This is a genomic window from Aquabacter albus, from assembly GCF_040049275.1.
GTDB lineage: Bacteria > Pseudomonadota > Alphaproteobacteria > Rhizobiales > Xanthobacteraceae > Aquabacter.
Genome location: NZ_JBDZDT010000007.1, coordinates 1 through 57,671 on the forward strand (window position 1 = coordinate 1; position 57,671 = coordinate 57,671).

Below are 57,671 nucleotides of genomic sequence, written 5' to 3' on the forward strand. Positions count from 1 at the left end.
GGACTGGCGACGCATTGCTACCCGATACGACAAGCTTGCCGCCAACTACCTCGCAGGTGCCTACATTGCCGCCGTCATTGCATTCTGGTGCGATTGAGTCCCGACCCTAACCCTCCCCCGCAAGCGGAAGAGGGGATGAAGGCTGCGCTTAGGCGGACCTTCAGTCCGATTCGGCGGCGACCCAGCCGAATTCGGTGGAGAGGCGTTCCGCCGCCCGGCGCACCAGCTGGGCCTTGTCCTGCAAGGTCTGGATCGACAGGCGCCAGATGGGTCCGGAAATGCCGATGGCGCCTACCGCCTGCCCGGTGAAGTCCCACACCGGCGTCGCGCAGCAGCGCACCTCAGTGTTCAGCTCCCCGTCGTCATAGGCGATGCCAGTGCGGCGGACATTCTCGATCTCCTGCACCAGGAGATCCTTGTCGGTGATGGTCTTCTGGGTGAAGGGGGCAAGCGTCGCCGTCTTCAGGTAGCGGTCGAACTGCTGCGAGGTCATGGCCCCCAGAAGCGCCTTGCCCAGCGCCGTGCAATGGGCCGGGCGCACCGCGCCGGCGCGCGAGACCATCTGGAACACGCCGTCCCCGGCCCGCTCCGCTACGATCAGCACCTGGTTGCCCATGCGCACCGCGAAATGGGAGGTCTCGCCGGTGTCGTGGCAGAGATCCTCCAGCACCGGCGTCGCGAGGCTGACCATCTCGATCTCGTCCAGCGAGCTTGCGGCCAGCGCGAACAAGGGGCGGCCGATGCGGTAGCGCTTGCTGTCCTTGATCTGCCGGACATAGCCCAGCGAGACCATGGTCTTCACCAGATGGAACGTGGTGCTGTTATGCAGCTGCACGCTCTTGCTCAGCTCGGCGAGGCTGATGCCATCCCGGTTCCGCGCGATCTCTTCAAGGATGGAGAAGGCCCGCGCCAGCGATTGAACGCCGCCACGGTCCTTGGTCTCGTCGTCGCGCACGGAGGCGACGTCGTCAACCACGGCTTGCTGGGAGGCGGCATTGCGGGGCAAGGCAATTCAATCCTTTGCTGAAAGGGAAGGCGTCTACCTATCTCTCATGGCTCCCCATGGCTTTCAAGTCGTGGTGTCCGTGGCAGCTACACCTTGTCCGCGCTACAGACTGGCAACGGCTCGCCGCGCCTCTGGCGCCGCGAGCAGTTCGGCGAGGCGCGCCACGTCGGCGAGCCGCTCCACGTCGAGAATCATGTCCAGCGCCTGCCGGGCGCGGGCAGGGGAGAAGACCAGCTCCGCATTGCGCAGGAACTTCTCCACCATGTCGGCCTCGGAGAGCGGATTGAGCGGCGAGCCGCGGTCGATGTCCTCGCGCACCGTGACGCTGCGCCCGTCGCTCGTCCGCACCATGACGGCACCGCCATAATGCTTGGGGAAGGAGGTGGCGGGGTCGGCCTCGTAGGTCACCTTGTCCGCCAGCGCCAAAATGCGAGGATCGGCCAATCGCTCGGGGGTGATGTCGGCGAGGGTGAAGCCGCCGGTGAGGAAGCCGGTGGCGGCGGCGAAATAGGCGCTGAACTGGGCGGTGTAGCCGTCCACCGGCCGCTTCTTGGCCGCGCGCGGCTCGCAGATGGTGTTGATGGCGGCCTCGGGCACCAGCACGCGGATTTCCGCCACCTCGTCCGCCGAGAACCCGCTTTCGCGGGCGGCGCGCGCGGCGGCGTCGATGAGCGGGATGTTGAAATAGCAGGCCGCCAGAGGCTTCACGGAAATGTCCTGGAGCAGCCAGCGCTCGCCCAGCCCCTCTGTCGCGAGCGCATAATCGTGGCCGCCCTCCACTTCGCCGAGATAGAGCCGATAGAGGCCGAAGCGCCCCTCATAGGGCGTGCTCGGCCCGGTGAAGCCGCCCTTGGCGAGGGTGGCGGCGGTGATGCCGGCGGTGGCGCCCCATCCGGGATGGAAGCGCTTGGTCCAGGCCATCTCCGTGGTGAATTCCTGGTTCCCCGCCGCCGCGCTGTAGGCGATGCCCTGGGCCATGGCGAGCTGGTGGGCATCAAGCTCCAGCAGGCGCCCCGCCACGAACGTGCCGGCGAACACGCCGATGACACCCGAGGGGTGGAAGCCGCGCTTCTGGAACCCGCCTTTCGCCACCGCCCCGAGCCGGATGGCGCCCTCCAGGCCGGCAATATAGGCGGCGAGCATCTGCGCGCCGGAGGCTTTCAGATGGGCGCCCAGGGCCAGCGCGCCGGGCACGCAGGCGGAGCTGGGATGGACCCGGCCGTAGATGGAGGTGTCGTCATAGTCGATGCCGTGGATCAGCATGCCGTTGACGAGCGCCGCGTCGCGCACCGTGAGGCGCTCGGCCGAGCCGATGACGGGAGAGGCGCCCCGCTCCACCTGCGCCAGCGCGGACGCGGCCATGTGGCCGAAATCCAGCGACGAGGACGCGAGCGCGACGCCGGCCGAATCCATCAGCAGCAGCTTGGCGCGATGGCGGACGGCGGCGTCCACCCGGTCGAGATCGAGGCCGGACACGAACGCGCCGAGGGTCTGCGAAATGGTTCGGGATGCCACGCTCATAAGCGGCTCCTGACAGGGAGGCACGCGTGCCGGCCCGGCACGGGCCGGGCCGGCCCACGCATCATTCGGGCTTCAGATTCTCTTCGCGGACGAGCTTGCCCCATTTGGCAATCTCGGCATCGACGAAGGCGCCGAACTTCTCAGGATTGCTGCCCGTCACGGGCTCCGCGCCGATGGCGCGCATTCGCTCGACCACATCCGGCATGACCAGCACCTTCTGGAGCGCCGCGTTCATGATGTCGATCTGCTCGCGCTTCGTGCCTTTGGGGGCATTCAGGCCATACCATTCGTACACCACGAAATTCGGCAAGCCGGCCTCGATGGCGGTGGGGGTCTGGGGCAGCAGCTCGCTGCGCGCCTCGCTGGTGACGGCCAGCACGCGCAGGCGGCCGGATTTCACGTTCGCCAGCACGCCGGCGAGCGTGGTGAACATCATCTGGATCTCGCCGCCCATGAGGCCGGTCACCGCCGGGCCGGTGCCCTTATAGTTCACGTCCGTCGCCTTCACGCCGGCGGCGCGCTGGAACTGGAGGAGGCCGAGATGGCTGGGCGAGCCATAGCCGGTGAAGCCGGCATTCACGACATCCGGCTCCTTCTTCATCTTGGCGATCAGCTCTTCGACCGTCTTCGGTTCGAAATTGGCGTTCACCACCAGCACGTAGGTGCCCGTGCCGAGCAGCGCGACCGGCTCGAAATCCTTCACGGTGTTGTAGGGCAGGGTCGGCTGGAGCGTCGCGTTGACCGCGAAGCTCTGGGTGGGGAAGCCGAAATTATAGCCGTCCGGCGCCGCCTTGGCCGCCGCGTCCATGCCGATGATGGTGCCGGCGCCGCCGCGATTGTCGACGATGATCTGCTGGCCCAGCAGCTCGCCCGCCTTGTTGGCGAGGATGCGCGCCACCGCGTCCGTGCCGCCGCCCGGAGGCCAGGGGACGATGTAGCGGATGGTGCGCGTGGGATATTGCTGGGCGAAGGCCGGCAGGCATGTGGCCTGGGCCAGGACGAGGCTCGCGGCGATGGCGAGCAGGCGCTTGATCTTCATGGGTTCTCCCTCCCGGCTCATATTCTGGTCTGTGGCCCCGGAACGCTCCTTGCTGCCTGGCGTCAGCCCCCGCTCCTCGCGGCCCCCGGCGGGGATCGCGTATGGTCGGGGTGGAGCTTTCATTGTCGGAGAATCGTCCTGTAGTGGCCACCCGTCGCCGAAGCGGCGGAATACGCGCCCGAATAGGCCCTATCTGGCGCGAAATCGGGGTCTACGAGGCGATGTACCGACCGTAAATCGTGCTGTTCTCCGCTTTTCTCCCGCATTGCGGGTTCGAGGCTCGTAGCGTCCGTTTTATCGCATATTGCGAAAATGAAAACCTCAATGTAGTAGAAATTGTCCCCGCAGGGGGCTGCCTGCCCTCGGCGGGCGATGACCAATGCACGGCACGGCTCCAGGCGCTCGCCGCCGGTTCCCACCGTAAAAGACGCAAAGAGAGGACACGCCATGGGCGGCTGGATCGACCATTTCCCCGACAATTTCCTCTGGTCGAACGCCACCATCATCATCAAGGGCATGGTGCCCTATGGGGTCGTCTCCGCCGAGGAGATCGACCGGGTGTGCGAGAAGCTCGCGGTCCGCCAGGGCGAGCCCGAGGCCTGGTGGGAGGAATGGACCACCATGGGGCGGACGCTCGAGGCGCGCGCCGAGGAAGCGGTCGCGGAAGGCCGCCAGCGCACCGCCGGCTCGCTCTACATGCGCGCAGCCCATTATTACTATACGGGCGAGCGCTTCATGCTGCCGGGGCCCGAGAAGAAGAAGCTCTCGGAGACGTCCTTCGCGTGCTTCCATGCCGGCCTGCGCCGCCGCTATCCGCAGATCGAGTTCGTCGAGATCCCGTACGAGAATTCGAGCCTGCCGGCCCTGTTCTTCCCCGCTGCCGACACGTCCAAGCCCGCCCCCACCGTGGTGGTCTTCAACGGCATGGACAATTGCAAGGAGATGAGCATCGTCTTCGCCGGCACCGAATTCTCCCAGCGCGGCTTCAACACGCTGTGCGTGGACGGGCCGGGGCAGGGCGAGATGCGGCGCCTGCGCGACGTGCCCGCGCGCTATGATTTCGAGGTGGCCGGCACCGCCGCCTATGAGTATGCCGTCACCCGCCCCGAAGTGGACCCCGAGCGGGTGGTCGTCATGGGCTACAGCTTCGGCGGCTATTACACCGGCCGCGTCGCGGCCTTCGAGAAGCGCTATGCCGGTTGCGTCGCCATGAGCGCGCTGCACTGGGACCTCGCCGCCTGGCAGCAGAAGATCCTCGACCGCACCCGCGCCGCGCCCAAGAGCATCGCCCAGTCGAACTTCCAGTTCCAATGGGTCGTGGGCGCCGACACGCCGGAAGAGGCCATCGAGATCGCCAAGAAGTTCACCCTGAAGGACGTGGCGAAGGACATCACCCAGCCCTTCCTCGTGACCCATGGCGGCAACGACCGGCTGGTGCCGGTGGTGAGCGCGCAACTGCTCTATGACGCGGTGGGCTCGACGAACAAGACCATCAAGATCTTCGCCACCGAGGAAGGCGGCGCGGAGCATTGCTCCATCGACTTCCGCCCCACCGGCATCGACTATATCGCCGACTGGATCGAGGCGAACATCTGACGCCGTCTTCCGAACGGCGCCTTCGGGCGCCGTTCGCATCAGAGGGCGGGGGTGACGAGGTCGAACTGGACGAGGAGATCGTTGAAGTCGCGATCCCCGCCGCCCATGAGATCTTCCCAGCCCCACGTGTTGAGGCCGTAATTCCACACGTGATTGACGCCCTCGCCGTCCACCTGCTCGTTGGCCCGGCCGAACATGTAGAAATCGTGGCCGCCCGACGCGAGCCGCATGGCGAAGAGATCGCCCGAATCCACCCCCGTGACGCGCGCTTCCCCATAGGCGCCGTAGCCGGCGCCGGAAATCCAGGCGGCGCCGGTGTCGGTCTGGTAGGCATGGGCGCGGCTCGCCGCATCGTAGCCGGCATCGCCGGGCCGCAGCCCGTCCACGGCGCCGGAATAATCGTCCACTTGGTAGACCATGAGCTGGACGTCCTGCAGGCCGTTCTGGCGCAGGCGGATGAGCATGTCCTGGTCCCCGGCGCCGCCCAAGGTCTGCGCGGTGGTGACGAGGCGCGAGACTTCCACGGCGCTGTCGCCGTCTGAGCTGACGAAGTCGATGAGGCCGAAGGTGTTTGAAATCACCGCATGCGGCGTGCCCGCGTCCTCGCCTCCGATCTTCACGGCGAGCCGCGCGCCGTCCGCCATGTCTGCCTGATGGATGCTGCCCTGCCCGCCGCCATCCTGGGCGGTGACGGCGGCGACTGAGAAGTCGGGTCGCAGCGCCTTCAGGGCGAACGCACGCGACCAGGCATTGTCCCCCGACACGCCGCTGGCGAACGAGGTCTCCGCCCCGCCGAACTGGAGCACCACGTCGTGCCCCTCGGAGGAGACCACCTGGAAGACGAGGCTCTGCTTCGCCGCGCTCAGCCAGTCCCCGGCAGCGTCGGAGGCAGCCATATCAGGCACGGTCCCCGACAGCCCGAGGGCGATGGAGGCAAGGGTGCCGAGCAGGGCGTCGGCGTCCCTTACGGTCGTGCCATCGAGGACGCCGGGCGCGACCACCGGGACGACGGGTAGGATCTCCGCCGGGCCGTCGACGGAGATGCCGTGCTCCTCCAGCACGTCTTCGAGCCGGGGCAGGACGGACGAGAGGAAGGCCGAGCTGGTGACGATGGCGGAGGCCTGTGCGCCTGCGGCATCGGCAACGGTGTAGCTGAAGGTGGCGGCGCCCGAATGACCCTCGGCATGGATGAAGGCGAGCCGTCCGTCCGCCCCCAGCATCACCGTTCCGCCGTCCACGGCGACCGAGCTGCCTGAGATGACGGCGTGCCCGTCAATGGCGGTGATGCGCAGGAGATCGCCCTCCGGATCGCCGTCATTGGCCAGCACGTCCACCACCGCCGGGCCGCCATTGTCCGGGAGGGTGAAGGCGTCGCTCCGGGCGACCGGGGTGTCGTTGACGGGCGTCACCGTGCCCGAGACATGGGCGGTGGAGGCGATGCCTGCCGGGTTCACGATGGTGTAGCTGAAGCCCGCGCCGCCATGGAAGTCGGCATCGGGCGAGAAGGCGAGGTTCCCGTCCGCCCCGAGCTTCACCGTGCCGCCCGCCACCGTCACGGACTGGCCGGCGGCAATGGCGGCGCCGTCAACGAGGGCGATGCGCCACCCGTCCGCGCGTGCGGTGCCGTCATTGGCGAGCACGTCGAGGGTGATGGCGCTGTCCTCAGTGGTGGTGAAGGCGTCTGCTTGCGCGGAGGGCGTCGCCGGGGCCGCCGTCACGGTGCCGGAGACCGTGCCGGTGTCGGTCAGGCCGCCGTCGGAGAGGGTGTAGGTGAAGGAGACCGGACCGGTATAGTCCGGGGCCGGGGCGAAGGTGAGCCGTCCGTCCGCCAGCCGGGTGACGATGCCATTGGCGAGGGCGACGGTGCCCCCGGGCCCGATGTCCATCCCGTTCACCTGGATGATGGACAGGGGGGTGCCGTCGGCGTCCGTGTCGTTGGCGAGCACGTCGATAAGGACGGCGCTGCCACGTGTGGTGGTGAAGCTGTCGTCGGCGGCTGTGGGAGGGGAGGCCGCCGGCGTCACGGTGCCGGAGACCGTGGCGGTGTCGGTCAGGCCGCCGTCGGAGAGGGTGTAGGTGAAGGAGACCGCGCCGGCAAAGCCCGAGGCCGGGGTGAAGGAGAGCCGTCCGTCGGCCTCCAAGGTGACGGTCCCGCTCGCGAGGGTGACAGTGCCGCCGACCGCGATGGCCATGCCATTCACCATGACGACGGACAGAAGGTCGCCGTCGGGGTCCATGTCGTTGGCGAGCACGTCGAGGAGGACGGGGGTTCCGGATGCGGTGGTGAAGGTATCGTTGGCGGCCGTGGGAGGAGGGGTGGCCGCCCCCAGCATCACCGAGCCGGAGACCGTGGCGGTGGCCGAACTGATGCCGTCGGTCGCCGTATAGGTGAAGGAGAGCGCCCCGGTATAAGTGCCATCGGGGGTGATGGTGATGATGCCGCTGGGCCCCAGGGTGACCGACCCGTTGACGATGATCACGGTCTCGCCAACGGAGACGCTCGTGCCGTTGATCTCCGTCACCATTGTCAGCGGATTGCCGCCCGAATCGACGTCATTGGCCAGAACGGGAAGGCTGAAGGTCCCCCCCTGCGCCATGCTGAAAGTGTCGTCGACGACTGTGGGAGGAGTGACCGCAGGCGTCACCGTGCCGGAGACCGTGGTGGTTGCGGAATCGATGCCGTCGGAAACCGTGTAGGAGAAGGAGACGGCCCCCGAAAAGGCCGCAACCGGGGTGAAGACGATGCCGCCGACGGTCAGGGTGAGCGTTCCGGCGGCGATCGTCACATCGGACCCCACGGTGACGCTGATCCCTTCGATCTGTGTGACCGTCAGGGTGACGCCTTCGGCATCCACGTCGTTGGCCAGCACATCTATGTTGGCGGTCTGGCCCTGCTGCACGGCGAAGGTGTCGCTCACGGCCACGGGCGCGGTATTGGCCGGGCTCTGGATGACGATGTCCGTGGTTTCGGCAAGCGTTCCGCCAGACCCTGACGCGGGCAGGTCAATGATGACGGGATTGCCCCCTGCGGTGATCGAGCCGCCGTTCAGCTCCAGGGCGTTGATACCGGAATAATCGAGGTCGGCGCTGCTATCGCCCGGCTGGACCTGATAGATGAAGACGCAGCTTCCCGAATTTATCTGACCGTTGGCGATGGCGGCTGCCGTGGCCGTCGCGTCGTAGACGGCGTAGCGGTCGGTGACGCCGGTCTCCAGAAGGAGGCGCGGCGTGCCGGTGACGTTCACACCGTCGTCGAACCGCACCACGATTTCGATGTTGCTGCCCGGCGCGTAGACGCCGTTGGCAGTAAGAGCGGTGACGGACAAGACGGGCATGGCAATGGCCTCTGGTCGGCCGCCTTCTTCAGGCGGCGAATGGAGCTGGAGCCGTCAATCGGATCTCAAGGCATTGAAATAAAAGGCATTCCTCATCCGTAGGCCGTGATCTGCCTGCGGATGAAGAATGCCGATATCACGGTGGTAAGATGGGAAGATGACGGAGGGTTCGTGGCGGCGATGTTCGGTATTTCCGGACGGTGGTGTTAGCGATGTCCGTGTCATCGCTCCGTCAAAGAGATGAAATTATGTTCATAATTACTTGAGTGATCGGATATCTACGTTCGTATCCCGATTTCTCCGTGCGTGTATCCACTATTAAGTCGAAAATTCTTCACATTCCGGCATATCTTGTTGCCGGCAAATGGTCGGGATTCGTGTGAATACTTTTGCCGCATCCTGGTGCGGGATTTTCCGGCTACGCCCCGCCAAACGCAGGGTCAGGCCGCCTTCGTCCCTTCCGATTGGCGCGGCACGCCCCACATGACAGACTTCACGACGCGCCGAGGGCGCGCGGAATCGGAGGTCTGCATGAGCGCGGTTGGCAGCCTGAATGCGAGGATAGGCGAGGTCACGGAGCGCATCACCAAGCGCAGCCGGCCGAAGCGGGAGCGCTATCTCTCGCGTATCGATGCGGCGGTGGAGAACGCCCCGCCGCGCCAGCGCCTCGGCTGCGCCAACCAGGCCCACGGCTTCGCCGCCTGCGGCCCGCTGGACAAGGAGCGCCTGCGGGACGAGGCCACACCGAACCTCGCCATCGTCACCGCCTATAACGACATGCTCTCGGCCCACCAGCCTTATGAGCGCTTCCCCGAGCTGATCCGCGCCGCTGCGCGCGAGGCCAGCGGCACGGCGCAGGTGGCGGGCGGCGTGCCGGCCATGTGCGACGGGGTCACGCAAGGGGAGGCGGGCATGGAGCTCTCCCTCTTCTCCCGCGACGTCATCGCGCTCTCCACCGCGGTGGCGCTTTCCCACCAGACCTTCGATGCGGCCGTGTTCCTCGGCATCTGCGACAAGATCGTGCCGGGGCTGGTGATCGGCGCGCTCTCCTTCGGGCATCTGCCGGCGGTGTTCATCCCGGGCGGCCCCATGACATCAGGCCTGCCGAACGACGAGAAATCGCGCATTCGCCAGCTTTATGCGGAGGGCAAGATCGACCGGGCGGGGCTGCTGGATTCGGAGTCCAAGTCCTATCACGGGCCGGGCACCTGCACCTTCTACGGCACCGCCAACACCAACCAGATGATGATGGAGATCATGGGCCTCCATCTGCCCGGCGCCTCCTTCATCAATCCCAACACCCCCTTGCGCGACGCGCTCACCCGCGAGGCCGCCAAGCGTGCGCTGGCCATCACGGCGCTCGGCAACGATTTCACGCCGGTGGGCCGGGTGCTGGACGAGAAGGCGTTCGTCAATGCGGTGGTGGGGCTTCACGCCACGGGCGGCTCCACCAATCACACGCTCCATCTCGTCGCCATGGCGGCGGCGGGGGGGATCACGCTCACCTGGGACGATTTCTCGGATCTGGCGGAGGCCGTGCCTTTGCTTGCCCGCGTCTATCCCAACGGCAAGGCGGACGTGAACCATTTCCATGCCGCCGGCGGCATGGGCTTCGTGATCCGCGAGCTGCTGGGCGCCGGCCTGCTCCACCGCGACGTGAAGACCGTGTGGGGCACGGGCCTCGACGGCTACGTGGCCGAGCCCGGCTTGGGCGAGGACGACCAGCTGGTCTGGCGCGATGGGGCGGCGGAGAGCGGGGACACCGCCATCCTGCGCGGCACGGCGGCGCCCTTCCAGGCCACCGGCGGGCTGAAGGTGATGGGCGGCAATCTCGGCCGCGCGGTGGTGAAGACCTCCGCCGTGGCTACCGAGCGCCACATCATCGAGGCGCCCGCCCGCGTGTTCCATTCCCAGGAGGCGTTCCAGGAGGCGTTCAAGGCCAAGGAGCTGACCGGCGATTTCGTCGCGGTGGTCCGCTTCCAGGGCCCCGGCGCCAACGGCATGCCCGAGCTGCACAAGCTGATGCCGCCCCTCGGCGTGCTCCAGGACCGGGGGCAGAAGGTGGCCCTCGTCACCGATGGGCGCATGTCCGGGGCCTCCGGCAAGGTGCTCTCCGCCATCCATGTGACGCCGGAGGCCGCGCGCGGCGGCGCCATCGCCAAGATCCGCGATGGCGACATGGTGCGGGTGGATGCGGTGGTGGGCGACCTGGAGGTTCTGGTGGACCCGGTGGAATGGGCCAAGCGCCCGCCCGCGACGGCGGACCTCTCCGCCTCCCATTCCGGCGTCGGCCGTGAGCTGTTCACGCCCTTCCGCGCGGCAGTGGGCGCGGCCGATAGCGGCGGCACCATCTTCGCCGAAGCCTTCGCCTGAGGCGCCATAAGCCCCCTCTCCCGCTTGCGGGGGAGGGCTGGGGAGGGGGGAAGGTCGCCCTCTCCATACCTTCCAGCGCTCCACTGCTTGAGAGCCGCCTTCCTGACCCTCCCCCGCAAGCGGGAGAGGGGAGGCTCGCGTGGGAGGCGATTGCGCGACTGGCGCCATCTGGCGTAAGCACAATGTAAGGAAGGCTTACAGGATGGCAGAGTTGGAGATCGAGGCGACGCGCCCCATAGAGCGGCCCATCGAGATCGTGCCGGGGCTGCTGCGGGTCCGCGTGCCGCTGCCATTCCCGCCCACCGAAGTGAATGCGTGGCTGCTGGCGGACGCGGGCGGCTGGACGCTGATCGATTCCGGCGTGGACGATGCCCCGACCCGGGCACTGTTCACCGACGTGCTGGCCGACCCCATGCTGAACGGGGAGGGGATCACCCGCCTCCTCATCACCCATTTCCACCCCGACCATATCGGCCTTGCCGGCTGGCTGCAGGCCCGCACCGGCGCGCCCATCCATATGAGCCGTGTGGAATGGCTCCAGGCCCGCGTGATCCTCGCCGATCCGCCGGAGGTGCCGCTCAAGGCCTATATCGACCAGTATCGCTGGTGCGGGGCGTCGGAGGACTATCTCGCCCTCCTGGCGCGGCGGGGCCTGATGTATCGCAAATGGGTCGGCCCGCTGCCCTATGCCTATTCCGCCATCCGCGAGGGCGACGAATTCGCGCTGGCCGGCACCCATTGGCGGGTGATGATCGGCGAGGGCCACGCGCCGGAAATGGTCTGCCTCTACAGCGCCGAGCGGGGGATACTCATCGCCGCCGACCAGATCCTCGGCCGCATCACGCCCCATATCGGCCTTCACCCTTCCGACCCCAGCGCCGATCCTCTGGGGGACTTCCTCGCCAGCCTCTCAAAGTTCGAGGCGCTCCCGGCGGACACGCTGGTTCTGCCCTCCCATGGCGATCCCTTCCACGGCCTGCCGGAGCGCATCGCGGCGCTGCGGGCGCACCATGACGAGCGCCTCGGCCGGCTCATGGACTTCTGCGACACGCCGCGCTCGGTGATGGACACGACGCGGGTGCTGTTCCGCAGCCTCGCCCCGGAGCAGGTGGGCTTCGCGCTGAGCGAGGCGCTGGCCCATGTGCGCTACCTCGTCCTGCGCGGCGCGCTGGAAGATGTTGGCGATAGCGAAGTCGGGCTGTTCGTGCGGTCGCAGTGATTACCATGCCCGGGCTTGGCCCGGGCACCTGCGGCCACATGCGTGCTGTGTTCCCTCTCTCCACCTCTCCCCGAGGGGGAGAGGTCGGCTGCGGAGCAGCCGGGTGAGGGGGCTCCGGCGTTTCAGGATTTGAGAGGATTGTCCCCCTCACCCCAACCCTCTCCCCCGCGGGGAGAGGGGGCACAGTGTGCCCGGTGGCGCGATGCGTCCCAAGGTGAGCAGGGTATCCCCGGATCAGGTCCGGGGATGACTGTCGGACGCGTCACCCACCGGCAGGCGCGCCGTCGCGCCGCAGGCGGGATGCGCGCCGCCGCAAATCAACATCCGCACTTTCGTGCCGAACCCTGCTATAGGACGGCGTCAACCCCCGGCCCGCAGCGCGGAGCGGCCTGAGTGTGACGATTTACCTGCCCATCGCCGAAATCCCGGTCGCCATTTTCACCATCTTCGCCATGGGCCTCGCCGTGGGGTTCATCTCCGGCATGTTCGGCGTGGGCGGCGGGTTCCTCATGACGCCGCTGCTCATCTTCACCGGCGTGCCGGCGTCGGTGGCAGTCGCCAGCGTCTCCGCCCACATGGCGGCCTCCTCCTTCTCCGGCGCGCTCTCCTATCTCCGCAAGGGGCTCATCGACCTGCCGCTGGCCGGCTTCCTCCTGGGCGGAGGGCTTGCCGGCACGGCGCTGGGGGTCGCCGCCTTCGCGCTCATGCGCGCCTATGGGCAAGTCGACCTCGTCATCGGCATTTCCTACGTGCTGCTGCTGGGCGGGGTCGGCCTCCTGATGATGGTGGAAAGCGTGCGCGCCATCCTGCGAACCCTGAGAGGGCACAGGGCGCAGGTGCGCCGGCCCGGCACCCATGGATGGTTCCTGCGGCTGCCGCTGAAGATCCGCTTCCGCCGCTCGCGCATTTATGTGTCGGTCATCCCCGTGGTGGCGCTGGGGCTGGTGATCGGCTTCCTCGGCGCGCTGCTGGGCGTCGGCGGCGGCTTCCTGCTGGTGCCCGCGCTCATCTATCTCCTGCGGGTGCCGACGCAGATGTCGGTGGGCACCTCGCTCGTCCTGACCCTTGCCACCATGACGGCGGCGACCGTGCTGCACGCGGCCTTCAACGGCACGGTGGACGCCGTCCTCGCGCTGATCCTGATGATCGGCGGCACCATGGGCGCGCAGTTCGGCGCGCGGGCGGGGCAGCGGCTGAAGGCGGAGCATCTGCGCCTGCTGCTTGCCCTGCTGGTGCTCGCGGTGGGCCTTCGGGTGGGCTACGATCTCGTCCGGCCGCCGGCCGACCCCTTCGTCATCACCCTGCGCGAGGGCCGGTCATGAACCGCGCTCTGCTTCTGGCGCTGCTCCTGCTGCTACCCTCGGCAACGTGGGCGGAGCGGCTGGTGCTGTCCGTCTCGCAGCCGGAAGTGCTCATCGCCTCCAACTTCACGGGGGCGGACCTGGTGCTGTTCGGGGTGGTGGAGGGGCGCCCGCCGGGCGAGCACGCCTACGATTTCGCCGTCACCGTGCGCGGGCCGCAGGAGACCTTCGTCACCTGGCGGAAATCCCGCGTGCTCGGCCTCTACGTCAACACGGACAGTCGCACCTTCGTGGACAGCCCCGCAGTCCTTGCGGTGGCCACCAACAAGCCGGCCGAGGAGATCGCCCCGCCCGACGTCCTGCGGCGCGAGCAGATCGGCATCACCCGCAACATCTTCGTCCAGCGCGTGGGCACGGACTATGCGGACGTGGTGCCGGACGATCCGTTCCGCCTCGCCTTCCTGCGCATCAAGAAGGCCGACGGCCTCTATGCGGAGGAGCCGCACGGCGTGACCCTGCTCTCGCCCGCGGTGTTCCGCACCAGCTTCCGCATTCCCGCCAGCGCGCCGGTGGGCGCCTATGAGGTGACGGTCAAGCTGTTCGAGGGCGGCCACCTACTCGCGAGCGCGGTCACCTCCGTGACGGTGCGCAAGGACGGCTACGGCCAGCAGCTCGCCGCCTTCGCCGAGCAGCGGGGATGGCTCTACGGCTTCGGGGTCGCCCTCGGCGCCCTGTTCGTGGGCCTCAGCGCCAATTTCCTGTTCCGGCGGGACTGAGGCCAAGCACAGCTTGGGGCTGTCATAGCGCGGCAGGGTTGTAAAATACCGTTTTCCAGAAACCGTGGGACGAATCCGGTTTTTTGGATCCAAAATGATCCAAAGTGGATTGCATTCGGCGGGGGGCGTCAGTAACACACATCGTAAGGTATCCGACGCTTTAGAGCGTCGGCTCGTCGCCTCCGGGTGCCAAGCCCTGACAGGCACCTGGTGGAGGCGGGGCGGCGTCTTTTGAGTGCGCCGTCCCGCGTTCCATCTCCCTGCACCTTCCGGGCAGTAGGCAGAGCGCCCAAACTTGGGCTATGTGGTCCGGCTTCGCACGGCGGGGGACCCATGGCTTCCGGTGACGTCTCAGTGACCATCGATGGCGGCATCGCCCGCCTCGTTCTGTCCAATCCCGAACGGCGCAATGCCATTTCCAGCGGCATGTGGCACGCGCTCGCGGCTTTTGCGGCCGATGCCGCGCGGCGCACCGACGTGCGCGTGGCGCTGATCCGGGGGGAGGGGACGCTCGCTTTCTCCGGCGGCGCCGACATCTCCGATTTCAGCGCGGCGCGCTCGGACGCTTCCGGCGCCCAGACCTATGACGAATTGGTGGAAAGCGCGTGCGCCGCCATCGAAGGGCTCGGCTGCCCCACCGTCGCGCTGCTGCGCGGCGCCTGCGTCGGCGCGGGGGCGGCGCTGGCGGCGAGCTGCGACATCAGGATCGCCGCCGACGATGCCTTCCTCGCCATTCCCGCCGCCCGCCTCGGCCTCGGCTACGATCCGCGCGGCGTCGCGCGCCTCGTGCGCGCCTATGGCAGCCATGCGGCACGCCAGCTCTTCTTCACCGCCGAGCGGCTGCCCGCGCGCCGCGCCTTCGAGATGGGCGCCCTCGACCATCTGGCAACGCCGGAGGAGGTGGACGCGCTCGCCGACAAGATCGCCGCGCGCATCGCCGAGAACGCCCCTCTCACCCTGAAGGCGGCGAAGCTCTCCATCCGCGCCGCCGAGGGCGTGGGCGGCGGCGTCCTCACCGAGGCGCGCCACCTCACCCAGGTGGCCAATGCCAGCGCCGATTATCGCGAAGGGCGCCTCGCCTTCGCCGAGAAGCGCGCGCCCCGCTTCACCGGAAGCTGACCCGGGAAAAGCGGCTTGCGGGGCGTTGCGTCGGCGCAGCGTCCCCCTTATGGTCCGCGCCCGCGTTGGGGCGTAGCCAAGTGGTAAGGCAGGGGATTTTGATTCCCCCATTCCCAGGTTCGAATCCTGGCGCCCCAGCCAATTTCCCGCGAAATGCCCGTTCCCAAGCGCCTGAGCCGGTTCGCACCTGCAGATTTGGCCTGTTGCTGCAATCCGCTGCTAAAAGCCCGCCTTGGCGGGCTCGTTGGGAGCAGCATGGGGACCATTGCGAATGGGACACTCCGGAGCGGCGTCTATCACTTCAGGCGGGCAGTTCCGGAAGCGTTTCGCCGGCATGTGCGCCGCTGCGAATTGGTGGTGAGCCTGCGCACGCGTGAAAGCTGCCCATGCCAAGCTCGGGGCAGCTCAGCTATGTGCCGCTTCGGAAACTCTTTTCGCGACGATTCGCTCAACGCCTAGGCACCGCGGCCTTATCTCATCCCCAGTGCGCGCACTTTGACGTGTGTCCGATGCCGGGATTAAAGGAATTGCTCGGATCGAGATCCTTGTAGTGATCGCGCAGTGCGGGCTTTGCCACGTACAGATGCCCCACATTGTGCTCAGCGGGATATTCTGCACCCCTCGCGTCCAGGATCTTCCACATGGCGTGCTCCACCTCCATCGTGTCGAAGCCCTTCTTCACGATGTAGTCCTGGTGGAACACCTGGCAAAAAAAGTGCCCGTAATAAAGCGCGTGCTGGATCTTGGAGGCAAGATCCGCCGGGAGATGTTCACGCCAACTGACACCGTTGCGGGGCAAGGCGATATCGAGAGCGACAATGTCCTCGACATCCCCCCTGTGGATCGTCCGGTAACGGATCGCAGCGCCTGCGGCAGCAAAGCGATGAAGAAAGGCTTTTTCCCCTTCCTCCGGAGTGCATTCGAAATAGGCGCCATCGGCGGAGGGGAAAAGAGTCTGAAGATAAGCGCGCGCTTCCTCGATGGAATCGTCGGCCATCCGGAGCATCAGGTGGTGCTCGAAGCGGTCCCGGTAATCGTAGAGCCGCCCTGGGAGATGCTTCGGAAACAACGAGCCGAAGAATTGCATCATGCGATCGGAAAGATCGTGCGGAAGAAATTTGAAGCGCGCGCAAAACGCATCAAACTTTCCCTTGAGAGAGAACATCAGGGGCAGACGGTCTGTACCCAGGTATTGGATCGCCAGAAAGGTATCTTTTCCGTATTTCTCTGCAATATCGAACGCATCTCGATGAATATACTCACCTTGGATCGGCAGAGATCGAAAATTGGAGAGGATGTGGCGACGCAGCTCCGTCAGTTCGTCGGGATTGTTGGTGCCGATATAGAAATCGACAATCTTCTTTTCCTTAGGAAAGGTGTCCAGGCGCACCGCCAGGATCATCACCTTGCCAGCACTACCTGAGGACTCGAACAGTCGCTTCGGATCGGCGTTGAATCGTGCGGGCGTTTCGGCAGTGATATCTCGGACATGGGTTTGATAGTCATGATCCGAACAAGAGAGGTTGGGATCGTGCGCAATGGTGTCCGGGCGGAAATTCCCCTTCTCTACATTTTTCAGGATCGTTTCCGGGTCGTCGCCCAACTGAATTCCCAAATGATTGACCAGATGAACATTTCCATCCTCGTCCACCTGGGCGTAGAGCGTCATTTGCGTGAAGGCGGGGCCGCGATGGATAAGCGCGCCACCAGAATTATTGCATACGCCGCCGAATACCGATGAGCCGATACACGAAGATCCGATCACGGAATGCGGATTCCGACCGAGGGGCGCGAGCGCCTTCTCAAGCTCAAACAAACGCGCGCCCGGGAGGCACACAACCTGACGCCCCTCGTCGAGGAGGTGGATCGTGTCGACGCGCGTCGTCGAGATGATGACGATTTCACGATCATACTGGTCGCCGTCCGGCGTGGAGCCCCCAGTGAGGCCGGTGTTGGCGGCCTGCATGATCACGATTTTTCCGGCTGCTATGCACGCGTTCAAAACGCGCCAATGTTCGACGAGGCTTCCCGGCCGAACAACCGCCAAAGCGGGCCCGTCGCCAAATCGGAAGCCCTTTCGGAAGGGCTGCGTGCTGGAGAGGCTGGTGAGCACATGACTGTCGCCGACAATCCCCTTCAACTCGGCAATTAAACCTGCATTGCCGTGGGGATGCTGCCTGGGTGAAGCCGCTTCGCCGGAGTGGAAAGCCGCCAGTGGACTCATCACGCTCTCCCGCGAACGATGGCGATATGAAAGCTCGCCGACTTCGGCCCCGATCTTCATGATCGGCTGAAATAGGTGGCGTCGATAGCGAGGACGAGCGACCGATATATGACGCGCCTTCAGGATCGTCGGAAGGTGGCGGAGCAAGCCCTACGAGAAACAGTTCGCCCGTGCAGCGCGATCATCAACAGGCCGCCGATCGCGCTCATGAATGGCTCTCCGGCACCCACGCCATGATGATGACTCAGAGGGCAAGGTGGTCTCTGAGGTCCGCGAAGGGTGAGGAGCGGGCTCAGATCAGCCGCTACTTTAAGCCATCTTGAGCCAAGGTATGGGCGACCACGGCGTTGGCGTGACCGTGGCCCATGCCGTGATGGTCCTTCAGGATGGCGACCAATTCCATATGCTTAGCTGGGTATGCGTCGCGGACAATCCCCTGCCAGTGCGAGATTGGTTGACCGTACTTCTTCTCGATGGATGGAAAGTAGGACGCCGGTCCCTTGACGGTGCTGTCAGTCATCAGTGAGCCCCTTTTTCCGAGACATTCGCCCTAGATGGCGTTTGACCGCAAGCGGTCCAGAGCGCCATGGGAGGCTTGCCCTCTAAGGGGAGGGGATCAATGAGGCACGAGGATCATCTTGTCCGGGGGTATGCGTACCCAGACCTCCTGTCCCTCCGAGAGATCGCGGGGCGGGCTCAGTTGGACGCGCAGATCGGTGTCGCCGAATTTGAGATAAAGGTCGCTGATATTGCCAAGGAAGTAGTTTGCGACGACCGTCGCCTGGAAACTGTTGACGTCGTCCGGCGGATCTGTGGTGACGATGACCTCCTCCGGCCGGCACACGGCACGCACGTGCTGGCCGGCGGAAAGTCCCACATCGGCGCTTATCAGGTTGAGTCCCGAGGGAAGGCGGATGGCGGTGCCGCTTCCGTTGCCGGTGACGACCCCGTCGAAGATGTTGGTGAGCCCGACGAACTGCGCTCCGAACAGAGATGAGGGCCGGTCGTAGATCTGCCGTGGCGTGCCGATCTGATCGATTTCACCGTCCTTCATGAGGATGATGCGATCGGCCACGACCATCGCTTCCTGCTGGTCGTGGGTGACGTAGATGGATGTCAGGCCGAGGCGCTGCTGGAGCATCCGCAGTTCCATCCGCATGGATTCCCGCAGCTTGGCATCGAGGTTGCTGAGCGGCTCATCGAACAGCAGGATGGATGGTTCGAGTACGATCGCCCGCGCCAACGCCACGCGCTGCTGCTGGCCGCCCGAGAGTTGGCTGGCGCCGCGGTCCATATGTTTCTCGAGCCCGACCAGGCTCAAGGCGCGCCGCACCTTGGCGTCGATGCCCGCTTTCGCCTCGCCCTTCATCTTCAGTCCGAAGGCCACGTTCTGGCCCACGCTCATGTGCGGCCAGATCGCATAGGACTGGAACACCATGCCGATCTCGCGCCGTTCGGGCGGCAGCGAGAAATCGGGGCTCGAGACCACTCGGCCACCCATGGCGATCTCGCCTTCGGAGATATCCTCAAGGCCGGCGATACAGCGCAGGGTCGTGGTCTTGCCGCATCCGCTGGGACCCAGCAGCGCGACGAACTCGCCCTTCCTGATGTCGAGATCGACATTGTTGACGGCGCGATAGGCGCCGTAGCGCTTGACGAGATTACGGACTGTGACTTGCGACATGTGTCCTCCCGGAACATCGCACGCGGGCCTCGACCCGCAGCCTCATGTTTTTGCGATTGCGCGCTCCAGCTGGACCCGGAACACCAAGCGCGTGATGATCACCATCACCATCATGATCAGCGTCTGAACCAAGCCGACGGCAGCAGCGTACTGGTAGTTGCCATTGTCCATGTAGTGCCAGGTAAGCACCGAGAGGACCTGGCTCCGCTCGCTGTAGAGCAGGATCGACGCCGACAGTTCCTTGGTGCTCTGGATCATCACGAAGAACAGGATCGCCACCAGCGTGCCCTTCATCAGCGGCAGCACGATCAGCCGCAGGACGGTGAGGCTGCCGGCGCCCGCGACGCGGGCGCTTTGCTCCAGGTCCGGATGGAGCTGGAGGATCGAGGAGCGGCTGACGAGGATGCCATAGGGCAGGAATTTCGCCGTGTAGGCGAGGAGCAGGATCCACACCGAGCCGTAGAGCGGCGTCTGCAGGTAGATCCACAGAAGGCCGATGCCGTAAACCAGTCCCGGCACCGCCACGGGCAGGACACCGAGGAAGGCGACGAGGCTGGTGCTGAACTTAGGCCGCCTGAGTTCCATGAAGCTGATCACGAACCCCACAAGGACGCAGATGACGCCGCTGCCGATGGCGAGGCCGATGGTGTTCCACAACGCATCGCGCATGTCCTGTTGTCCGAACATGCGTTGGTAGTGCTCGAGCGTGAAGATGTCCCAGGTGATGGCCGGCGCGCTGTAGCGCATGACCGAGGACAAGAGCAGGGAGCCGAAGGGCAGGAGGTCCGCGCACAGGATGTAGAGCCCGATGGCGATGAAGGCGGGCGCTTTCCACCCGCCCAGCTTCAAAGGCTTCGCGCGGAAGCCCTTGCCGGTCACGCTCACGTAGCGCTCGGAGCGCTGGGTGATGCGGCGCTGGATCCACACGCCGAGGAATGTGACCCACAGCAGCAGCGTTCCAGCGGCTGCGGCGTGGGCGCGGTGGACCGGAAACGTGGTGGAATCCTGGTAGATCTTCCACGGCAGCGTCGTGAAGCCGGTGGTGGAGCCGATAATGCCGGGGATCGTGTACATCTCGGCGGCGAGGATGAAGATCAGCAGTCCCGAGGCCAGGATGGCCGGTGTCGCCATGGGCACGCTGATGCGCAGCAGCGCCTGGATCGCCGACGCGCCTGTGATCCGCGCCGCCTCCTCGAGCGAGGAATCCATCGCGCGGAAGCTGCCCGACGTGAACAGGTAGGCGAACGGGCAGAAGAACAGGAACATCACCCAGACCACGCCGCCATAGGACCATATGTTGATCAAGCTCACGGGATCGAGGCCGACGGCGCGCATGGCGGAGGCCGCCGCGACGTTCAGGAAGCCGGTCTTGCCGGAGCCGAGCGCCACCCAGGCGATCAGCCCGGCGAACGGCGACAGGAACAGGGGCATGATGATCAGAAGATCCATCGCGCCCTTGAAGGGAAGGTCGGTGCGCCAGACCAGGATCGACATGGTCACGCCGACGACCAGCGAGAAGGCGGTGACCACGGCGGAAAGGATCAGGGTTTCGGCGAGATAGCCGAGATATTCCGACGACGTGTAGACATGGATGAAGGCGGCAAGGCTGCGCTCATCGGAAAGGCCGATGCGGGTTTCACGGTAGAACGCCGCATCGACCGCATAGACGAGCGGAACGATGGCCACCGCGATGACGAAGATCGCGAGGAGCAGCCACAGGATGCGCTCGCCCGACCACAGGGCACCCAGCCTTTGGAAGAGGCTGGGCCCCACCGGGGCGTGGCCGGTCATGGCTGGGAGCGAGGCGGAGGGAATGTCAGAGGCCATGTCGAGCGCTTTCGTAAGAACAATCGATCACGGCTGCTGCGCGTCCCGCAGGATCTTGATCCACAAGTTCATGTCCTTGTCGTAGTCGCGCTCCCAGCGCGCGGTATCGACCAGGTAGGGCTCCGTGATCGGGTCATACCAAGGCTCTTTGGTCACGGCGCGCTTGTCGGGCACGCCCCCGAGCGCTGTCTGCGCGCCATAGATCTGCTGGAAGGCGGTCGCGCCCTCCTCGCTGAGAAGCCAGTTCTGGAACAGGCGGGCGGCGTTGGGATGCGGGGCGAAGGCGGAGATGGCCGACCAGCTGTTGGAATAGGTCGGGGTCGGCTTGGGATGGATCCAGCGGATCGGAGCGCCCTGCTGAAGCTTCACGATGCCGGCGGCTTCCCAGCTCCAGAATGTGAAGTCCTGCTCGCCCGCCACCACGCGGTCGACCGGCACGAGAACCTCGGAATAGACCGCCGGCTTCTGTGCAGCGACCTTCTTGAGGAACTCGACGCCGTAGATGTCCTTGTATTTCGGGTCGAGGAACATGTGGACCGGCGCGTAGCACGAGCCGCACTTCTGGGTGGTCACTGCAAAACGGCCCTTGAAGCGGGGGTCGAGGACGCCTTTCCAATCCGAGAGGATCTTCACCTCTTCGGGCGTGAGCTTGTTCACGTTGTAGATGATGGCGTTGTCGGTCATGTGGGTGGCGTAGGCATAGTCGCCGATGCGGAACGCCTCCGGGATGCGGTCCGCTGTCGGCACTTTCCAGGATGCCAGGAGCTTGTCGTCGATCAGTGCGGTGACGCTCGGCCGGTCGCCGAGCTGGAGGTTATCGGCGATGTATTGCTTCGCCTGGGTCTCCTGCATGAACCGCTGATACTGCTGCACCCCGACGATCCGCAGGGCCTGCACCGAGATGCCTGGATAACGCTCCTGGAACTTCGCCGCGATGGCATTCATCGCATCGAGCGGCGTCGTGATGTACCAGACGATCTTTCCTTCCTTCTTGGCTGCTTCGTAAAGCTTTGCGGTGTCGGACGGATCGGGAAAGGTCTGCGCCATGGCCGGTGCGCCGGCGGCAAGAATGGTCGCGGCAATGCACGATAGGGCAACGGCCCTGCAGCGATTGAACATGTCTCTCTCCCTCTCGGACATTTATTTTTGTGGGCCGTGTCGGGCGAACCTTGGCGGGCTCGTGGAAGCGCCCCCCGCCCGTGCTTCGAGCGGGTGGGAAAAAGCGTGGATCAGCTGCTTGCAGTAAGGCGGTCGCGGAACATCTGAAGCGTCGCGCCGCCCGCGTTGCGCACGTGCTCGACGCCGGCGCTCCAGGCCTCGTCCTCGTCGTGGGCCATGATGGCCTCCACGAAGCGGCGGACTTCCGCGAGGCTCTTGTCAGCGCGTCCCGGCTGGCTCAGCGACATGGCGCGAAACTGCATGGCGCGGATATGGATCGCGCGCAACGCGGCGGCGGCGACGTCGTTGGCCGCCCCCTCGATCAATACGGCATAGAGCTCGCTCTTGGCCGCCACCATCTGGGATAGGTCGCGGGTGCCGTAGGCGCGCGCCATCTCATCAAAGGCTTGCTTAAGCCGAAACATCATCTCCTGCGATCCGCGGCGGGCAAACAGCCGGCCGAGCAGACCCTCCAGAACGGCGCGGGTCTCGTAGATGTTCTCGGCGTCCTTCAGGTCGATGGTGGCGACGATCGGGCCCTTGTTGGGGACGGTCGCGACAAGCCCCTCCGACTCCAGCTGGCGCAACGCCTCGCGGACCGAGGTCCGGCTTACGCCAAGCCGTTCGCAGAGATCCTTCTCCAAGAGCCGCTCGCCCGCCCGGAAGGTCCCCTCCGCAATCGCCAGCCGCATGCGGTCGGCCACCTGATTGCGGAGCGGCGCTGCCGCCGCGATCCGCATGGATTCCTTTGGTTCCAGCGAAATTTCCATCATCCGATCTTATTATGTGCTTATCATCTTGTCATACCGTAATACGCGATTATGATCGGCGCAAGAATTAAAGACGGCCCAGGCGGGGCCGCCCGAAAGGCCGGAGAGCGCTCGTGAATGAGGAATTGCCGCTGCCCATCATCAATGCCGACTCGGGCTCTTACTGGGGCGGCGCGAACGAGGGCCGGCTCATGATCCGGGCCTGCAAGGCATGCGGCGCAAAGCATTTCATGCCCCGCAACCTGTGCCCGCATTGCTGGTCGGAGGATCTGGAGTGGGTGGAGGCGAGCGGACACGGCACGGTCCACAGCTTCACCGTGATCCGGCGGGCGCCGCTCGCCTCCTATGCGGGGCGCGTTCCCTATGTCGTCGCCCTGGTCGAGCTCCACGAGGGGCCGCGCATGCTGACCAACATCGTTGGGGAGGACGCGCTTGCCACCTGCATCGGCGACGCCGTCGAGGTCTGCTTCGAACGAAGGGGTGAGCAGGCCATCCCGCAGTTCACGCGCGTCTGACCCGACCGCCAATCCGCGAACAGCCCACATTCATGGTGTTGGAATGACAGAGTTTTCAGGCCACGGATATTATTCGGCCAAACGCGAGCTGCTCGGCCACCGCGAGCTTGGCCGGCTCGTCGATCCCCGCTCCATCGCGGTGGTTGGCGCGTCCAATACGCCCGGTTCCTTTGGCCGGTTGGCGGTCGAGAACATCCAGGTCGGTTACGAAGGCAGGATATATCCGGTCAATCCACGCTACGAGGAGGTGCTGGGGCTGCCCTGCTACCCCTCACTCGAAGCGCTGCCCGAAGCGCCCGACTGCGTGATCGTCACGGTGGCGCGTGAGCATGTCGAGGCACAGGTGGAGCGGGCAGCGGCGATCGGCGCCGGTGGCGTCATCCTCTACTCCGCCGGTTATGCAGAGGTCGCTCAGCCGGAGCGCATCGAGGCCCAGTATCGCCTCTCCCGGATCGCTCACGAGACCGGCATGCGCATTCTCGGTCCCAACTGCCTCGGTATCGTCAATTGCGTGCTGAAGGCCGGCATGACCTTCATGCCGAAGTTCCGCGAGATGCCGCTGATCCAGGGGCCTATCGGCCTCGTCTCGCAGAGCGGCGGGCTTGGCTACGTGGTGGTGCAGGCCATGGAGCGCGGCGTCGGCTTCTCGCGCTACCTGTCTGCCGGAAATTCCTGCGACATCGATGTCAGCGATCTCGTGAACTACCTCGTCGAGGATCACGAGACCAAGGTCATCGCCTGCATGCTCGAAGGCGTGCGCGACGGCGACCGTTTGGTCGAGGCGTCGCGGCGCGCTCTGGCCGCCGACAAGCCGCTGCTCATCTACAAGCTGGGAAACGGCGAAATCAGCCAGCGCACCGCCATGTCGCACACCGGGACGCTGGCGGGCGGGCCGGCAGCCTATCGCGCCGCGTTCGAGCGCACCGGCGCGGTGATCATCGACAATTGGGAGGAGTTGCTCGAGACCGCCAACTGGTTCGCCACCGCCGGGCGCCCCTTGTCCGGAGGTGTGGGCGTGATGGCGAACTCGGGAGGCGCGGCCGTCATGGCGGCGGACAAGGCGGAGGAGCACGGCGTCGACCTGCCATTGCCGTCACCTGAGACCAGCGCCCGGCTCGCCAAGGTGATCCCGGACTTCGGCTCCAACGCCAACCCTTCGGACATCACGGCGGAATCGCTCAAGAACCCCGATATGTTCGGGGAGTGCATCCGCGCTTTTGCCGACGATCCCTCCTTCGCCGCCGTGGTGGTGCCGATGCTCTCGGCGCACAGGCCCGCGACGGTCGAGCGCGCGAAATACGTCAGCGATCTCGCCGCCACCTTGCCGAAGCCGCTCTGCATTGTGTGGCTCAATGAATGGCTGGAAGGGCCGGGCAGCGAGGTCTACGACGCCTCCCGCAACCTCGCCATGTTCCGGTCCATGGGACGCTGCTTCAAGGCGGTGAGGCTCTGGTTCGACCACTATGCACGGCGCGACGCGCTGCTTCAGTCGTCCTCCGATCGGGTTGCGCCCGAGGCCGGCGACATGGTTCGGGAGCGCCTGCGCGCGCACAACGGCAGCAGCGTGCTGAGCGAGGCGGAGTCCAAGCATGTGCTCGGCCATTATGGCGTGATGACCACCCGCGAGCGGCTGGTGCAGACCGAGGACGAAGCCGCCCGCGCCGCGGGCGAGATCGGCTATCCGGTGGTCCTCAAGGTGGATTCCTCCGACATTCCCCACAAGACGGAAGCAGGCGTCGTCCGCCTCAGGCTCAGCGACGAGACGCGGGTGCGCAGCGCTTACCGGGAGATCATGGCGGCGGCCGGGAAGCTGCCGGGACCGCCCCGCATTTCGGGCGTATCGGTGCAGCAGATGGTGGGCGCCGGTGCCGAATTGATGATCGGGACGAAGCTCGATGCCCAGTTCGGGCCGCTCGTTGTGTGCGGCTTCGGCGGGGTGGCCGTCGAGGTGACCCGGGACGTCGCGTCCGCGCTCGCGCCCGTCACCAAGGACCAGGCGCTGGACATGATCCGCTCGCTCAGGGGCTACAAGCTGCTCGACGGCTTCCGGGGGCAGCCCAGGCACGACGTTTCCGGCTTTGCCGAGATGGTGGCGCGGGTGTCCGAGCTCGCCGCCGACCTGAAGGATGAGATCGCCGAGATCGACGTGAACCCGGTGATCCTCTCGCCGAGCGGGGGAGTTGCCGTGGACGCGCTGATCGTGCGCCAGGGAGAGCCCGCATGAGTGCGCAGTTGCGGGGCTGCGCCGCCATCGTCGGCGTGGGGGAATCCGATATCGGCAAGACGCCGAACATGACCGGCCTCGGCCTCAATGCCCAGGCTGCCAAGCGGGCCATCGAGGAAGCGGGCCTGAAACCGTCCGATATCGATGGCTTGCTGACCGCCCACTCCTTCACCGAGCCCTATTTCATGCTGGGGACGGTGCTGTGCGAATATCTCGGCCTGACGCCGCGCTACAACGCGTCCATGGTGGTTGGCGGCGCCTCTCCAGCAGCTATGCTGAAACACGCAGCAGAGGCCATCGCGACCGGGCAGGCGAGCGTGGTCCTGGTCTGCGCGGGGGAGAACCGGGCGACAGGCCAGTCCCGCGACAACACGCTCGCAACCCTGACCGCCATCGGCCACCCCTATTTCGAGCGGCCCTATGCGCCCTCGGTCCCTGGCTTCTATGCGCTGATCGCGCAGCGCCACATGCATGAATACGGCACCACGCGCGAGCAACTGGCATCGGTGGCCGTGACCAGTCGGCGCCACGCTGCAATGCATCCCAACGCGCACATGCGCACGCCCATCGAGGTGGCCGATGTGCTCGCCTCCAAGCCCATCGCCGATCCCTTCAACATGCTCGACTGCTGCCTCATCTCCGATGCCGGCGGCGCGTTCATCGTCACCTCCGCCGAACGGGCGCAGGATTTGAACGCCCCTCCGGTCTATCTGCTGGGCGCCGGCGAGTTCCACACGCACGAGCACATCATGTGCGCGCCGAGCCTTACGTCTTTCGGTGCGGCTAAAGCCGGGGAGGCCGCCTACCGCATGGCCGGGCTCGGCCCGCAGGATATCGACGTTGCCGAGCTCTATGACTGCTTCAGCATCGTGCCGATCATCGGCCTGGAGGAACTCGGTTTCTGCAAGCCGGGAGAGGGCGGCGCCTTCTATGCGGAAGGCCATGCCGCACTCGGCGGATCGCTGCCCGTGAACACGCATGGCGGAATGATGTCGCATGCCCATGCGGGGGCAGCCGGCGGCCTGTTCGGCATTGTCGAGGCGGTGCGCCAGCTTCGTGGCGGCCAGGGCCAACGGCAGGTCGAGGGTGCCGAGGTCGCGCTGGTGCATAACCAGGGGGGCGTGATGTCCTCCCACTGCACCATCATTCTTGGCTCATCTGCTGGCTGATCAAGAAAAGAGGTCATCATGGAACATCAGAGCCGCGGACTTTACTTCGATGATTTCGAAATCGGGCAGAAGATCATCACCTCTGCACGCACCGTAACTTCGACGGACATCGTGAATTTCGCGTGCCTGTCGGGCGATTTCAACGACGTGCACACCAACCACGAATATTGCAAGACGACGCAGTGGGGTCAGCCTCTGGCCCATGGGCCGCTCGTCTACGCCATCATGGCCGGGCTGCAATACGCCACGGGCGTGAATGACGGGACGCTGCTGGCGCTGCTCGAAGTGGAGAGATGGCGGATGCTCAGCCCCGTCGTTCATGGCGACACCATCCACGTGGTGTCCACCGTGCTCGACAAGAAGGAGGCGAGCAAGCCGGACCGCGGCGTCGTCACCTTCGAGCGCGTCTGCGTGAAGCAGGACGGCACGATCGCCCAACAGCTCACCACCAAGGCCCTTTATCGGCGCCGCGCCAGCGCGCAGGCCGCCTGAGATACGTTTCGCCCCATTCGACAGCCCAGGATTTACGCGCATGTCCGATCACCGCTTGCTGGAGGGCATCACCGTCGTCGAGATCAGCTCGAGCGTCGCTGCCCCCTTCGCCGCGCGCATCTTTGCTGATCTTGGTGCCGATGTGATCAAGATCGAGGCCCCCGGCGGCGGGGATTCCGCCCGCAAATGGGGCCCTCCTTTCTGGCGCGACGACGCCACCCCCTTTCACGCCTTCAATCGCGGCAAGCGCAGCATCACGGTGGACCTCAAGGATCCCGCGCAGATCGCGATGCTCTCCGACTTCATCGCCGAGCGGGCAGACATTGTCCTGCAGAACCTGCGTGCCGGGCTGGTGGAGCGCTATGGGCTCGATGCGCAGACGCTGCGTGCCCGTGCACCGGGCCTGATCTACGCCAATATCGGCGCATTCGGTGAAAAGGGACCGATGCGCATGCAGCCGGGCTATGAGGCGCTGATGCAGGCGATCTCCGGCCTCATCAGCCTTACCGGCGAGGCCGACCGAGATCCGGTGCGTATCGGTGCGCCCATCGCCGACATGGGCACGGGCATGTGGACGGTCATCGGCTGCCTGGCCGCCCTCCACGAACGCCAGCGGAGCGGCGAGGGGCGGGTCGTCGGCACCTCGCTCTACGACACGTCCCTCGGCTGGACCGCCATGGCCATGGCGCAATATCAGGCCACTGGCAAAGTTCCGTCCCGCACCGGGCTCAAGGGCATCAGCGTGGTGCCGAACGGCGGCTTCCACACGGCGGACGGCCTGCTGGTGATCACGGTCGGCACCGATGTGCAGTTCCGCTCCCTCTGCGGGGCGGTCGGGCGCGCGGAGCTTGCCGATGATCCGCGGTTCGTCACCAATGCGGACCGCCGGGCCAATGAGACCGCGCTGCTGGCGATCCTTGGCGACATATTCCCCACCAGGACCCGTGCCGAATGGTGCGAGATTCTGGGCGCCGCCGGCGTCGCCGCCATCCCGGTCCAGAATCTGGCGGAGGCCGCTGAGAGCGAGCAGACCGCGGCGTCCGAGATGCTCCAGGACTGCCCCGGCGATGAGCTCAAGCTGATCGGCCTGCCGCTGCGCTTCGACGGTGAACGCCCGAAGCCGCGCTGGCCCGCGCCGAAGCAGGGCGAGCCCATCCACCAGCTGAAATCAGATGCTGCCGAATAGGCAGATCAATCACTCGGGTGCATGACAATCATGGAAACAGATACCATACGTTTCGACGTCGATGGGGATGGCGTCGCGACGCTGCTTCTCAACCGCCCGGAAAAACTGAACGCCTTCGACCGGACGATGCTGGAGCGCTGGAACGAGGCTCTGCTGCGCAGCATGGACGACGAGGCCGTGAAGGTCATCGTCCTCACCGGCGCCGGTCGCGCCTTCTGTGCTGGCGGGGATGCCGGAAACATGCAGAAGCGTGCAGAAAGTCCGGAGAACGCGCTCGACCGCAAGGACTATCTGTTCCGCCTCGTTCACACCATCGCGCTCACCATGGAGCGGCTGGACAAGCCCGTGATCGCGGCCATCAACGGCGCGGCTCGCGGCGCTGGGCTCGACATGGCCCTCATGTGCGACATCCGCGTCTGCACGGAAAGCGCGACCGTTGCGGAAAGCTACATCAATCTGGGGCTCGCCGCGGGCGACGGGGGGGCGTGGTATCTCGCGCGCCTCATCGGGCCGGACCGCGCGCTGGAATTGCTCTGGACCGGTCGTGCGGTGGGTGCCCAGGAGGCGCTGGAGCTTGGCCTCGTCACCCGCGTGGTGCCGGACGACCAGCTGCTTCCCGCAACATACGAACTGGCGCGCCGCATCGCCGCCCAGTCGCAGCCGGCGATCCGCATGAGCAAGCGCATCTTCTATCAGAGCGTGAACCTGCCGCTCGTCACCCACCTCGACATGGTCTCCTCCCACATGGCGGTGCTCCGGGATACGCCCGAATACCGGGCCAAGCTCGCCGAGGTGGTCGCTCGCACCCGAAAGTCCTGAACCATGGACGCGCAGATGGGAGCGACCGCCGCCTTGTCCACGTTCGCGGCCGGGGTCCGATACGAGGACCTGCCGGTGCGGGTGGTCGAGGATACGAAGCGGATCATTGCCGACACGCTCGCTTGTGCGGTCGGCGGAACCCTGCTCGATGCCGGCCGGATGGTCGGCGAGGCTGCATCGCAGATCGGCGGGGGGCCGAAGGAGGCCACTGTGCTTGGCTCCGGCCGCAAAGTGTCGGCCGCTGCCGCCGCCTTTGCCAATTCCGCCCTCGCCAATGCGCTCGATGCAGATGAGACCCTGTTCAACTCGAGCCACCATGCCTGCTGCACGGTTCCTTCGGCACTCGCGCTGGCGGAGGCGCTTGGGCTCAGCGGCAAGGAGCTGATCACCGCGGTTGCGGTGGGCTACGAGATCGGCGCCCGGGTCTGTGTGTCCCTCACCATCGCACGCGTGAACGAGAAGGGCGACATCGAGCGCTTCCCTACCACGGGGCTTGGCTGGGCGGTCTTCGCGGCTGCGGCAGCGGCCTCCAAGGCGCTTGGGCTCGCTCCGGCCCAGTTCGCGACCGCGCTGGGCATCGCCGGCTGGACCTCTCCCATTTCCAGCCACCTCAAATGGGATCATAGCGGCGAGCTTCACATGATGAAGAACTCGCCCCACGCCTTCATGGGGTTCTCGGGCGTGACGGCGGCGCGGCTCTCCGCGCTCGGGTTCACGGGCGAGCCGGCCATGCTCGATGGCGATGCCGGCTTCTGGCGGCTGGTGGGCTCGCCGGATTGCGACTGGAATGTCCTGTGCGGCGGGCTGGGGGAGAATTGGTGGATTTCCCGCGCCGCCATAAAGCCCTATGCCACCAACCGGCTCACGCACCACGCCATCAGCCTGTTTCGCGCTCTGCAAAGCGAGAATGACCTCGGGCCGAACGAGATCGAGAAGATCGAGATCAAGAGCTTCGCCCGGGTGGCTTCGGCATTCCTGTCTGGAAATCTGGCGCCGAAGAACCCGGTTGAGGCGCAGTTTAGCCTGCCGTTCGCGATCGCGGCCAGCGCTTACGGTCACGAACTCGGACCCCAATGGTGCCAGCCCGCGCAGCTCTCGGACCCGCGTTTGCGGGCATTTGCGGGGAGGGTTTCAGTATCGACCGATCCCGAGATCCAGAAGACCATGGCCGAAGACCTGCTCCGGACCCGTCGTTACCCGCGCGTCCCGACCATGGTCACCATCTTCGCACGAGGCCAAAGCTTCACACGATCCGCGAATTACGCGCCAGGGGACCCCGACACCGAAGCAACACGCCTCACCGATGCCGACCTCGAACGCAAGTTTCATCTCTTCACCGACAACGTGCTCGGGGAGGAATTATCCGCCTCCGCTTGGCTTAAGCTGTCAATGCTGGAGCAGTGGCCCGAGGTCAGTGTCGTAACGGCCGCTTTGTCCGCACGTTCAGGAGACTGAGACGGCTCCTTCGTCCTGTCCCCGGGACAGGGCGGGCCCTCACGGTTTGGCTGTTGGCGCTACTCCATGTGCATGTGCCGCTACCACTCACGGAACACGCGCTATGGGCGAAGGAAAATTTATCGAGGCGATGGGCGCACCGTCTCCGGTGCGCCCGCCGTGCTGTGGCTCAGCTCTGAACAAAGGCGAGCAGGTCGGCGTTGAGGACGTCGGCATTGACCGTCAGCAATCCGTGGCCGTAGCCGGGATAGGTCTTCAGCGTGCCGTTCTTCAGCAGCGGGGCGGAGAGCCTGGCGCTGTCGTCGATCGGGACGATCTGGTCGTCCTCCCCGTGCAGCACGAGGGTCGGGACGGTGATCGCCTTCAGGTCCTCGGTCTGGTCGGTCTCCGAGAACGCCTTGATGCCGTCGTAATGCGCCTTGGCGGAGCCCATCATGCCCTGCCGCCACCAGTTGTTGATCACGCCCTGGTCGACCTTCGCGCCCGCGCGGTTGAAACCGTAGAAGGGCCCTGTCGGCACATCGAGGAAGAACTGGGCCCGGTTGTCGGCGAGCGCTTTGCGGAAGCCGTCGAACACCTCGATCGGCAGGCCGCCGGGATTGTCTTTCGTCTTGACCATCAGCGGCGGCACGGCGCTGACCAGCACCGCCTTGGCCACCCGGCCCTGCGGCTGGCCATGCTTGGCGACATAGCGGGCGACCTCGCCGCCGCCGGTGGAATGGCCGATATGGACGGCGTTCCGGAGATCGAGATGCTGGACGACCGCCGCGGCGTCGGCCGCATAGTGGTCCATGTCGTGGCCGTCCCAGACCTGGCTTGAGCGGCCGTGACCGCGCCGGTCATGGGCGACGACGCGATAGCCCTTGGAGAGGAAGAAGAGCATCTGCGCGTCCCAGTCGTCGGACGACAGGGGCCAGCCGTGATGGAACATGATCGGCTGGGCATCCCTAGGACCCCAGTCCTTGAAGAAGATTTCAGCGCCGTCCGTGGTGGTGATCGTGCTCATGATGCGAGGCTCCTGGGTGTGGCCGGGGTGTCATCCCCGGCGGCTCATTCGATGGGGAGACAGTAATGGCCTGCGGTCCGCTTTCGGATTGGCGCGATGGACAGATTTCAGGCCATAAGTGACAAATGACGAAACCTAAGCCCTTGGCGGAGATCGCCGTCCTGCTCTATCCCGGCGCGCAGCTCGGCGCGGCCCATGGACTGACGGATCTGTTCTCGGTCGCCAACCTGATGGTGAAGCGCCGTCTCGGCGAGGAGGCGCCGCGCCTCCGCGTCAGCCACTGGCGCGGCCGTGAGAACGGCCAGGGCGCCGAACGCGTCTTCGACAGCGATCCGGGCGCTGCGGGAGAGCCGGATTTCGTCATCATGCCGCCGGCCGTCATCGCTCCGATCACGTCGGACGAGGCGGCCCCTCTGGCGATCTGGCTGAAAGAGCGCCACGCGCGCGGCGCAACGCTCGCCTCGGTCTGCGCGGGCGCATTCCTGCTCGGCGAGACCGGCCTGCTGGAAGGTCGCCCCGCCACCACCCACTGGTTCTACGCCAATGACTTCGCGGAACGGTTTCCGAAGGCCCGCGTAGACATCGACAAGCTCGTCATCGACGATGGCGACCTCATCACGGCGGGCGGCCTCATGGCCTGGACGGACCTGGGGCTCAAGCTCGTGGACCGGCTGCTGGGACCGACCGCGATGCTCGAAACCGCGCGCTTTCTCTTGGTCGACCCGCCGGGCCGCGAGCAGCGACACTACAGCGTGTTCTCGCCCAAGCTGCGCCATGGCGACGAGGCGGTCCTGAAGGTCCAGCACTGGCTGCAGGCGAGCGGCGCCCGCGATGCGACGCTTGCCGCGATGGCGGATAAAGCCGGGCTTGAGCCGCGGACTTTCCTGCGCCGCTTTCAGAAGGCGACGGGGCTGAAGCCGACCGAGTATTGCCAGCACCTACGAGTCGGTAAGGCGCGCGAGATGCTGGAGACCACCACGCGCCCGGTCGAGCAGGTCGCGTGGGATGTGGGCTACGAGGACCCGGGCTCGTTTCGGAAGGTTTTCGTCAAAGTGACCGGGCTCGGCCCGCGCGAGTACCGCCAGCGTTTCGGGATTGCGGCCATTCGTGAGGGCACGCGGATCGAGGACGCCGGAAGCCGGCAGTCTGCGGACCAATAATGCGCCGGCTGAGCCCAACCTCAGCGCATACCGCTTCCAGTCCGAGCATGCGGATCACGCTCGCGGTCAGATCAGGTCGCATTGATCCAGACCGATTTGGTGTTGAGATATTCGTGAAGGTGAGCGGCGCCGGATTCGCGGCCGTAGCCGCTCATCTTGTAGCCGCCGAACGACACCGCCGGGTCCATCAGCTGGTAGCAATTGATCCAGACCGAGCCCGCGCGCAGGGCCGGGGCGAGGCGGTGGGCCTTGCGCACGTCGCGCGTCCAGACCCCCGCGCCGAGGCCGAACATGCTGGCATTCGCGCGCCGCGCCAGATCGTCCGCGTCGTCGAAGGCAATGGCGGAGACCACTGGGCCAAAAATCTCCTCCTGGGCGATCCGCATGCCGTCGGTCACGTCCGCGAACACGGTCGGCGGCACGAAATGGCCGTGCGCGAGGGCGCCTTCGGTGAGGCGCGCGCCGCCCGAGACCGCCCGCGCGCCCTCCTTCAGCCCGATGTCCATGTAGCCGGTGACGCGGTCGAGCTGGCGCTGCGAAATCAGCGGGCCGAGCTGGGTGTCGGGATCAAGCCCGTCGCCCACCCGCAGCGCCCGGCCGAACGCCGCCACCCGGCCGACGAATTCGTCATAGATGCGCCGCTCCACGAACAGGCGCGTGCCGGCGCTGCACACCTGCCCGGTGTTGGCGAAGGCCGCCATGGCCGCGCCCGGCACCGCCGCGTCGAGGTCGGCATCGGCGAACACGATGTTCGCCGACTTGCCGCCAAGCTCCAGGGACAGGCGCTTGAGGTTGCCGGCCGAGGCGCGGACGATGTCCTGCCCGGTGAGGTGGGAGCCGGTGAACGCCACCTTGTCGATGCCGGGATGGGCGGCGATGGCCGCCCCCACGGTACGCCCGAAGCCGGTCACCACATTGACCACGCCGGGCGGCACGCCGGCCTCCAGCACCAGTTCGGCGAAGCGCAGCGGCGAGAGCGAGGCATCCTCCGCCGGCTTCAGCACCATGGTGCAGCCGGTGGCGAGCACCGGCCCTGCCTTGAGCACGCTCATGCCGAGCGGCGCGTTCCAAGGGATGATGGCCCCGACCACGCCGACCGGCTCCCTCAGCGTGTAGGAGAAGACCTCCCCCGGCACGGAATTGGGAATGGTCTCGCCGTGCAGCGCGGTTGCATGGCCGGCATAGAAGCGCAGCAGGCCCACCATGCGCTTGCGCCCCAGCCGGGTGCGGCTGATGGGCCCGCCCATGTCCAGCGTGTCGAGCAGCGCCAGTTCGTCGAAGTGCCGGTCAAGCAGGTCTGCGAGGCGCAGCAGCACCGCCTGCCGCTCGTCGGGCTTGAAACGGCCCCAGGGGCCCTCGAGGGCGGCACGGGCCGCCCGCACCGCCCGGTCGATGTCCTCCGCATCGCCCTCGGGAAGCGTCGCGAGCAGATCTCCCGTTGCCGGATTGCGGCTCTCGAAGCGCCGGCCGGAGACGGCCTCCACCCAGTCCGCGCCGATCAGCATCTTGCGGGGACCGCCGTCGGCGAACGGGGTGGCGTGACGCGAAGCAAGGCTTGACTGGCCCATGGAAGGCTCCTTCGAGAAGGCTGGGGTCTGTGCGTGGCGGGCGCGTCAGATCACCAGCCGGTAGCCGGTCCCGCGCGGCGCGAGGCGGCTTGCGTGCGGCGCGCCGAAATGGGCGGGGAAGACCAGGGCGTCCTCGGCGATGCACCGCTCCAGCAAAGCCTTGCGGGTGCGGTAGGCGAGCTGGCTGTCCTCGTCGAAGCGGCAGTGCCATTCGGGGCGCGGCACCTGGACGATCTGGTGCAGCACGTCGGCGGAGAAGATGCCGGTCTCGCCGTTCGAGCGCGCAGTGAGCACCACCTGCCCGGCGGTGTGGCCGGGCGCCGCGGAAACCGTCAGGCCCGCGGATATCTCATCGCCATCGGCGATGTGGTCCACGAGCCCGGCGTCATAGATCGGCATGACGCTGTCTTCCAGCAGGCAGGCGCAATCGGGGAAGCCCTTCAGGCCCGCATCGGAGGCGATCCAATGGTCGTACTCCGCCTTGGGGAAGAGGTAGCGCGCCTTGGGGAAGGTCGGCACCCAGCGGCCGTCCTCCAGCCGCGTGTTCCAGCCCACATGGTCGACATGGAAATGCGTGTTGACCACCAGTGTCACGTCGTCCGGCGTGACGCCCGCCGCGGCGAGGCGGTCGAGGAACGGGATGTCCAGCATGTCGAAGCGGCGGAAGGCCGGCGGGCGCGGCTTGTCATTGCCGCAGCCGGTGTCGATCAGGATCACGTCCTGCCCGTTGCGCACCACCCAGGTGTGCATGCTCGACATGAGCCGCTGGGTCTTCGGGTCGAGGAAGGCGGGCGTCGCCAGCTCCGGGTTCTCCTCATAGAAGGAGGGCTTGAAATCCGCGAACAGATAGCCGGGTGGCGAGCCGGGGCTCAGCATCTCCTCGACGCGGGTAATCTCGATCCCGCCAACATGGAACGTGCTCATGGCTCATCTCTCCTTGCCGGCTCCGGTCACAGCGTCGCGATGCCGATGGTGAGGCCGCCGCAGATGTTCAGGGTCTGGCCGGTGGTGAAGCCGGCCTCATCGGACATGAAATACATGCAGGCGGCGGCGATCTCGTCGGGCTGGCCGACCCGGCCGACCGGGATTGTCTTCAGGAAGGCGTCGCGCTGGGCCGTCCCGGCCGCCGCATTGCCGGCCACGAAGCCCTCAGTCTCGATCGGCCCCGGGGAGATGCAGTTCACCGTGATGCCGTGCGGCGCCAGCTCCAGGGCGGCATTGCGGGTGAGGCCGACGATGCCGGCCTTGGTCATCCCGTAGAGCAGGCGCCCGTGCTTCCCGAGAGCCGCGCGGCTGCCCGTGTTGACGATCCGGCCGAAGCCGGCGGCGCGCATGTGGGGCACGAAGGCCTGCATGGTGAGCACGGTGGCGGCGAGGTTCACTGAGACCAGTTCCTCGAAATGCTCGAACTTCGCGGTCTCCACTTCGCCGTAGAAGAAGCGGGCGGCGTTGTTCACCAGCCGGAGCACCCGGTGGCGGCCGGCGATCTCCGCGAGGGTGTCGCGGGTTTTGTCGGGGCTGGAAAAATCCACGTTCACGAACTCGCCGGGAAAATTCTCAAGGGGCGAGGTGCGCGCCAGGCCGATGACATGGTGGCCCTGGGCAGCGAGGCGGCGCGAGATGGCGAGGCCGATGCCCCGGTTGGCGCCGCTGACGACGGCGGCCGTTCCGGATGCGGTGTTCTCTCCCATTGTGGTCTCCTGTTCTGGTTGCCGGCGGTCAATGCCCCGCCACGATCGCGTCGGCGATCTTCTCCGCTGTCATCATGGTCGGCACGTTGGTGTTGGCGCAGGGCACCACCGGGAAGATGGAGGCATCCACCACCCGCAGCCCCTGGGTGCTGCGCACGCGTCCGGAGGCATCTGTCACCGCCATGGGATCATCGGCGCGGCCCATGCGGCATGAGCAGCTCGCATGCCATGTGCCGGTCGCCGAAGACCGTATGAAATCCTCCAGCTCGGTGTCGTTCTCCATCAGCCGGTCGAAGCGATAATTGCCGGCCATGAACTTGTTGATCAGCGCGCCGCGCACCGCCGGATTGGCATCGAGCATGCGGGCCAGCGCCTGCATCAGGACCCGGTTCCTGGGGTTGACGATCCCCACCTGCCGCACGCGCTTGTCGTAGCTGGCCGGGAACGGGTCGCTGGCGGCCGCTCCCATCTGCGCCGAGCGCTGGATCGTGCCCATGAGGCGGAAGCCGCCCATCAGGCGCTCCACGTCGCGCCGGTCGCTGAGGAGATTGAAGGCAACGGACGGCGGCTCGCGCCAGTCGGCCGACTTCAGCTTCACCTCGCCGGATTGCGAATAGCTCTTGTTGACGAAGATGATGAAGGTGCCGAGCTGTTCGCCCACCGCATGCCATGCCGACTTGCTGGCGCAGGTCACGAACATGTCGCCGGCCGGCGCGCCCTCCTGCCCGGAGGAATAGCGCAGCGCCATGAGGATGTGCCGGCGAGTGAGGGTGCCGATGCGCGCCTCGGGCTTCAGGAACGAGGCCAGCGCGATGGAGGGGTGGTCCATCAGGCTCTGCCCCACGCCCGGTACGTTGGCGACCACCTCGATGCCCTGCTCGCGCAGATGGCCGGCGGGGCCCACGCCCGAGCGCAGCAGATGCGCCGGCGAGGCAATGGCGCCGCTGGAGAGGATGACCTCGCGGGCGCGGAACTCCTCCTCCCGCTCGCCGGTGCGGCAGACCACGCCGACGCAGGTCTGGCCCTCGAACAGGAGCCGTGTGACGGTGGCGCGGGTGAGCAGCCGGAGATTGCTGCGCTGGCGCGTGGCCGGGTCGAGATAGCCGATGGCCGAGGAGACGCGACGGTCATAGGCGTTGGAGATGGTGATGGGGAAATAGCCGTCCCGGAACGGCCCGTTCTGGTCGGCAAGATAAGGGAAGCCCGCAGCATCCAGGGCGGATGCGACCGCCTTGGCGTGGCCACACCACAGTTCGGGAAAGATCCGGCTGATGGGGATCGGCCCGTCCTTGCCGTGAAGCGGGCCGTCGAAGTCCATGTCCCGTTCCAGCTTGCGGAAATAGGGCAGGACCGAGTCCCAGTTCCAGCCGGCGGCGCCGCGCGCCTCCCATTCATCGTAGTCGTTCGGCGCCCCCCGGTTGGCGAGCTGGCCGTTGATGGCCGAGCCGCCGCCCAGCACGCGCGCCTGCTCGTAGCGCGCCTCGGGCGGCAGCGGGGACGAGAAATCGTTGTGGGGAATGGCCCGCGCGCGCGCCTTCAGGTCGGTCCAGAGGAAGCGGGGGTTGAGGTAGGCGAAGCCGGGATAGCTGTCTAAAATCTCCGGCGGGACGCGGCCGGGCGGGGTGTCCTCGCCGGCTTCGCACAACAGCACCTTATTGGATGGCTTGGCCGACAGCCGGTTCGCGAGGACGCACCCGGCGGACCCGCCCCCGACGATGATGTAATCGTACGTCAACCCGCTCTTCCCTATGACGCACCGGACTTCTTGCCCGGATGCTCCCCCCACGGATGTCCCGGGTTCTCGCGGCCCGGTCTGCACTCTTCCGCGCGTGATGCGACCCCTTGATTAGCAAGCCGCGACGGCCTCGGTCGACTTTCCCGGGAGCATATGTTCTATAATCCAAAGGTATGGCAGGACATGCCGGAATGGTGGGAACGGACCGCAAGCGTCCACCCGGAGGAAACGCGTGGAAGTCCGTGACTTGCGCTATTTCAGGACCGTTGCCGAGGCGCGGAGCTTTTCCAAAGCCGCGCTGAAGCTGCGGGTCGCGCAGCCGGCCCTCAGCCGGCAGATCCGGCGCCTGGAGACCACGCTCGGCGCCCCCCTGTTCGAGCGCCACAGCCGGGGCGTGGTGCTGACCGGGGCCGGCCAGCTTCTGTTCGAGCGCACCACGAACCTGTTCGACGATCTCGCGCGGATCGAGCGCGACGTGGCCAATTTCGCAGGCGCCAAGACTAGCCGGATCACGCTGGGGGTGCCGCCAGCGACCGCCCGCCTCGTGGTGCCGCCTTTGCTCAAGGCGGTCCAGGCCGAGGCCCCGCACATCACGCTGAAGATCATGGAAGGCTTTTCCGGCGTGCTCCACGACTGGCTCAGCACCGGCCAGGTGGACATCGCCTTCATGCACAATCCGAGTCTGGCGCCGAACCTGACCTTCGTGCCGATGCTGGTAGAGCACATCTATCTGGTGGAGCCGCCGGGCAGCCCGCCGCGCACCGAGCTCACCCTTGCCGAGGCACTGGCCCACCCCCTGTTCCTGCCGAGCCCGACCAACAGCCTGCGCCAGCTGGTGGACCGGCTCGCCGCGCGCGAGAAGCTGAAGGTGGAGATCGCCCAGGAGATCGACGGGCTGACCGTCACCAAGGCGTTGGTGCAGGCCGGCATGGGCCGGACCCTCTATGCCTACAGCGCCGTGCAGAAGGAGGTGAGCGCCGGGGAGCTCACCGCCTGGCCCATCGTCACGCCGGGCGCGGTGTGGAGCCTCGGCGCCGCCTTGAGGGTGGACCAGAATTCCGGCGCGCTGGCGGAGTTCGTGGCGCTGCTGGCGCGCGAGGTGGCGACGCTCGTGGAGGAGGGCGTGTGGCTCGGCAAGCTCCACCGCATTCCCGCGATGATCAAGAAGAAGGCCGGAAAGCGCCGCCCGGCCGCGCGTGTGGCCTGATCCCGCTCGGCCTCCGGCCATACCCTTCCGGCATAGTTTCCTTTCCCCAAATCGCCATTCAGGCCCTCCAGGCGGCGCATTAGCGTGGGCGCCCCCGGCCCGCCTGCGGTCGGCCGTGCGCAACGAACCGTGGAACATACCGTGGCGACTTACCTACCGAGCGCTCTGCCCGCGCCCCAGCCGGACCTTGACGACCTGCCGTTCTGGGAATTCTGCAAGGCGCGCGAGCTCCGGATCCAGGAATGCGCCGATTGCGGCACGCTGCGCCATCCGCCCATGCCCGCCTGCCCGGTCTGCCGCTCCATGCGCACGTCCTGGCGCGCGGTGCCGGGGACCGGCAGCGTCTATTCGTTCACTATCTGCCATTACTCGGCCCACGCCTCGCTGAAGGAGACGGTGCCCTACAATGTCAGCGTCATCCTGCTGGACGAGACGCCGGACATCCGCATCGTCTCGAACGTGATCGACGTGCCGCCCGAGGAGATGGCCATCGGCCTGCGGGTGGAGCTTGCGTGGGAAGAGCACGCCGACGGCTTCGTCCTTCCGCGCTTCCGGAGGGCAGCATGACTGAGGCCTTTCCTTCGGACACCGCCATCGTCGGCCTCGGCGAGAGCCGTTACGGCAAGCGCGGCAGCATCACCGAGGTCAGCGAGTTCCAGGTCTGCTGCGAGGCGATCAAGGCGGCGGCCGAGGATGCCGGGCTCGACGTCACCGAGATCGACGGCTTCGCCTCGTTCGCCGACGAGCGGCACGAGCCGGTGCGCATCCAGCAGACGCTGGGCATTCCGCAGATGCGCTTTTCAAACCTCGTCTGGGGCGCGGCAGGCGGCGGGTGCTCCGCGTCCGTGATGAACGCCGCCCTCGCGGTGCATGCGGGCATCTGCAAAGCCGTGGTGGTCTACCGCTCGCTGTGCCAGGGCCAGTATGCCCGCTTCGGCCATTACCGGCCCCGCGCGGTGGGCGGCTCCTACATGACGCCGTTCGGCCTTCTGACCCCGGCGCAATATACTGCTCTCACCTTCCGCCGCTACATGCACGAGAAGGGGATGACGGAGGCGCAGCTCGCCGAGGTGCCGCTCGCCTTCCGGGACCACGCGCTGCGCAACCCGCGCGCCATCCAGTACGGCAAGCCGCTGACGGCGGAGGAGTATTTCGCCTCCCGCTACATCGCGACGCCATTCCGCCTCTACGACTGCTGCCTGGAGAGCGATGGCGCCTGCGCGCTGATCGTCACCACCGCCGAGCGGGCGCGCGACCTGCGCCAGAGGCCGGTGCGCATCCTTGCCGCCGCGCAGGCCAGCAATGCCGGCTGGGGGCTCGGCCCGGTGGGCTCGCACAACATGCCGCTGGCCGACTACGGCACCACCAATTCCCGCGAACTGGCCCGCGCCCTGTTCGGTATGGCCGGCATAACGCCCGCCGACGTGGACGTGGCGCAGATCTACGACGCCTTCAGCGGCCTCGTGCCCATGGCGCTGGAGGACTTCGGCTTCGTCGGCAAGGGCGAGGGAGGGGCCTTTGTCGGTGCCGGAAACCTGCGCTGGTCCAGCGGCACGCTTCCCACCAACACTGCCGGCGGGATGCTTTCGGAAGCCTATCTGCACGGGCTGAACCTTGTGCACGAAGGCGTGCGCCAGATCCGTGGCCACTCGACCGCGCAGGTGGAAAGCGCCGAAATCAGCTTCGTCAACAGCGGCGGCGGCGCCGGGCACAAGAGCGCGTTGATCCTGTCGAGCTGAAACGGGCTGGGCGCGCCAGCCGCGCCCAGTCTCCGCTCACGCAGTACCGGAAACGGGCTGGGGCGCGCGGACATAGCCGCCGGTGGCCCGGTCCCAGGTGGTCTGCCCAATCCCGTCGGCCATGAGCCGATACTTCTCGACCTTGCTGTTGGGCGTGCGCGGCAGGGCCGCCACGAAGTCCACGTAGCGCGGCGTCATGAAGCGGGGCAGCCGGCCCTGGAGCCAATCCAGCAATTCATCCGGGCGCAAGCCAGAGGCCGGCGACACCTCGCATACGATGCGCACGTCGTCCTCGCCCTCGGCGGCGGGCACCGCCACGGCGGCGCAATCGCTCACGGCCGGATGGGAGATCACCACGCTCTCGATCTCATAAGGTGAGATGTTCTCGCCGCGCCGCCGGATGCGCTCCTTCTTGCGCGAGGTGAAGAAGACGTATCCATCTTCGTCCGCGCGGGCATAGTCGCCGGTCTTGAACCACAAATCGGCGAAGGTCTGCAGCGTCTCCGAGGGCTTGTTGATGTAACTGCGCATCATGATGGAGGGCAGTTTCGGCCGCAGGGCGATCTCGCCGATGGCACCGCGAGACACAGGCAGACCCTGCTCGTCGACGATGTTCAGCTCCCAATCCTCGTGGATCCGCCCGCAGCTTCCCTCCCGGCGCTCGCCGAAGGGGGTGTAGAGCGTAAGGCCGGTCTCGGTCATGCCGTAGGCCTCCACGAGCTTCACCCCGAACCGCTCCTCGAACCCCGCATCGTAGCTGGCATTGAACATGCGTGTCATGCGGTGCGCGCGATCGAACGGGCCGGGCGGCTGGGCTTTGAGCATGGTCTGCATGGTGAAGATGGTCTGGCCGATGGTTGCGCCACACGCAGCCGCCTGCTGGAAATAGCGCGAGGCGCTGAACTGGCGGGCGATGACCACCTTCGCGCCCATCATCAGGCAGGGGAGGGCGCCGAGGCGGCTCGCGACCCCATGGAAGAGCGGCATGGGCGTGAACAGCACGTCGTCCCGCGAAAGGTTCACCGCCCGCAGGAAGGTGCATGTGGAGGAGAAGAAATGCCCGTTCGGCATCACCACACCCTTGGAAGGGCCGGTGGTTCCGGAGGTGTACATGATCGCCTGGGTGTCCTCGAAGGTGCAGGCCACCTCGGGGTCGGCGCCGTCGCCGGCGAGCAGTTCCTCGTATCCGAGCCAGCGCGCCGGGCCCGCCGGGCGGTCCGCCACGCCGGCGCCGACGACGCCAACCCATTCCAGGGCGGCGCGCGTCTGCGCGCCGGTGTCAGCCAGTGCCGGCAGATAGTCGGCGGAAAGAATGAGGGCGCGGCTGCCGGAATCCGTCAGCAGATAGTCCAGCAAGGCGCCGGTATAGGTGGTGTTGATGGGCACGATCACCGCGCCGATATTGACGCAGGCGTACCAGGTGAAGATGAACTCCGCGCCGTTGGGAAGCATCATGGCGATGCGGTCGCCCTTGCCGATGCCGAGCCGGCGGAAGCTGCACGAAAGCGCGCGCACGATCCGGTAGGTGTCGGCGAACGACCAGACCTCCCCGTCCACCTCCAAATATGGGCGGTCCGCCTCGCGTTCCGCCGTCCGGCGCAGGATGGGGCCGAGAACGCGGTCCTGAAGCGGCAAATTGTGCATGGGATGCAATCTGAAACTCCACGGACATGCGGGTGCACCGCCCATTCCCTTGGCCGCGCGCTGACGCCGCCGGCGGGGGTGCTCAAGCCCGTCATCTCTATCGGGCGAGGCCGCTGCTCCAGCACCCTAAAAAGGTGGATAGGTCATATGCCACCGAGCATGCGGCAACTCTGCCCACCGTTGAACTGTATAGGTCTTATACCGAGTGGGTATGAATGCCGGAAAAGCCCGGCCGTTATCGTGGCAGCATGTCCAGGCCGCCGGATGCGACAGTGTTCGGCAGGTGCGGGCGGTAGATCAAAAATGAGGCGGGCAGAAAAAGCCGGCTCGCCCGCTCATGGGAGGCAGGCATGTCCATCATCGGACGCGTTTTAGTTTTGGTGGCATGTCTTGTCACGTCAGCCGGCGCGTTCGCCGCGACCGACTATCCCACACGGCCGATCCGCATCATCGTCACCTACACCCCTGGTGGCGCATCGGACATTATCGCGCGCCTGGTGGGTGACGAGCTTTCCAAGGCATGGAACCAGCCGGTCATCATTGATAACCGGCCGGGTGCAGGCGGTGCCCTCGGGCTCGAAGCCGCCGCCCGCAGCGCGCCGGACGGCTATACGCTGGTGGTCGGCGTGAGCGGCACGCTGGTCATCGGGCCGCACCTGATGAAGAACCTGACCTACGATACCCGCAAGGACTTCAAGCCGGTTGCGATGCTGTCTCGGGTAGAGAACATCCTCGTGGTCAATCCGGATTTTCCCGCCAAGGACATCAAGCAGTTGATCGCGCTTGCCAAGGCAAAGCCGGGCGAACTCAACTACGCCACGGGAGCGACCGCCTTCCAGCTCTGCATGGAATTGTTCAAGGCGGAGACCGGTGTCGAGATCGCTGCGATCCCCTACAAGGGCGACGGCCCAGCCGCGCTCGACGTGATCGCCGGGCGCGTCCCGATCATGGTTTCCTCGGTCGGCGCCCAACTGGGCGCGGTGCGGGCCGGCAAGCTTAGGGCATTGGCGGTGCTTGGCGCGAACCGCGTAGCGACGCTGCCTGACGTGCCCACCATGAGCGAGGCGGGCGTGTCTAACTATCTGGCGGTGGGCTGGAACTCCCTCGTCGCGCCAGCTGGCGTCCCAGATGAGATTGCAGACAAGCTTAACCGCGAAGTGAATCGGATTCTCGAACTGCCAGCGATCAAGAGCAAAATTATCGAGCAAGGCTTCGAGCCATGGCCCATGCCCCGCAGTGAGTTTGCAAGTATCATTGATAATGAATACGCAAAGTGGGGCGCTGTGGTGAAATCGTCTGGAATTCAACCTGAGTAATCAGTCGCGATCGCTTAAATTATTGGCCTAAAGACGTTTATCGTCGGTCTGCAAGGAGCCGCAGGAGGTGCGCGGCTCCGATACTGTGTGGCGCTCGCCGAGGGAGCGAACACGAATGGAATCCAAATCGGCAGGCCACCGGTTGGGGCATGTTTCGCTTCAGCGGAGCTATGCGGGCGCAGAGAATGACTGGAGGCCAAGATTCACTTTCGGGTCGGCAACGAAGGTCTGAAGTCGGCGCAATCGGCTGATAGGTGCTGGTCGCGACGATCCTTTGGGGCGGTTTTCTGAATCTGGGTAAAGTCCTCGCCCCCAAGGCCGATGGGCCACCTGGATCGCCTCGAGGACGTTCTCCTTGGTGCGGTGCTAAGCCGCCAGCGACCGCGACCACCTCGTAGGGCCGGCCGCGCAATTCAATGGAACGTAAGCGACAGGCGGTCCGGAAAGCCACCAAGCAAGTCCGGGGCGGGCTCACCGCAGATGCGCGCCGCAAACCTTGATGAGACGTTCGATACCGAGGGCATGCGTGCGCACCAGCTGCTCCGCCCGGTCATGGTCCCGGGCGGCGATGGCTTCGACGATTCGTCCGTGCTCCAGGACCGAGCGTTCCGCATGATCAGTGCGGCTCAAAGCCACCGTGCTCAGGCCGCGCAGATGCAGGAACAGGGCGTCAAGCCTGCCGGCGATGAGGCTGTTGCGGGACAGCCGGGCCAGATGCCGGTGGAAGGTGAGGTTCTCCTCCGAATATTCCGAAGGCGTCTCACTCTCGCGCAACCAGGCGCAAGCGTCCGCCTTTTCCTGCAAGCCTTCGATCTCCGCGCTCGAGGCGACTGTACAGCACAGGCGCGCCGCCATGCCTTCCAGCGCCGCCCAGAGGGTGAGCCCCTCCAGGATTTCCCGCCGCGTTCGCCGCATCACCACAACGCCCCGGCGCGGTTCCGCCCGCACGAGACCTTCATGCTCAAGCAGCGTCACAGCCTCGCGGATGGGCGTGCGGGACACCCCGAGCTTCACCGCGAGTTGGCGCTCCTCCAGGCGCACCTCTTCGGAATGGCTGTAGATGTCCATCTCGAGGATGGCGCCCTTTAGCGTGTCGTACACCTTGGTCCGATAGCTCGCGCCCGGCGTGATGGGCGCGACATGGATGGCCGGGCGGCGGCGCCGAACCGGCTCGCGGCTTTCCGGCGCCTCCGGAAAATCGAGGTCGGACAACGACATCGCGTGGGACAGAAGATGCTTCGAATACATGACCGCGGGCGTCTCGTGGAGGCAGGCCAGATTTTGCGGCGCACCATTCGTATTCGTTATATCCATATGGGAATATCGTTGAAAGGTCACTGATGCCGCGCCCCGCGCGCCGCTGGCCGAGGACAGCCACCCGGGACAGCTCCTTCGGCTCATGCCGAAGGAGAACGAGCATCCGTGTCTTTCAGAAGGAACAGGCCCTGGGATGATCGAGTGAGGCCGACTCTTGCCAGGAGGATGTCGTATAAGCACGGTCGTGCGGGTCGTTTTCCTTCCCTCATTTCCATCATCTCTCCGAACTGGTTTTGCTCAATCTCCTGTTCATTCGGCGCAGGCGCAGCGGCGAGGCCGTCGGAAGCCCGCCCCAGTTCATCCCACGCCCAGGTCGCCCATGTCCGTCCACGCCACACCACGCCAGCGCGCCTACCTCGTCTGCGCAATCATGATGTCCACCTTCATGGTGGCGGTGGAATCCACCATCGTGGCCACCGCGATGCCGAGCATCGTCGGCCGGTTCGGCGGGTTCGAGCATTACAGCTGGGTGTTCTCCTCTTTCCTCCTGGCCCAGACCACCACCACGGTCATCTATGGCAAGCTCGCGGACATCTTCGGCCGCAAGCCGGCGCTGGTGGGCGGCATCCTCCTGTTCCTCATCGGCTCGGTGATGTGCGGCTTCGCCTGGTCGATGCTGTCGCTGGTGGCGTTTCGCCTGCTTCAGGGCATCGGCGCCGGGGCAATCCAGCCCATCACCATCACGCTCGTGGGGGATCTCTACCGGCTGGAGGAGCGCGGCAAAGTCCAGGGCTTCGTCGCGAGCGTCTGGGCAGGCTCGGCGGTGGTCGGCCCGCTGGTGGGCGGCCTTCTGGTGGACTACGCCTCGTGGGTCTGGATCTTCTGGATGAACATCCCCATCGGCCTCCTCGCCGTGGCCGGCTTCTGCCTCTTCCTGCACGAGCAGGTAGAGGCCAGAGAGAGCCCCATCGACTATCCCGGCGCGGTCCTCCTCACCATCGCCATCGGCTCGCTGCTCCTCATCCTCGGCGAGAGCGGCGGCTCGGTGTGGCTGCTCATCACGTGCGGCGTGGTTTTCGTCCTCAGCGGCGCGGCCTTCGTCTGGCAGGAGCGGCGCGCGGCGGAGCCCATCGTCTCCTTCGACCTGTGGCGCCGCAGGTTGCTGGCCACCTGCAACACCACGGCGCTCCTGTTGGGCGTGCTGCTGATCGGCTTCACCACCATCCTGCCGCTCTATGTGCAGGGCGTGCTCGGCTATTCGCCCATCGTCGCGGGGCTCACCCTGACCATGCTGATCCTCGGCTGGCCGATCTCGGTGAGCCAGTCGGCCCGGCTGTTCCGGGCGTTCGGCATCCGCGGCGCGCTCCGGATCGTGAGCGCCATATTGCCGGTAGGCGCGGGCATCATGCTGTTCCTGACGCCCGGCAGCCATCCGGCGCTCGCCGGCGTGGGCTCGTTCCTGGTGGGCATCGGCATGGGCACGACGAGCTTCACCTGCATCGTGCTGATCCAGGAGAGCGTGGAATGGTCCATGCGTGGCAGCGCCACGGCATCGAATATCTTCGCCCGCAATCTCGGCAGCGTGCTCGGCGCCACCGTGGCGGGGGCCATGCTGAACATTGGCCTGGCCTATTATTCAACGCCCGCCATCGCCGGCCGCGTCCACGAGGCGCTGAATCAGCCGGCGGGCCTTGCCGGGATGGCGGCCGATGCCACGTCCGTCACCGTGTTCGACCAGGCCCTGCACCTGACCTTCTGGGGCATCTTCGCCGTTGCCCTGCTGACGGCTGCCGCCACCTGGCTGATCCCGGTGCAGTTGTCCGGCCGGGACAAGCCGATTGAGGTCGCGCCGTCGCTGGGCGAATAGGTGGGGTGTCGTGCTCCCGGGGAGCCTCACCGCCACCGTTTCGGCGGCCCGGCGAAATCCGCAGACTGCTCAAGGCCAAAAAAAGCCCCCACACGGGGGGCCAGTTCGATCGATGTCTCAGTCCTGGCCAAGGTGGCCAGGACTGATCTCATCGACGGGGATCATTGCTGCTGGATGCCCAGTTCCTTCATCAGGTTGGTCTGGAACGTGAGGTCGTCGCGCACATATTTGTCGAACCCCTTGGGATCGATATCGCCCGCGTAGAGGCTGGATTCCGCCAGGAGTGCCTTGACATCCTTGGCCTCCTGCGCCTTGCGCAACGCGTTGTAGAGAATGGTCACGATTTCCGGCGGCATCTGCGCGGGCCCGAAGATTCCGAAATATCCGGTCACTTCATAATCCGCATAGCCGAGCTGCTTCAGGGTCGGCACATCGGGCAGCGTCGGCGGACGGAGCGTTCCGGTGGTGGCGAGCGCCTTCACCTTTCCGCTCTTGATCAATGGCACCGCGGACACCGTGGACATGAAGGCCATGTCCACCTGCCCGCCCATCAGGTCGGTGTTCATGGTCGGGGAATTGTAAGGCACATCGGTGATGTTGATCCCCGCCTGCTTCGCGAACAGAGCGCCTGCCACATGGGTGACGTTGCCGGTTCCGAGCGTTGCATAAGTCAGCTTGCCGGGATTGGCTTTCGCCGCCGCCACCAGCTCGGGGATGGAGCTGAACTTGTTGGATATCACGGCCAGCCCATAGGACTGCGCGGCCAGGAAGATGGGCGTGAAGTCATCCACCGGCCGATAGGGAAGGGTGGCGGACAGGGCGGCGTTCGAGACGTGCGAGCCGGTGGTGAAGAGCAGGGTGTATCCATCGCCCGGCTGCTTCGCTACCGTGGTCGAGGCCAGTACGCCGTTCGCGCCGGGCCGGTTCTCCACCACCACGGGCTGGCCGAGCGTCTCGGTCATTTCCTTTGCATAGGCGCGCGCCAGCACGTCGATGGAGGCACCGGGGGCGAAGGGGCAGATTATCCGGATGGCCCGCGTCGGAAAGTCCGCCGCGCGTACTTCTGCGCTGCCGACCGCAAAGCCGGCGCCGCCAATCAAAAGGCAGCTCACAAGTTTTGAGATGATCCTCGTCTTCCTGAACATCATGTCCTCCCCATGCCGCTCGGGTGGCGGCTCATGCTTTGGTTGTTGATGGTGCAGCCCGAATGCCTCAGCCAAAAATGTCGTCGAGCGCCTCCCATTGGGGCACCGGGCCGAAACCCGTGGGGACGCGCAGCGCCTTCACATAGGTGAACTCGTTCAGCGTCATGGCCGCACGCTCGCGGCCATATCCGCTCGCCTTGGTGCCGCCGAACGGGCTGCCATTGCCGCCGCGGTTGAAGTTGTTGATGAAGACCACGCCGGCCTCCACCTCGCGCGCCACGCGGTTGACCCGGCCGGCATCACGGGAATAGATCCCCGCCACCAAGGCGAAGGCGGTCCCGTTGGCGATCTCGACGGCTTCCTCCTCGGTCTCGAAGCGCATGAGGCCGGTAACCGGGCCGAAGATCTCCTCCTGCGCGATGCGCATGTCCGGCTTCATTCCGGCAAACAGGGTCGGCTTCACGAAATAGCCGTCCTTCAGCGCCGGGTCCGTGGGCAGGTCCGCCTCGGCGAGGATGGTCGCGCCCTCCTCGAGGCCGATGCGGATATAGTCCAGCACCTTGGCCTTCTGCGCCTTCGACACCAGCGGCCCCACATGGGCCTTGGGATCGGTGCCGGCACCGACCTTCAGGCGGCGGACGGCATTCGCCAGCCGCTCGGCGAACGTGTCGTAAACGCCCGCCTGCACCAAGATGCGCGAGCCCGCGGTGCAGGCCTCGCCCTTGTTGAAGAAGGCCGCATCCACCGCGTCGCGCACCGCGCGGTCGAGGTCCGCATCGTCGAACACGATAAAGGGGTTCTTGCCGCCCAATTCCAGCAGGACAGGTACATGCCGGTCCGCCGCCGCCTTGAGGACGGCCGAGCCGGTGGAGGGCGCCCCGGTGAAGGAGATTTTGCGCACCAGCGGGTGCGTGGTGAGCGCCTGCCCCACGGCGGGGCCGACGCCCGGCACCACATGCACGAGGTCAGGGGGCAGCACCTCGTTGATGATTTCGACGATGCGCATGATGGTGAGCGGCGCCTGCTCCCCCGGCTTCAGCACGATGGTGTTGCCGGCGGCCAGCGCCGGGGCCACTTTCGCGCCGGTGTGGATGGGCGGCCAGTTGAAGGGGATGATGCCGGCCACCACGCCGAAGGGCTCGCGCACGACCGTGGAGGTGATGTTCCCCATGTCGAGGGTCTCCCCCGCCATCTTGTCCGCGAGGCTGCCGAAATAGGCGAAGGCGTGGATGAGGGCGCCCACATCGAACAGGCGCGCATCCCGCACCGGCTTGCCGTTCTCGCGGCAGAGCAGCTCGGAGAGCTCGTCCGCGTGGTCTGCGAGCCGGCGGCTCGCCTGGATGAGAAGCTGGCCGCGCTCGCGTGCGGGGCGTCGGCGCCAGCTCAGATAGGCCTGGTGCGCAGCCTTCACAGCCTGATCCACTTCCTGCGCGCCGCCGCCCTGCACCGTGGCGAACACCGCGCCGGTCGCCGGATTGTCCACGGGGAATGCCTCTTCCGGCCGTTCGGAAGACCAGCGGGTGCGGACGATGTTCGAGGTCGCAGTCATGTCATTCCCATCACAGTGCGGCCGCTGAGCGGCTGCGACCACCATTCCGGGGAAACACGGGATGGCGTTAGGGCAATGATCCGTATTTCTTGCCCAATCGTCCGGCTCAGGCGGAATTCCGCTGGAGCGGGGCGGCAGATGGAGCTTCGGTGAGCGCGCGCAACCGGGCCGCATCCCGCGCGGGCGGTTGCCCATACATCCGGCCGTATTCGCGGGTGAACTGCGTGGCGCTGAGATAGCCCACCTGGAAGCCCGCATCGGCCGCGTCGAGCCCCTCGGCAATCATGAGGCGGCGCGCTTCCTGGAGGCGGATCTGCTTCTGATATTGCAGCGGGCTCATGGCGGTCACGGCCTTGAAATGCTCGTGCAAAGCGGACTTGCTCATGCTCGACACGGCCGTGAGGCGCTCGATGCTGAGCTGCTCGGTGAAATGGTCCTTGATCCAGCCCACGGCGCGCGCGACCTGATGGAACTTGCTTTCCGTCGTCGCGATCTGCCGCACGAGGTCTGCCTGATCGCCGGTCAGCAGGCGGTGGTAGATCTCGCGCTTCGCCAGCGGAGCGAGGGCCTCGGCGTCCTCCGGCGATTGCAGCAGCCGCATGAGGCGGGCGACTGCATCGGTGAGCTCCGGCGTCGTCCGGCTCACCTGCAAGGCGGGGCCGAGAGGGAGGTCGCGGGCGGGCGTCCGCGCCCGGCTCGTGAGCGCCATTTCCGAGAGCCCGACAGGATCAAGCGCGAGGCGCACGCAGAGATAGGGCTTGTCGGGACTGGCCTGCGTGATCCGCGCCACTACAGGTAGCGCCAGCGACACCACGAGGTAGTTCAGGGGATCATAGGTGTAGCTGACATTGCCATGCATCACCTGCTTGCGGCCCTGGGCGACGATACACAGGGCCGGTCGCTGAAGGCGATGGATAGGGTTGGTGGGCAGGGAGTTGCGGATCAGGCTGAGGCCCGGGATCGAGGTCTCCTGCGCGCCCTCGCACGGTGCATTCGCCGCCACCAGGGCGGCCAGCTCCTTCATGGTCTCCATCGGCGTATCCCACCCGGATGCTCGCGCTTGCGTCGCGCTTCTTGTCTCGTACCTCAGTTCATATCCTTGATCGGACGATAAATGAAACAGACACCCGCGGCGCCGTGCGCTTCAGGGGCCGAGGCCAAAGTCAGCACGCTGTAAATGCACTGAAACCTCACACCTGCCAGATCCTCCGCTGCACAGCATCAAAGTATCAATCGGATCAACCTATGAATCATTAAATACAGTCTGTTGGATATCGTAACAACGCTTTCGCGCGGTTTTCTGAACCTGGTGTAGAATCCTTGCGCCCCGGCCGGTTTCCCGCGAAAGCCTTGTTCTCCAGCGCCTGAGCCGGTTCGCGCCTGCGGATTTGGCCTGTTGCTACAATCCGCTGCTACAAGATCCGCTCCGATGGGCTCACCAGGAGCAACGAACCATGTTTTTTCGCTTCCGGTAAGCTACCGGGCCGCGCGCTGCTGCGACCCGGCGCTTCAACGGTATCCTTGCCTCCTGCGGCAACGTTGATGCCCGCTTTCGGTGCCTCGCCGACCCGGGGATTGTGAATGTGAGGCGCCGCTCTTGTCGAGTTGTGCCCCGGCGTCGCGGGTGCACACATCGCGCGGGCCGCGAACATGGTTTAATGCGGTGAACATCGCTCACCGCGCGTCCCGCCAACATGCATGATTCCGCCGTCCTCGCCTGGGTGCTGACTGCCGCTCATGCGGGGGTGCAGCTCGTCTTCATCGTTCGCGCGCTGCTGCGCCCGCACCGTGAGCCCGCCTCGCGGTTCGCCTGGGTGCTGGTGATCGCGCTCGCACCGGTCCTCGGCATCGTGGCCTATGTGCTGTTCGGTGAGGTCAATCTGGGCCGCACGCGCATCGAGCGATTGCGCGTGGCGTTCGACAAGCTGCCGCACGCCGGCGGGGTGGCCGGCGCATCGGCGGAGGCGACAGTCCCGGACCGCTTCGTGCCGCTGTTCCGGGTCGGCCATTCGGTGAGCCAGTATCTGCCGGTCGCCGGAAACCGTGCGACGCTGCTGCCCGATTCCGCCGCGGCCATCACGGCGATGGTCTCCGACATCGATGCCGCGCGTGAGAGCGTGCACGTGCTGTTCTACATCTGGCTGGCGGACGAGAGCGGGTTGAAGGTGGTGGAGGCGCTGAAGCGTGCGGCCGCGCGCGGCGTCGTTTGCCGGGCGATGGCGGACGATCTCGGCTCACGGGCGCTGATCCGCTCCCAACACTGGCGCGACATGGCTTTGAGCCGGGTGCGGCTCGCGGCGGCGCTGCCGGTCGGAAACCCGCTGCTGCGCCCGTTCAAGGGCCGGATCGACATGCGCAACCACCGCAAGATCGTGGTGATCGACAACGCCATCACTTACTGCGGCAGCCAGAACTGTGCCGACGCGGCCTTTGCGGTGAAAGCCAGGTTCGCGCCCTGGGTGGACGTGATGGCGCGGTTCGAAGGGCCCGTAGCGCGGCAGAACCAGCACCTGTTCGCCAGCAATTGGATGGCGCAGAGCGATGAAGATCTGAGCCCCCTGTTCGCGGAGCCGCTGCCTGTGCCCGTGCCGGGATTCATCGCGCAGGTGATCGGCTCCGGAGCGAGCGTGCGCTATTCGGCGATGCCGGAGACCTTCATCGCGCTGATGAACGCGGCGCAGCGCGAGCTTGTGATCACCACGCCCTATTACGTCCCGGACGAGCCGATCCAGGCCGCGTTGTGCGCCAGCGCCCGGCGCGGGGTTGCGACCACCATCGTGTTTCCAAAGCGCAATGATTCCTGGGTCGTGGCGGCGGCGAGCCGCAGCTATTATCGCGACCTGCTGGAGGCGGGGGTCGATATCCGCGAATTTGCCGGCGGCCTGCTGCACGCCAAGACGCTCACCCTCGACGGCGAGGCGACCCTGATCGGCTCCGCCAATATCGACCGCCGCAGCTTCGAGCTGAACGCGGAGAACAATATCCTGTTCTACGATGAAGCCTTCACGCGGGCGGTGCGGGCGCGCCAGCAGGTTTTCCTCGACGCCGCGACACCCGTGACACAGGCACATGTGGACGCCTACAGCCTGTGGCGGCAGCTCTGGAACAACTCCATCGCGATGCTCGGGCCGGTGCTCTGAGGCTCGCAATGGCGGCGTGGGCCGATGCGCGGCTTAGGCTCTATCCTGCGTGCGATTGCCATGGGTGGCGCAGAAACCTCGCGCGTGTCCGCTCAGCCATGGGGCGTCGGTGCCGAAGTGCGGATGCGCTTCGGCACCTCGCCCTGGATCAGGCGCGTCAATTCCTGGACCAGGGCGTCGAACACGGCCCGGCAGCGTGCGCTGCTGCGGAGGTCTTCGTGCATCACCACCCAGGTTTCGAGATCGACGGTGAAGGCATCGGGGAGGACGCGCACGAGATCGGGTTCGGACGCGGCGATGGGCACCTGGCAGATGCCGATGCCAAAGCCGGCGCGGATGGCCCAGAGCTGCGCGACATCGCTGTCCACACGCAGCGCGAATGCGCTTCGGCTCAGCGCGGGATAGCGCTGGACGACGGCCCGGATCGCCGGCGTCTCCACATCGTAGCCGATCAGGTCGTGCCCCTTGAGATCATCCATGCTCTCGGGAATGCCGCGCCGGGCGAGATAGGTGCGATGGGCGTGGAGCCCCACCGGAATGGTGCCGATGCGCTTTGCCACCAGCGCCTGCTGCTCGGGCTGGACCATGCGGATTGCGATATCGGCCTTGCGCTGAAGCAGGTCGTCCAGGGCGTTGGACAGCGACAGCTCGATCGCAAGCGCGGGATGGCGCTGGCGCAGCCGGGTGAGGATCGGCGGCAGATGCTCGATCCCGACGACTTCGCTCGCGCTGATCCGCACCGTGCCGCGAACTTCGCCAGCCCGTCCTTCGGCCGTGCGCAGAAGCGCCGCCGAGGTGGAGGCGAGCAGGTCCGCGAAGGGTTTCAATTCCAGCGCCGCATCGGTGGGTGAAAGGCCGCGCAGGGTCCGCACGAAAAGCGCGCTCCCGACCGCCGCCTCCAGGGCATCCATGTGGCGCGCGACGCTCGGCTGGGTCAGGCCGAGCGCCCGTGCCGCGCCCGACAGCGAGCCTTCCCGAAGAACGGCGTTGAAGGTGCGGTAGAGATCCCAGCTCGGCTCGCGGCTCATATATTTTCGTATAGCACAGGAAGAATATTCGGCAATTTTGTTGGTCTGCGAAAAGCGGGAGTTTGGCGCCGTCAAGCGATGGAGGCCGATATGGAAAAGAAGATGGCACTGGTTCTCGGGGCGACGGGCGGAATTGGCGGCGCGGTCGCGGACCGGCTGGCCTGCGCCGGCTGGCGGGTGCGGGCGCTCCACCGCAATCCCGACCGCACGGGGCAGGATGGCCGGTTCGACTGGATCAAAGGCGACGCGCTCGTCGCCTCCGATGTGGCGGCGGCGGCTGAGGGGACATCCCTGATCGTCCATGCGGTCAACCCGCCGGGCTATCGCGACTGGGAGACGCTGGTCCTGCCGATGCTGGACAACACCATCGCCGCTGCGGCCCGGGCGGGCGGCGCGCGCATCCTGCTGCCGGGCACCGTCTACAATTACGGTCCCGACGCCTTCCCCGACATCACCGAGGACGCGCCGCAGAACGCCCGCACCCGCAAGGGCCGCATCCGCGTGGAGATGGAGCGGCGGCTGCGGCTGGCGGCGGACCGGGCGGACGCCAAGGTGCTGATCGTTCGCGCCGGCGACTTCTTCGGCCCCAAAGCGGCAAACAACTGGTTCAGCCAGGGCCTGGTCAAGCCGGGCGCGCGCCCGCATGCGATCAGCTATCCCGGGCGGCGCGGCATCGGGCATCAATGGGCCTATCTGCCCGATGTGGCGGAGACGATGGTTCGGCTGATCGAGCGCGGCGGGCTTGAGGACTTCTCGACCTTCCACATGGACGGTCACTGGGATGCCGACGGCACGGGGATGACGCAGGCCATCCGCCGCGCGTTCGGCGCGCCCGAGATCCCGGTCAGGCGCACGCCCTGGCTCCTGATGCGGTTGGCCGCGCCGTTCGTGCCGCTGCTGCGGGAACTCGCCGAGATGAGATATCTCTGGGAGCACCCCATCCGCCTGCGCAACGCCAAGCTCGAAGCGGCCATCGGCGCCGAGCCGCGCACCCCGCTCGACGAGGCCGTGCGGATCACGCTGGAGGCGATGGGATGCCTCGATGCGCCTGCGAAAGCCATTCCGCAGGCGAAGACGCTGGCGATGTGACACGCGGGTGCGGCACCGAGCCGAGCCGTGTCGGATCGAGTGCCGGAGCCGGATTCAATTCAGGCCGAGGAACATGGAATAGGCGGGGTTCCCGGTCTCGTCCCAGTGCGAATAGCCGAGGTCCTTGAGGAAGTCCTCGAACGCGGCGCGCTCCGGGGGTGGAACCTGGATGCCCGTCAGCACGCGGCCGAAATCGGAGCCGTGGTTGCGGTAATGGAACAGGGAGATGTTCCAGTCCGAATGCAGGCCCTCCAGGAATTTCAGCAGGGCGCCGGGACGCTCGGGAAATTCGAAGCGGTAGAGGATCTCGTCGGCCAACCCTTCGACCCGCCCGCCCACCATGTAGCGGACATGGAGCTTGGCCAGCTCGTTGTCGGTCATGTCGACCACGGTGAGGGCGTTGGCGCGGAGGAGGGCGATGATTTCCTGTTTCTCCGCCTCGCCGCGCTTCAGCGCCACGCCGACGAAGATCTGGGCGTTCGCGCCGGGGGCGATGCGATAGTTGAACTCGGTGATGGCCCGGCTGCCCAGGAGCCGGATGAAGGAGCGATAGGAGCCCGGCCGCTCGGGAATGGTGACGCCGAGCAGCGCCTCGGTGTGCTCGCCGATCTCCGCCCGCTCGGCCACATGCCGCAGCCGGTCGAAATTCATGTTGGCGCCCGAGGAGATGGCGACGACGGCGCCGGGCTGATCCAGGTCCGCGACGTGCCGGCGCAGTCCCGCCAGCGAGACGGCGCCGGCCGGCTCGGCGATGGCGCGGGTGTGGTCGAAGATGTCCTTGATGGCGGCGCAAATCTCGTCCGTGGAGACGGTCACCACGTCGTCGAGCAGGTCGCGGCAGAGCCGGAACGTCTCATCGCCCACCTGCCTGACGGCGACGCCATCGGCGAAGATGCCGACCTCGTCGAGGCGCACGGGATGCCCGGCCGCGATGGCCGCCTTCATGGATGCCGCGTCCTCCGGCTCGACGCCGATCACCCGGACGTCGGGCCGCAGGAACTTGACATAGGTGGCTATGCCCGCCGCCAGCCCGCCGCCGCCGATCGGCACGTAGATGGCGGCGAGCGGTCCCGGATGCTGCCGCAGGATCTCGACGCCGATGGTGCCCTGTCCGGCAATCACGTCGGGGTCGTCATAGGGATGGACGAAGACGAGGTCGTGCTGTTCGCAGAGCGCCAGGGCATGAAGCCGCGCATCGTCGAAGGCGTCGCCATGGATGATCACTTCGCCGCCCAGGCGCCGCACCGCCTCGACCTTGATGGAAGGGGTGGTGGTCGGCATGACGATGACGGCGCGCACGCCCATGCGCCGCGCGGAATAGGCGACGCCCTGCGCATGATTGCCGGCGGAGGCGCAGATGACGCCGCGCCGCCGTTCGTCCTCCGAGAGCCGTGCGATCTTGTTGTAGGCGCCGCGCAGCTTGAACGAGAAGACCGGCAGCAGGTCTTCCCGCTTCAGCAGAACCTCCCGGCCCAGCCGCTCGGACAATGTCCCCATCCGGTCGAGCGGGGTTTCGCCCGCCACTTCATAGACCGCCGAGTCGAGGATGCGGCGGACATAACCCTGCATGTCACATGTTCCTGCTGAATCGGCGACAGGCATGGCGCTCCAGCGCGCGCGGGTCAATGGCAGCGGTGAAAATGGGAGCGGCTCGAAATTGGCGTTCATTTCGGCGCGGACGCCAACATGCGGCCAGCGCGCTGAAGCTGAATATTGCGTCACGCTGCGGTATGCATCCCTGCCGTGTGATCGCTGCGGGGCTGGCCTTTATGAAGGACGGGGGGCCTTATCCGCCGTGTCGGCAGGTGCGGCTGGCACTTCGATTGTGTCGAAGGGTAGAGTGCTCCCCTACGTCAGACCGTAACGTCAACTACTCATTCTCTTACGTTAAGTAATATAACCGAATTGGAAAGAAATTTTGTTTTTAATTGTTATAAATCGAGTAATTCTCACGGGTTTATGACTGAATTACGGTCGAAAGAAGGGGTTTATTTGTTGTCGTATACTTCTATCAGAAAATAAGACTCGCCCCGCGACGAGCTTCAGCGCGTTTTCTCATTCAGAGCGCGCAATTTCGTGGGACAGGCATATGCGCTCCATCGGGTCTTCGGACGGCATTCGTTCAACAAACCAGCTCGTCGGCACGCGCGCCACGCTGATGGGCTCGCTGCACCTGACGGTGGGCGTCGCATCGGCCATGGCGGCGGCGCCGGCCGTGGCCCAGCAGGCCGGGACGAGCGGGGATATCGATCTGCCCACCGTTCAGGTGCAGGGCGGCACCGGCGGCTTCGTCGCGGATACGGTCGGCGTGACCCGCCTCCCGGTGCCGATCTTCGACATGCCGCAGCAGGTGGAGGTCGTCACCCATGAGATGATCCAGCAGCAGCAGACCACCACCATGGAGCAGGCCCTGCGCAACATATCCGGCATCACCTTCAGCGCGGGGGAGGCGGGGCAGCAGGGCGACAGCCCCATCATCCGCGGCTTCTCCGGCCGTGGCGACATCTTCCGGGACGGGATTCGCGACACCGGCTGGTACACGCGCGACATGTTCGACATCGAGGCGGTGGATGTGTTCCTCGGCCCGTCCTCGTTCGCGTTCGGCCGCGGCTCCACGGGCGGTGTCATCAACCTCGTGTCGAAGCTGCCGAAGGATGCCAACTTCGCCACCGCCGATGTAACCGGCTATACCAGCCAGGGCTTGCGCACCACGCTCGACGCC

The 57,671-nt window shown here is 66.1% G+C and carries 45 protein-coding genes, 1 tRNA gene and 1 pseudogene (1 of these 47 running past the window's edge); 25 read left to right on the forward strand and 22 right to left on the reverse strand.

Translation table 11 applies throughout. From position 1 onward, the window contains the following. Positions 1-97: pseudogene (locus ABLE91_RS18220) on the forward strand (IS5/IS1182 family transposase); the annotation flags it as partial. Between the two features lie 63 nt (positions 98-160). Here ABLE91_RS18220 and ABLE91_RS18225 read toward each other — a convergent pair. The 3 genes from ABLE91_RS18225 to ABLE91_RS18235 all read right to left on the reverse strand — a co-directional run bounded on the left by ABLE91_RS18225 (position 161) and on the right by ABLE91_RS18235 (position 3,566). Further along, positions 161-976 (reverse strand): IclR family transcriptional regulator, encoded by an 816-nt coding sequence (locus ABLE91_RS18225; RefSeq protein WP_348933039.1) that lies wholly within the window; start codon positions 974-976, stop codon positions 161-163. 132 nt (positions 977-1,108) lie between these two features. After that, positions 1,109-2,527 carry an MmgE/PrpD family protein gene (locus ABLE91_RS18230; RefSeq protein WP_348933041.1) on the reverse strand — a complete coding sequence of 473 codons (1,419 nt, stop codon included), beginning with the start codon at positions 2,525-2,527 and terminating at the stop codon, positions 1,109-1,111. Between the two features lie 61 nt (positions 2,528-2,588). Further along, positions 2,589-3,566, reverse strand: coding sequence for a Bug family tripartite tricarboxylate transporter substrate binding protein (locus ABLE91_RS18235; RefSeq protein WP_348933043.1), 978 nt, complete (start codon positions 3,564-3,566; stop codon positions 2,589-2,591). A gap of 447 nt (positions 3,567-4,013) precedes the next feature. Between ABLE91_RS18235 and ABLE91_RS18240 the strand changes: the two genes are divergently transcribed. Next, positions 4,014-5,162 carry an alpha/beta hydrolase gene (locus ABLE91_RS18240; RefSeq protein WP_348933046.1) on the forward strand — a complete coding sequence of 383 codons (1,149 nt, stop codon included), beginning with the start codon at positions 4,014-4,016 and terminating at the stop codon, positions 5,160-5,162. A 38-nt stretch (positions 5,163-5,200) separates the two neighbouring features. Here the strand turns inward: ABLE91_RS18240 and ABLE91_RS18245 are convergent, their stop codons facing one another. Beyond that, a complete protein-coding gene (locus ABLE91_RS18245; protein WP_348933048.1) occupies positions 5,201-8,497 on the reverse strand; it encodes an Ig-like domain-containing protein in 3,297 nt (1,098 codons plus the stop codon). Positions 8,498-9,028: 531 nt separating this feature from the next. Here ABLE91_RS18245 and edd point away from each other — a divergent pair. The 7 genes from edd to ABLE91_RS28970 all read left to right on the forward strand — a co-directional run bounded on the left by edd (position 9,029) and on the right by ABLE91_RS28970 (position 15,744). After that, entirely contained in the window at positions 9,029-10,870 is a 1,842-nt protein-coding gene (gene edd, locus ABLE91_RS18250) for a phosphogluconate dehydratase (RefSeq protein ID WP_348933051.1), read from the forward strand. A gap of 202 nt (positions 10,871-11,072) precedes the next feature. Further along, complete coding sequence (locus ABLE91_RS18255) at positions 11,073-12,089, forward strand: MBL fold metallo-hydrolase (protein WP_348933054.1); 1,017 nt, start codon at positions 11,073-11,075, stop codon at positions 12,087-12,089. A 395-nt stretch (positions 12,090-12,484) separates the two neighbouring features. Beyond that, positions 12,485-13,411, forward strand: a complete 927-nt coding sequence (locus tag ABLE91_RS18260) for a sulfite exporter TauE/SafE family protein (RefSeq protein ID WP_348933056.1) — start codon at positions 12,485-12,487, stop codon at positions 13,409-13,411. Further along, positions 13,408-14,166 carry a TIGR02186 family protein gene (locus ABLE91_RS18265; RefSeq protein ID WP_348933059.1) on the forward strand — a complete coding sequence of 253 codons (759 nt, stop codon included), beginning with the start codon at positions 13,408-13,410 and terminating at the stop codon, positions 14,164-14,166. The genes ABLE91_RS18260 and ABLE91_RS18265 overlap by 4 nt, the downstream gene beginning before the upstream one ends. A gap of 333 nt (positions 14,167-14,499) precedes the next feature. Beyond that, positions 14,500-15,285 (forward strand): enoyl-CoA hydratase-related protein, encoded by a 786-nt coding sequence (locus ABLE91_RS18270; protein WP_348933062.1) that lies wholly within the window; start codon positions 14,500-14,502, stop codon positions 15,283-15,285. 66 nt (positions 15,286-15,351) lie between these two features. Further along, positions 15,352-15,426 (forward strand) — tRNA-Gln (locus ABLE91_RS18275). A gap of 114 nt (positions 15,427-15,540) precedes the next feature. Then, on the forward strand, positions 15,541-15,744 hold the full coding sequence (locus ABLE91_RS28970; protein WP_510181977.1) for a DUF6538 domain-containing protein: 204 nt from the start codon (positions 15,541-15,543) through the stop codon (positions 15,742-15,744). A 16-nt stretch (positions 15,745-15,760) separates the two neighbouring features. Here the strand turns inward: ABLE91_RS28970 and dld are convergent, their stop codons facing one another. From dld to ABLE91_RS18305, 6 genes are all read right to left on the reverse strand, one after another. Further along, a complete protein-coding gene (gene dld, locus ABLE91_RS18280) occupies positions 15,761-17,569 on the reverse strand; it encodes a D-lactate dehydrogenase (protein WP_348933065.1) in 1,809 nt (602 codons plus the stop codon). 244 nt (positions 17,570-17,813) lie between these two features. Further along, positions 17,814-18,029 (reverse strand): DUF4287 domain-containing protein, encoded by a 216-nt coding sequence (locus ABLE91_RS18285; protein ID WP_348933068.1) that lies wholly within the window; start codon positions 18,027-18,029, stop codon positions 17,814-17,816. 96 nt (positions 18,030-18,125) lie between these two features. Beyond that, positions 18,126-19,193, reverse strand: a complete 1,068-nt coding sequence (locus ABLE91_RS18290; protein ID WP_348933071.1) for an ABC transporter ATP-binding protein — start codon at positions 19,191-19,193, stop codon at positions 18,126-18,128. Between the two features lie 42 nt (positions 19,194-19,235). Next, on the reverse strand, positions 19,236-21,020 hold the full coding sequence (locus tag ABLE91_RS18295; RefSeq protein ID WP_348933074.1) for an ABC transporter permease: 1,785 nt from the start codon (positions 21,018-21,020) through the stop codon (positions 19,236-19,238). A 27-nt stretch (positions 21,021-21,047) separates the two neighbouring features. Beyond that, complete coding sequence (locus ABLE91_RS18300; RefSeq protein WP_348933076.1) at positions 21,048-22,139, reverse strand: ABC transporter substrate-binding protein; 1,092 nt, start codon at positions 22,137-22,139, stop codon at positions 21,048-21,050. Between the two features lie 110 nt (positions 22,140-22,249). Beyond that, positions 22,250-22,948 (reverse strand): GntR family transcriptional regulator, encoded by a 699-nt coding sequence (locus tag ABLE91_RS18305; protein ID WP_348933077.1) that lies wholly within the window; start codon positions 22,946-22,948, stop codon positions 22,250-22,252. Positions 22,949-23,061: 113 nt separating this feature from the next. Between ABLE91_RS18305 and ABLE91_RS18310 the strand changes: the two genes are divergently transcribed. The 7 genes from ABLE91_RS18310 to ABLE91_RS18340 are packed head-to-tail and all read left to right on the forward strand — an operon-like array spanning position 23,062 to position 30,808. Beyond that, positions 23,062-23,463, forward strand: a complete 402-nt coding sequence (locus ABLE91_RS18310; RefSeq protein ID WP_348933080.1) for a Zn-ribbon domain-containing OB-fold protein — start codon at positions 23,062-23,064, stop codon at positions 23,461-23,463. 43 nt (positions 23,464-23,506) lie between these two features. Further along, positions 23,507-25,687, forward strand: a complete 2,181-nt coding sequence (locus ABLE91_RS18315) for an acetate--CoA ligase family protein (protein WP_348933083.1) — start codon at positions 23,507-23,509, stop codon at positions 25,685-25,687. Continuing rightward, positions 25,684-26,856, forward strand: coding sequence for an acetyl-CoA acetyltransferase (locus ABLE91_RS18320; RefSeq protein ID WP_348933085.1), 1,173 nt, complete (start codon positions 25,684-25,686; stop codon positions 26,854-26,856). Before ABLE91_RS18315 ends, ABLE91_RS18320 begins: the two co-directional genes overlap by 4 nt. Before the next feature lie 18 nt (positions 26,857-26,874). After that, positions 26,875-27,348, forward strand: coding sequence for a MaoC/PaaZ C-terminal domain-containing protein (locus tag ABLE91_RS18325; RefSeq protein ID WP_348933087.1), 474 nt, complete (start codon positions 26,875-26,877; stop codon positions 27,346-27,348). A gap of 40 nt (positions 27,349-27,388) precedes the next feature. After that, entirely contained in the window at positions 27,389-28,534 is a 1,146-nt protein-coding gene (locus ABLE91_RS18330) for a CaiB/BaiF CoA transferase family protein (RefSeq protein WP_348933090.1), read from the forward strand. A 30-nt stretch (positions 28,535-28,564) separates the two neighbouring features. Then, positions 28,565-29,353, forward strand: coding sequence for an enoyl-CoA hydratase/isomerase family protein (locus ABLE91_RS18335; protein WP_348933093.1), 789 nt, complete (start codon positions 28,565-28,567; stop codon positions 29,351-29,353). A 3-nt stretch (positions 29,354-29,356) separates the two neighbouring features. Beyond that, positions 29,357-30,808 (forward strand): MmgE/PrpD family protein, encoded by a 1,452-nt coding sequence (locus ABLE91_RS18340; protein WP_348933095.1) that lies wholly within the window; start codon positions 29,357-29,359, stop codon positions 30,806-30,808. Positions 30,809-30,977: 169 nt separating this feature from the next. Here the strand turns inward: ABLE91_RS18340 and ABLE91_RS18345 are convergent, their stop codons facing one another. After that, complete coding sequence (locus tag ABLE91_RS18345) at positions 30,978-31,814, reverse strand: alpha/beta fold hydrolase (protein WP_348933097.1); 837 nt, start codon at positions 31,812-31,814, stop codon at positions 30,978-30,980. A gap of 125 nt (positions 31,815-31,939) precedes the next feature. Between ABLE91_RS18345 and ABLE91_RS18350 the strand changes: the two genes are divergently transcribed. Next, a complete protein-coding gene (locus ABLE91_RS18350; RefSeq protein ID WP_348933099.1) occupies positions 31,940-32,974 on the forward strand; it encodes a GlxA family transcriptional regulator in 1,035 nt (344 codons plus the stop codon). A gap of 71 nt (positions 32,975-33,045) precedes the next feature. On the opposite strand, the gene ABLE91_RS18355 is transcribed toward ABLE91_RS18350, so the two are convergent. The 4 genes from ABLE91_RS18355 to ABLE91_RS18370 are packed head-to-tail and all read right to left on the reverse strand — an operon-like array spanning position 33,046 to position 37,968. Continuing rightward, the gene (locus tag ABLE91_RS18355) at positions 33,046-34,542 is read right to left on the reverse strand and encodes an aldehyde dehydrogenase family protein (protein ID WP_348933101.1); all 1,497 of its coding nucleotides are present in this window, start codon (positions 34,540-34,542) and stop codon (positions 33,046-33,048) included. Between the two features lie 45 nt (positions 34,543-34,587). Continuing rightward, the gene (locus ABLE91_RS18360; RefSeq protein ID WP_348933104.1) at positions 34,588-35,466 is read right to left on the reverse strand and encodes an MBL fold metallo-hydrolase; all 879 of its coding nucleotides are present in this window, start codon (positions 35,464-35,466) and stop codon (positions 34,588-34,590) included. Between the two features lie 26 nt (positions 35,467-35,492). After that, on the reverse strand, positions 35,493-36,233 hold the full coding sequence (locus tag ABLE91_RS18365; RefSeq protein WP_348933106.1) for an SDR family NAD(P)-dependent oxidoreductase: 741 nt from the start codon (positions 36,231-36,233) through the stop codon (positions 35,493-35,495). A gap of 28 nt (positions 36,234-36,261) precedes the next feature. Beyond that, positions 36,262-37,968, reverse strand: a complete 1,707-nt coding sequence (locus ABLE91_RS18370) for a GMC family oxidoreductase (RefSeq protein WP_348933108.1) — start codon at positions 37,966-37,968, stop codon at positions 36,262-36,264. Between the two features lie 232 nt (positions 37,969-38,200). On the opposite strand from ABLE91_RS18370, the gene ABLE91_RS18375 reads away from it, so the two are divergent. The 3 genes from ABLE91_RS18375 (at position 38,201) to ABLE91_RS18385 (ending at position 40,914) form a co-directional block, all read left to right on the forward strand. Next, positions 38,201-39,175, forward strand: a complete 975-nt coding sequence (locus ABLE91_RS18375; protein WP_348933111.1) for a LysR family transcriptional regulator — start codon at positions 38,201-38,203, stop codon at positions 39,173-39,175. A 141-nt stretch (positions 39,176-39,316) separates the two neighbouring features. Continuing rightward, positions 39,317-39,742: a Zn-ribbon domain-containing OB-fold protein gene (locus ABLE91_RS18380; RefSeq protein ID WP_348933113.1), complete on the forward strand. Its 426-nt coding sequence runs from the start codon at positions 39,317-39,319 to the stop codon at positions 39,740-39,742. Further along, positions 39,739-40,914 (forward strand): thiolase C-terminal domain-containing protein, encoded by a 1,176-nt coding sequence (locus tag ABLE91_RS18385; RefSeq protein WP_348933115.1) that lies wholly within the window; start codon positions 39,739-39,741, stop codon positions 40,912-40,914. Before ABLE91_RS18380 ends, ABLE91_RS18385 begins: the two co-directional genes overlap by 4 nt. A 36-nt stretch (positions 40,915-40,950) precedes the next feature. On the opposite strand, the gene ABLE91_RS18390 is transcribed toward ABLE91_RS18385, so the two are convergent. Further along, a complete protein-coding gene (locus ABLE91_RS18390) occupies positions 40,951-42,558 on the reverse strand; it encodes an AMP-binding protein (RefSeq protein ID WP_348933117.1) in 1,608 nt (535 codons plus the stop codon). A 350-nt stretch (positions 42,559-42,908) separates the two neighbouring features. Here ABLE91_RS18390 and ABLE91_RS18395 point away from each other — a divergent pair, with 350 nt between their 5' ends. Beyond that, complete coding sequence (locus ABLE91_RS18395) at positions 42,909-43,874, forward strand: Bug family tripartite tricarboxylate transporter substrate binding protein (protein WP_348933119.1); 966 nt, start codon at positions 42,909-42,911, stop codon at positions 43,872-43,874. 471 nt (positions 43,875-44,345) lie between these two features. Here ABLE91_RS18395 and ABLE91_RS18400 read toward each other — a convergent pair whose 3' ends face one another. Continuing rightward, on the reverse strand, positions 44,346-45,092 hold the full coding sequence (locus ABLE91_RS18400; protein ID WP_348933121.1) for a GntR family transcriptional regulator: 747 nt from the start codon (positions 45,090-45,092) through the stop codon (positions 44,346-44,348). A 418-nt stretch (positions 45,093-45,510) separates the two neighbouring features. Here ABLE91_RS18400 and ABLE91_RS18405 point away from each other — a divergent pair, with 418 nt between their 5' ends. After that, complete coding sequence (locus tag ABLE91_RS18405; RefSeq protein ID WP_348933124.1) at positions 45,511-46,998, forward strand: MDR family MFS transporter; 1,488 nt, start codon at positions 45,511-45,513, stop codon at positions 46,996-46,998. 161 nt (positions 46,999-47,159) lie between these two features. Here ABLE91_RS18405 and ABLE91_RS18410 read toward each other — a convergent pair whose 3' ends face one another. The 3 genes from ABLE91_RS18410 to ABLE91_RS18420 all read right to left on the reverse strand — a co-directional run bounded on the left by ABLE91_RS18410 (position 47,160) and on the right by ABLE91_RS18420 (position 50,725). After that, on the reverse strand, positions 47,160-48,143 hold the full coding sequence (locus ABLE91_RS18410) for a Bug family tripartite tricarboxylate transporter substrate binding protein (RefSeq protein WP_348933126.1): 984 nt from the start codon (positions 48,141-48,143) through the stop codon (positions 47,160-47,162). A gap of 67 nt (positions 48,144-48,210) precedes the next feature. Then, positions 48,211-49,692: an aldehyde dehydrogenase family protein gene (locus ABLE91_RS18415; protein WP_348933128.1), complete on the reverse strand. Its 1,482-nt coding sequence runs from the start codon at positions 49,690-49,692 to the stop codon at positions 48,211-48,213. A gap of 106 nt (positions 49,693-49,798) precedes the next feature. Further along, positions 49,799-50,725 carry an AraC family transcriptional regulator gene (locus ABLE91_RS18420; protein WP_348933131.1) on the reverse strand — a complete coding sequence of 309 codons (927 nt, stop codon included), beginning with the start codon at positions 50,723-50,725 and terminating at the stop codon, positions 49,799-49,801. Between the two features lie 661 nt (positions 50,726-51,386). Here ABLE91_RS18420 and cls point away from each other — a divergent pair. After that, the gene (gene cls / locus ABLE91_RS18425) at positions 51,387-52,832 is read left to right on the forward strand and encodes a cardiolipin synthase (protein ID WP_348933133.1); all 1,446 of its coding nucleotides are present in this window, start codon (positions 51,387-51,389) and stop codon (positions 52,830-52,832) included. A 92-nt stretch (positions 52,833-52,924) separates the two neighbouring features. On the opposite strand, the gene ABLE91_RS18430 is transcribed toward cls, so the two are convergent. Continuing rightward, positions 52,925-53,860 (reverse strand): LysR family transcriptional regulator, encoded by a 936-nt coding sequence (locus ABLE91_RS18430; protein WP_348933136.1) that lies wholly within the window; start codon positions 53,858-53,860, stop codon positions 52,925-52,927. A gap of 78 nt (positions 53,861-53,938) precedes the next feature. On the opposite strand from ABLE91_RS18430, the gene ABLE91_RS18435 reads away from it, so the two are divergent. Continuing rightward, a complete protein-coding gene (locus ABLE91_RS18435) occupies positions 53,939-54,949 on the forward strand; it encodes an NAD-dependent epimerase/dehydratase family protein (protein WP_348933139.1) in 1,011 nt (336 codons plus the stop codon). Positions 54,950-55,003: 54 nt separating this feature from the next. Here the strand turns inward: ABLE91_RS18435 and ilvA are convergent, their stop codons facing one another. After that, entirely contained in the window at positions 55,004-56,551 is a 1,548-nt protein-coding gene (ilvA, locus tag ABLE91_RS18440; protein WP_348933142.1) for a threonine ammonia-lyase, biosynthetic, read from the reverse strand. Positions 56,552-57,038: 487 nt separating this feature from the next. On the opposite strand from ilvA, the gene ABLE91_RS18445 reads away from it, so the two are divergent. Further along, on the forward strand, positions 57,039-57,671 hold the beginning of the coding sequence (locus ABLE91_RS18445) for a TonB-dependent receptor (RefSeq protein WP_348933145.1). Its footprint extends 1,728 nt past the window's final position; the window shows 633 of its 2,361 coding nt (coding positions 1-633); it begins with the start codon at positions 57,039-57,041; its stop codon lies off the right edge, out of view.

Excerpts from the sequence above, each read along its gene's own strand:
- ABLE91_RS18230 (WP_348933041.1), bottom strand. The coding sequence starts at position 2,527 with ATGAGCGTGGCATCCCGAACCATTTCGCAGACCCTCGGCGCGTTCGTG.
- ABLE91_RS18410 (WP_348933126.1), bottom strand. The coding sequence starts at position 48,143 with ATGTTCAGGAAGACGAGGATCATCTCAAAACTTGTGAGCTGCCTTTTG.
- ABLE91_RS18360 (WP_348933104.1), bottom strand. The coding sequence starts at position 35,466 with ATGAGCACGTTCCATGTTGGCGGGATCGAGATTACCCGCGTCGAGGAG.
- ABLE91_RS18285 (WP_348933068.1), bottom strand. The coding sequence starts at position 18,029 with ATGACTGACAGCACCGTCAAGGGACCGGCGTCCTACTTTCCATCCATC.
- ABLE91_RS18400 (WP_348933121.1), bottom strand. The coding sequence starts at position 45,092 with ATGTCGTTGTCCGACCTCGATTTTCCGGAGGCGCCGGAAAGCCGCGAG.
- ABLE91_RS18325 (WP_348933087.1), top strand. The coding sequence starts at position 26,875 with ATGGAACATCAGAGCCGCGGACTTTACTTCGATGATTTCGAAATCGGG.
- ABLE91_RS18295 (WP_348933074.1), bottom strand. The coding sequence starts at position 21,020 with ATGGCCTCTGACATTCCCTCCGCCTCGCTCCCAGCCATGACCGGCCAC.
- ABLE91_RS18390 (WP_348933117.1), bottom strand. The coding sequence starts at position 42,558 with ATGCACAATTTGCCGCTTCAGGACCGCGTTCTCGGCCCCATCCTGCGC.
- ABLE91_RS18300 (WP_348933076.1), bottom strand. The coding sequence starts at position 22,139 with ATGTTCAATCGCTGCAGGGCCGTTGCCCTATCGTGCATTGCCGCGACC.
- ABLE91_RS18415 (WP_348933128.1), bottom strand. The coding sequence starts at position 49,692 with ATGACTGCGACCTCGAACATCGTCCGCACCCGCTGGTCTTCCGAACGG.
- ABLE91_RS18235 (WP_348933043.1), bottom strand. The coding sequence starts at position 3,566 with ATGAAGATCAAGCGCCTGCTCGCCATCGCCGCGAGCCTCGTCCTGGCC.
- ABLE91_RS18345 (WP_348933097.1), bottom strand. The coding sequence starts at position 31,814 with ATGAGCACGATCACCACCACGGACGGCGCTGAAATCTTCTTCAAGGAC.
- ABLE91_RS18265 (WP_348933059.1), top strand. The coding sequence starts at position 13,408 with ATGAACCGCGCTCTGCTTCTGGCGCTGCTCCTGCTGCTACCCTCGGCA.
- edd (WP_348933051.1), top strand. The coding sequence starts at position 9,029 with ATGAGCGCGGTTGGCAGCCTGAATGCGAGGATAGGCGAGGTCACGGAG.
- ABLE91_RS18355 (WP_348933101.1), bottom strand. The coding sequence starts at position 34,542 with ATGGGCCAGTCAAGCCTTGCTTCGCGTCACGCCACCCCGTTCGCCGAC.
- ABLE91_RS18320 (WP_348933085.1), top strand. The coding sequence starts at position 25,684 with ATGAGTGCGCAGTTGCGGGGCTGCGCCGCCATCGTCGGCGTGGGGGAA.
- ABLE91_RS18420 (WP_348933131.1), bottom strand. The coding sequence starts at position 50,725 with ATGGAGACCATGAAGGAGCTGGCCGCCCTGGTGGCGGCGAATGCACCG.
- ABLE91_RS18315 (WP_348933083.1), top strand. The coding sequence starts at position 23,507 with ATGACAGAGTTTTCAGGCCACGGATATTATTCGGCCAAACGCGAGCTG.
- ABLE91_RS28970 (WP_510181977.1), top strand. The coding sequence starts at position 15,541 with ATGGGGACCATTGCGAATGGGACACTCCGGAGCGGCGTCTATCACTTC.
- ABLE91_RS18305 (WP_348933077.1), bottom strand. The coding sequence starts at position 22,948 with ATGGAAATTTCGCTGGAACCAAAGGAATCCATGCGGATCGCGGCGGCA.
- ilvA (WP_348933142.1), bottom strand. The coding sequence starts at position 56,551 with ATGCCTGTCGCCGATTCAGCAGGAACATGTGACATGCAGGGTTATGTC.
- ABLE91_RS18290 (WP_348933071.1), bottom strand. The coding sequence starts at position 19,193 with ATGTCGCAAGTCACAGTCCGTAATCTCGTCAAGCGCTACGGCGCCTAT.
- ABLE91_RS18385 (WP_348933115.1), top strand. The coding sequence starts at position 39,739 with ATGACTGAGGCCTTTCCTTCGGACACCGCCATCGTCGGCCTCGGCGAG.
- ABLE91_RS18245 (WP_348933048.1), bottom strand. The coding sequence starts at position 8,497 with ATGCCCGTCTTGTCCGTCACCGCTCTTACTGCCAACGGCGTCTACGCG.
- ABLE91_RS18330 (WP_348933090.1), top strand. The coding sequence starts at position 27,389 with ATGTCCGATCACCGCTTGCTGGAGGGCATCACCGTCGTCGAGATCAGC.
- ABLE91_RS18270 (WP_348933062.1), top strand. The coding sequence starts at position 14,500 with ATGGCTTCCGGTGACGTCTCAGTGACCATCGATGGCGGCATCGCCCGC.
- ABLE91_RS18365 (WP_348933106.1), bottom strand. The coding sequence starts at position 36,233 with ATGGGAGAGAACACCGCATCCGGAACGGCCGCCGTCGTCAGCGGCGCC.
- ABLE91_RS18255 (WP_348933054.1), top strand. The coding sequence starts at position 11,073 with ATGGCAGAGTTGGAGATCGAGGCGACGCGCCCCATAGAGCGGCCCATC.
- dld (WP_348933065.1), bottom strand. The coding sequence starts at position 17,569 with ATGAAGATCGGGGCCGAAGTCGGCGAGCTTTCATATCGCCATCGTTCG.
- cls (WP_348933133.1), top strand. The coding sequence starts at position 51,387 with ATGCATGATTCCGCCGTCCTCGCCTGGGTGCTGACTGCCGCTCATGCG.
- ABLE91_RS18395 (WP_348933119.1), top strand. The coding sequence starts at position 42,909 with ATGTCCATCATCGGACGCGTTTTAGTTTTGGTGGCATGTCTTGTCACG.
- ABLE91_RS18350 (WP_348933099.1), top strand. The coding sequence starts at position 31,940 with ATGACGAAACCTAAGCCCTTGGCGGAGATCGCCGTCCTGCTCTATCCC.
- ABLE91_RS18240 (WP_348933046.1), top strand. The coding sequence starts at position 4,014 with ATGGGCGGCTGGATCGACCATTTCCCCGACAATTTCCTCTGGTCGAAC.
- ABLE91_RS18430 (WP_348933136.1), bottom strand. The coding sequence starts at position 53,860 with ATGAGCCGCGAGCCGAGCTGGGATCTCTACCGCACCTTCAACGCCGTT.
- ABLE91_RS18405 (WP_348933124.1), top strand. The coding sequence starts at position 45,511 with ATGTCCGTCCACGCCACACCACGCCAGCGCGCCTACCTCGTCTGCGCA.
- ABLE91_RS18335 (WP_348933093.1), top strand. The coding sequence starts at position 28,565 with ATGGAAACAGATACCATACGTTTCGACGTCGATGGGGATGGCGTCGCG.
- ABLE91_RS18340 (WP_348933095.1), top strand. The coding sequence starts at position 29,357 with ATGGACGCGCAGATGGGAGCGACCGCCGCCTTGTCCACGTTCGCGGCC.
- ABLE91_RS18435 (WP_348933139.1), top strand. The coding sequence starts at position 53,939 with ATGGAGGCCGATATGGAAAAGAAGATGGCACTGGTTCTCGGGGCGACG.